Source organism: Sphingosinicella sp. LHD-64 (assembly GCF_031157375.1).
In the GTDB taxonomy this organism is placed as follows: Bacteria; Pseudomonadota; Alphaproteobacteria; order Sphingomonadales; family Sphingomonadaceae; genus Allosphingosinicella.
In genome coordinates this window covers 623658-675913 of the sequence record NZ_JAVIFV010000004.1, presented here as the reverse complement: position 1 = coordinate 675913, position 52256 = coordinate 623658, and the positions used below count along the sequence as shown (strand labels likewise).

67 protein-coding genes and 1 tRNA gene (2 of these 68 cut by a window edge) are annotated in these 52256 nt (G+C 68.4%); 18 read left to right on the top strand and 50 right to left on the bottom strand.

The genetic code is table 11. The features are described 5' to 3' along the window. Positions 1–253, top strand: the final stretch of a protein-coding gene (locus tag RCO27_RS16750) for an ATP-binding protein (protein ID WP_309003843.1). It extends 1229 nt beyond the left edge of the window; the window shows 253 of its 1482 coding nt (coding positions 1230–1482); its start codon lies off the left edge, out of view; its stop codon occupies positions 251–253. Here the strand turns inward: RCO27_RS16750 and RCO27_RS16745 are convergent. The 4 genes from RCO27_RS16745 to RCO27_RS16730 all read right to left on the bottom strand — a co-directional run bounded on the left by RCO27_RS16745 (position 235) and on the right by RCO27_RS16730 (position 5022). Next, entirely contained in the window at positions 235–1713 is a 1479-nt protein-coding gene (locus RCO27_RS16745) for a CehA/McbA family metallohydrolase (protein ID WP_309003842.1), read from the bottom strand. The two genes, RCO27_RS16750 and RCO27_RS16745, sit on opposite strands and share 19 nt — an antisense overlap. Beyond that, positions 1713–4235 carry a TonB-dependent receptor domain-containing protein gene (locus tag RCO27_RS16740; RefSeq protein ID WP_309003841.1) on the bottom strand — a complete coding sequence of 841 codons (2523 nt, stop codon included), beginning with the start codon at positions 4233–4235 and terminating at the stop codon, positions 1713–1715. Before RCO27_RS16740 ends, RCO27_RS16745 begins: the two co-directional genes overlap by 1 nt. Positions 4236–4472: 237 nt before the next feature. Next, positions 4473–4548: transfer RNA gene (locus tag RCO27_RS16735), tRNA-Ala, on the bottom strand. 141 nt (positions 4549–4689) lie between these two features. Next, a complete protein-coding gene (locus tag RCO27_RS16730) occupies positions 4690–5022 on the bottom strand; it encodes a TIGR02300 family protein (RefSeq protein ID WP_309003840.1) in 333 nt (110 codons plus the stop codon). A gap of 156 nt (positions 5023–5178) precedes the next feature. On the opposite strand from RCO27_RS16730, the gene cmk reads away from it, so the two are divergent. Further along, positions 5179–5805, top strand: a complete 627-nt coding sequence (gene cmk, locus RCO27_RS16725; protein ID WP_309003839.1) for a (d)CMP kinase — start codon at positions 5179–5181, stop codon at positions 5803–5805. On the opposite strand, the gene RCO27_RS16720 is transcribed toward cmk, so the two are convergent. Continuing rightward, positions 5802–6992: a hypothetical protein gene (locus tag RCO27_RS16720; RefSeq protein ID WP_309003838.1), complete on the bottom strand. Its 1191-nt coding sequence runs from the start codon at positions 6990–6992 to the stop codon at positions 5802–5804. The genes cmk and RCO27_RS16720 overlap by 4 nt on opposite strands. Positions 6993–7152: 160 nt before the next feature. Between RCO27_RS16720 and RCO27_RS16715 the strand changes: the two genes are divergently transcribed. Continuing rightward, the gene (locus RCO27_RS16715; RefSeq protein WP_309003837.1) at positions 7153–7869 is read left to right on the top strand and encodes an NYN domain-containing protein; all 717 of its coding nucleotides are present in this window, start codon (positions 7153–7155) and stop codon (positions 7867–7869) included. Beyond that, positions 7866–8300: a GNAT family N-acetyltransferase gene (locus tag RCO27_RS16710; protein WP_309003836.1), complete on the top strand. Its 435-nt coding sequence runs from the start codon at positions 7866–7868 to the stop codon at positions 8298–8300. Before RCO27_RS16715 ends, RCO27_RS16710 begins: the two co-directional genes overlap by 4 nt. Here RCO27_RS16710 and RCO27_RS16705 read toward each other — a convergent pair. Next, entirely contained in the window at positions 8297–9205 is a 909-nt protein-coding gene (locus RCO27_RS16705) for a cell wall hydrolase (RefSeq protein WP_309003835.1), read from the bottom strand. The genes RCO27_RS16710 and RCO27_RS16705 overlap by 4 nt on opposite strands. 155 nt (positions 9206–9360) lie before the next feature. Here RCO27_RS16705 and RCO27_RS16700 point away from each other — a divergent pair, with 155 nt between their 5' ends. Then, positions 9361–9996, top strand: coding sequence for a glutathione S-transferase family protein (locus RCO27_RS16700; protein WP_309003834.1), 636 nt, complete (start codon positions 9361–9363; stop codon positions 9994–9996). Further along, complete coding sequence (locus tag RCO27_RS16695; RefSeq protein WP_309003833.1) at positions 9993–10880, top strand: dienelactone hydrolase family protein; 888 nt, start codon at positions 9993–9995, stop codon at positions 10878–10880. The genes RCO27_RS16700 and RCO27_RS16695 overlap by 4 nt, the downstream gene beginning before the upstream one ends. A 61-nt stretch (positions 10881–10941) precedes the next feature. Here RCO27_RS16695 and RCO27_RS16690 read toward each other — a convergent pair whose 3' ends face one another. The 4 genes from RCO27_RS16690 to RCO27_RS16675 form a co-directional block, all read right to left on the bottom strand. Then, on the bottom strand, positions 10942–11457 hold the full coding sequence (locus RCO27_RS16690) for a hypothetical protein (RefSeq protein WP_309003832.1): 516 nt from the start codon (positions 11455–11457) through the stop codon (positions 10942–10944). 50 nt (positions 11458–11507) lie between these two features. After that, complete coding sequence (locus RCO27_RS16685) at positions 11508–12431, bottom strand: hypothetical protein (protein WP_309003831.1); 924 nt, start codon at positions 12429–12431, stop codon at positions 11508–11510. Further along, positions 12428–13057, bottom strand: a complete 630-nt coding sequence (locus tag RCO27_RS16680; protein ID WP_309003830.1) for an RNA polymerase sigma factor — start codon at positions 13055–13057, stop codon at positions 12428–12430. Before RCO27_RS16680 ends, RCO27_RS16685 begins: the two co-directional genes overlap by 4 nt. A 99-nt stretch (positions 13058–13156) precedes the next feature. Continuing rightward, positions 13157–13894, bottom strand: coding sequence for a Bax inhibitor-1/YccA family protein (locus RCO27_RS16675; protein ID WP_309003829.1), 738 nt, complete (start codon positions 13892–13894; stop codon positions 13157–13159). Between the two features lie 153 nt (positions 13895–14047). Here RCO27_RS16675 and thpR point away from each other — a divergent pair, with 153 nt between their 5' ends. Beyond that, on the top strand, positions 14048–14581 hold the full coding sequence (gene thpR, locus RCO27_RS16670; RefSeq protein WP_309003828.1) for an RNA 2',3'-cyclic phosphodiesterase: 534 nt from the start codon (positions 14048–14050) through the stop codon (positions 14579–14581). Here the strand turns inward: thpR and RCO27_RS16665 are convergent. Beyond that, positions 14566–15045, bottom strand: coding sequence for a low molecular weight protein-tyrosine-phosphatase (locus RCO27_RS16665; protein WP_309003827.1), 480 nt, complete (start codon positions 15043–15045; stop codon positions 14566–14568). The two genes, thpR and RCO27_RS16665, sit on opposite strands and share 16 nt — an antisense overlap. Before the next feature lie 75 nt (positions 15046–15120). Between RCO27_RS16665 and RCO27_RS16660 the strand changes: the two genes are divergently transcribed. Then, positions 15121–16743, top strand: a complete 1623-nt coding sequence (locus RCO27_RS16660; RefSeq protein WP_309003826.1) for an MFS transporter — start codon at positions 15121–15123, stop codon at positions 16741–16743. Positions 16744–16756: 13 nt separating this feature from the next. Here RCO27_RS16660 and RCO27_RS16655 read toward each other — a convergent pair whose 3' ends face one another. The 13 genes from RCO27_RS16655 to RCO27_RS16595 all read right to left on the bottom strand — a co-directional run bounded on the left by RCO27_RS16655 (position 16757) and on the right by RCO27_RS16595 (position 28084). Beyond that, on the bottom strand, positions 16757–17278 hold the full coding sequence (locus tag RCO27_RS16655; protein WP_309003825.1) for a superoxide dismutase family protein: 522 nt from the start codon (positions 17276–17278) through the stop codon (positions 16757–16759). A gap of 22 nt (positions 17279–17300) precedes the next feature. Beyond that, positions 17301–18662 (bottom strand): UDP-glucose/GDP-mannose dehydrogenase family protein, encoded by a 1362-nt coding sequence (locus RCO27_RS16650; RefSeq protein WP_309003824.1) that lies wholly within the window; start codon positions 18660–18662, stop codon positions 17301–17303. Positions 18663–18837: 175 nt separating this feature from the next. Continuing rightward, the gene (locus tag RCO27_RS16645) at positions 18838–19974 is read right to left on the bottom strand and encodes an OmpA family protein (protein WP_309003823.1); all 1137 of its coding nucleotides are present in this window, start codon (positions 19972–19974) and stop codon (positions 18838–18840) included. A 196-nt stretch (positions 19975–20170) separates the two neighbouring features. After that, positions 20171–20665 (bottom strand): DUF2793 domain-containing protein, encoded by a 495-nt coding sequence (locus tag RCO27_RS16640; protein ID WP_309003822.1) that lies wholly within the window; start codon positions 20663–20665, stop codon positions 20171–20173. 12 nt (positions 20666–20677) lie between these two features. Continuing rightward, the gene (locus RCO27_RS16635; RefSeq protein WP_309003821.1) at positions 20678–22837 is read right to left on the bottom strand and encodes a phage tail protein; all 2160 of its coding nucleotides are present in this window, start codon (positions 22835–22837) and stop codon (positions 20678–20680) included. After that, positions 22838–23239 carry a peptidoglycan endopeptidase gene (locus tag RCO27_RS16630; protein ID WP_309003820.1) on the bottom strand — a complete coding sequence of 134 codons (402 nt, stop codon included), beginning with the start codon at positions 23237–23239 and terminating at the stop codon, positions 22838–22840. Next, a complete protein-coding gene (locus RCO27_RS16625; protein WP_309003819.1) occupies positions 23226–23372 on the bottom strand; it encodes a hypothetical protein in 147 nt (48 codons plus the stop codon). Before RCO27_RS16625 ends, RCO27_RS16630 begins: the two co-directional genes overlap by 14 nt. A 56-nt stretch (positions 23373–23428) precedes the next feature. Further along, positions 23429–24244, bottom strand: coding sequence for a DUF2163 domain-containing protein (locus tag RCO27_RS16620; protein WP_309003818.1), 816 nt, complete (start codon positions 24242–24244; stop codon positions 23429–23431). A gap of 3 nt (positions 24245–24247) precedes the next feature. Further along, complete coding sequence (locus RCO27_RS16615; RefSeq protein ID WP_309003817.1) at positions 24248–26536, bottom strand: DUF2460 domain-containing protein; 2289 nt, start codon at positions 26534–26536, stop codon at positions 24248–24250. A gap of 1 nt (position 26537) precedes the next feature. Continuing rightward, the gene (locus RCO27_RS16610; RefSeq protein ID WP_309003816.1) at positions 26538–27104 is read right to left on the bottom strand and encodes a tail tape measure protein; all 567 of its coding nucleotides are present in this window, start codon (positions 27102–27104) and stop codon (positions 26538–26540) included. A 77-nt stretch (positions 27105–27181) separates the two neighbouring features. Further along, positions 27182–27370, bottom strand: coding sequence for a phage tail assembly chaperone (locus RCO27_RS16605; RefSeq protein WP_309003815.1), 189 nt, complete (start codon positions 27368–27370; stop codon positions 27182–27184). Further along, the gene (locus tag RCO27_RS16600; RefSeq protein ID WP_309003814.1) at positions 27363–27680 is read right to left on the bottom strand and encodes a gene transfer agent family protein; all 318 of its coding nucleotides are present in this window, start codon (positions 27678–27680) and stop codon (positions 27363–27365) included. The genes RCO27_RS16605 and RCO27_RS16600 overlap by 8 nt, the downstream gene beginning before the upstream one ends. Next, positions 27677–28084, bottom strand: a complete 408-nt coding sequence (locus RCO27_RS16595) for a phage tail protein (RefSeq protein ID WP_309003813.1) — start codon at positions 28082–28084, stop codon at positions 27677–27679. The genes RCO27_RS16600 and RCO27_RS16595 overlap by 4 nt, the downstream gene beginning before the upstream one ends. A 46-nt stretch (positions 28085–28130) precedes the next feature. Between RCO27_RS16595 and RCO27_RS16590 the strand changes: the two genes are divergently transcribed. Next, on the top strand, positions 28131–28538 hold the full coding sequence (locus RCO27_RS16590) for a hypothetical protein (RefSeq protein ID WP_309003812.1): 408 nt from the start codon (positions 28131–28133) through the stop codon (positions 28536–28538). Between the two features lie 24 nt (positions 28539–28562). Here RCO27_RS16590 and RCO27_RS16585 read toward each other — a convergent pair whose 3' ends face one another. The 10 genes from RCO27_RS16585 to RCO27_RS16540 all read right to left on the bottom strand — a co-directional run bounded on the left by RCO27_RS16585 (position 28563) and on the right by RCO27_RS16540 (position 34579). Further along, positions 28563–28952, bottom strand: a complete 390-nt coding sequence (locus RCO27_RS16585) for a DUF3168 domain-containing protein (RefSeq protein ID WP_309003811.1) — start codon at positions 28950–28952, stop codon at positions 28563–28565. After that, complete coding sequence (locus RCO27_RS16580; protein WP_309003810.1) at positions 28949–29146, bottom strand: hypothetical protein; 198 nt, start codon at positions 29144–29146, stop codon at positions 28949–28951. Before RCO27_RS16580 ends, RCO27_RS16585 begins: the two co-directional genes overlap by 4 nt. A gap of 20 nt (positions 29147–29166) precedes the next feature. Next, positions 29167–29703 carry a phage head-tail connector protein gene (locus RCO27_RS16575; RefSeq protein ID WP_309003809.1) on the bottom strand — a complete coding sequence of 179 codons (537 nt, stop codon included), beginning with the start codon at positions 29701–29703 and terminating at the stop codon, positions 29167–29169. Next, positions 29700–29978 (bottom strand): hypothetical protein, encoded by a 279-nt coding sequence (locus tag RCO27_RS16570; protein ID WP_309003808.1) that lies wholly within the window; start codon positions 29976–29978, stop codon positions 29700–29702. Before RCO27_RS16570 ends, RCO27_RS16575 begins: the two co-directional genes overlap by 4 nt. An 80-nt stretch (positions 29979–30058) precedes the next feature. After that, positions 30059–31186 carry a phage major capsid protein gene (locus tag RCO27_RS16565; protein ID WP_309003807.1) on the bottom strand — a complete coding sequence of 376 codons (1128 nt, stop codon included), beginning with the start codon at positions 31184–31186 and terminating at the stop codon, positions 30059–30061. A 133-nt stretch (positions 31187–31319) separates the two neighbouring features. Then, positions 31320–31598: a GIY-YIG nuclease family protein gene (locus tag RCO27_RS16560; protein ID WP_309003806.1), complete on the bottom strand. Its 279-nt coding sequence runs from the start codon at positions 31596–31598 to the stop codon at positions 31320–31322. 91 nt (positions 31599–31689) lie between these two features. Further along, positions 31690–32469, bottom strand: a complete 780-nt coding sequence (ppk2, locus tag RCO27_RS16555; protein WP_309003805.1) for a polyphosphate kinase 2 — start codon at positions 32467–32469, stop codon at positions 31690–31692. Positions 32470–32592: 123 nt separating this feature from the next. After that, positions 32593–32976 (bottom strand): HK97 family phage prohead protease, encoded by a 384-nt coding sequence (locus RCO27_RS16550; RefSeq protein ID WP_309003804.1) that lies wholly within the window; start codon positions 32974–32976, stop codon positions 32593–32595. Positions 32977–33013: 37 nt separating this feature from the next. Then, the gene (locus RCO27_RS16545) at positions 33014–33334 is read right to left on the bottom strand and encodes a DUF6127 family protein (protein WP_309003803.1); all 321 of its coding nucleotides are present in this window, start codon (positions 33332–33334) and stop codon (positions 33014–33016) included. A gap of 66 nt (positions 33335–33400) precedes the next feature. Then, positions 33401–34579, bottom strand: coding sequence for a phage portal protein (locus RCO27_RS16540; RefSeq protein ID WP_309003802.1), 1179 nt, complete (start codon positions 34577–34579; stop codon positions 33401–33403). Positions 34580–34690: 111 nt separating this feature from the next. On the opposite strand from RCO27_RS16540, the gene RCO27_RS16535 reads away from it, so the two are divergent. Next, the gene (locus RCO27_RS16535; RefSeq protein ID WP_309003801.1) at positions 34691–35071 is read left to right on the top strand and encodes a PRC-barrel domain-containing protein; all 381 of its coding nucleotides are present in this window, start codon (positions 34691–34693) and stop codon (positions 35069–35071) included. A 99-nt stretch (positions 35072–35170) separates the two neighbouring features. On the opposite strand, the gene RCO27_RS16530 is transcribed toward RCO27_RS16535, so the two are convergent. From RCO27_RS16530 to RCO27_RS16515, 4 genes are all read right to left on the bottom strand, one after another. Then, entirely contained in the window at positions 35171–36487 is a 1317-nt protein-coding gene (locus RCO27_RS16530) for a terminase large subunit domain-containing protein (RefSeq protein WP_309003800.1), read from the bottom strand. Beyond that, entirely contained in the window at positions 36484–37011 is a 528-nt protein-coding gene (locus tag RCO27_RS16525; RefSeq protein ID WP_309003799.1) for a hypothetical protein, read from the bottom strand. The genes RCO27_RS16530 and RCO27_RS16525 overlap by 4 nt, the downstream gene beginning before the upstream one ends. Before the next feature lie 170 nt (positions 37012–37181). Next, positions 37182–37655: a hypothetical protein gene (locus RCO27_RS16520; RefSeq protein ID WP_309003798.1), complete on the bottom strand. Its 474-nt coding sequence runs from the start codon at positions 37653–37655 to the stop codon at positions 37182–37184. Positions 37656–37694: 39 nt separating this feature from the next. After that, a complete protein-coding gene (locus RCO27_RS16515) occupies positions 37695–38132 on the bottom strand; it encodes a hypothetical protein (RefSeq protein ID WP_309003797.1) in 438 nt (145 codons plus the stop codon). 151 nt (positions 38133–38283) lie between these two features. Here RCO27_RS16515 and RCO27_RS16510 point away from each other — a divergent pair, with 151 nt between their 5' ends. Next, positions 38284–38403 (top strand): entericidin A/B family lipoprotein, encoded by a 120-nt coding sequence (locus tag RCO27_RS16510; RefSeq protein ID WP_309003796.1) that lies wholly within the window; start codon positions 38284–38286, stop codon positions 38401–38403. 99 nt (positions 38404–38502) lie between these two features. Here the strand turns inward: RCO27_RS16510 and RCO27_RS16505 are convergent, their stop codons facing one another. Then, on the bottom strand, positions 38503–38697 hold the full coding sequence (locus RCO27_RS16505) for a hypothetical protein (RefSeq protein ID WP_309003795.1): 195 nt from the start codon (positions 38695–38697) through the stop codon (positions 38503–38505). 195 nt (positions 38698–38892) lie between these two features. Here RCO27_RS16505 and RCO27_RS16500 point away from each other — a divergent pair, with 195 nt between their 5' ends. Beyond that, positions 38893–39402: a hemerythrin domain-containing protein gene (locus RCO27_RS16500; RefSeq protein WP_309003794.1), complete on the top strand. Its 510-nt coding sequence runs from the start codon at positions 38893–38895 to the stop codon at positions 39400–39402. A 10-nt stretch (positions 39403–39412) separates the two neighbouring features. Here RCO27_RS16500 and RCO27_RS16495 read toward each other — a convergent pair whose 3' ends face one another. Together RCO27_RS16495 and RCO27_RS16490 are read right to left on the bottom strand one after the other, a co-directional pair. Beyond that, complete coding sequence (locus tag RCO27_RS16495) at positions 39413–39901, bottom strand: peptidase inhibitor family I36 protein (protein ID WP_309003793.1); 489 nt, start codon at positions 39899–39901, stop codon at positions 39413–39415. Positions 39902–39928: 27 nt separating this feature from the next. Beyond that, positions 39929–40381: a DUF6766 family protein gene (locus RCO27_RS16490; protein WP_309003792.1), complete on the bottom strand. Its 453-nt coding sequence runs from the start codon at positions 40379–40381 to the stop codon at positions 39929–39931. A 138-nt stretch (positions 40382–40519) separates the two neighbouring features. Between RCO27_RS16490 and RCO27_RS16485 the strand changes: the two genes are divergently transcribed. After that, complete coding sequence (locus tag RCO27_RS16485) at positions 40520–41239, top strand: hypothetical protein (RefSeq protein WP_309003791.1); 720 nt, start codon at positions 40520–40522, stop codon at positions 41237–41239. Here RCO27_RS16485 and RCO27_RS16480 read toward each other — a convergent pair. After that, a complete protein-coding gene (locus tag RCO27_RS16480) occupies positions 41236–41856 on the bottom strand; it encodes a TetR/AcrR family transcriptional regulator (protein WP_309003790.1) in 621 nt (206 codons plus the stop codon). The genes RCO27_RS16485 and RCO27_RS16480 overlap by 4 nt on opposite strands. A gap of 100 nt (positions 41857–41956) precedes the next feature. On the opposite strand from RCO27_RS16480, the gene RCO27_RS16475 reads away from it, so the two are divergent. Continuing rightward, complete coding sequence (locus RCO27_RS16475; protein WP_309003789.1) at positions 41957–42781, top strand: NmrA family NAD(P)-binding protein; 825 nt, start codon at positions 41957–41959, stop codon at positions 42779–42781. 63 nt (positions 42782–42844) lie between these two features. Here the strand turns inward: RCO27_RS16475 and RCO27_RS16470 are convergent, their stop codons facing one another. The 6 genes from RCO27_RS16470 to RCO27_RS16445 form a co-directional block, all read right to left on the bottom strand. Further along, positions 42845–43228 carry a surface-adhesin E family protein gene (locus RCO27_RS16470; protein WP_309003788.1) on the bottom strand — a complete coding sequence of 128 codons (384 nt, stop codon included), beginning with the start codon at positions 43226–43228 and terminating at the stop codon, positions 42845–42847. Beyond that, positions 43228–43806, bottom strand: coding sequence for a YqaA family protein (locus RCO27_RS16465; RefSeq protein ID WP_309003787.1), 579 nt, complete (start codon positions 43804–43806; stop codon positions 43228–43230). Before RCO27_RS16465 ends, RCO27_RS16470 begins: the two co-directional genes overlap by 1 nt. Positions 43807–43838: 32 nt before the next feature. Then, a complete protein-coding gene (locus RCO27_RS16460) occupies positions 43839–44201 on the bottom strand; it encodes a PilZ domain-containing protein (protein WP_309003786.1) in 363 nt (120 codons plus the stop codon). Between the two features lie 119 nt (positions 44202–44320). Then, the gene (locus RCO27_RS16455) at positions 44321–44998 is read right to left on the bottom strand and encodes a glutathione S-transferase family protein (protein WP_309003785.1); all 678 of its coding nucleotides are present in this window, start codon (positions 44996–44998) and stop codon (positions 44321–44323) included. 61 nt (positions 44999–45059) lie between these two features. Continuing rightward, complete coding sequence (locus RCO27_RS16450) at positions 45060–46403, bottom strand: DUF418 domain-containing protein (protein ID WP_309003784.1); 1344 nt, start codon at positions 46401–46403, stop codon at positions 45060–45062. Between the two features lie 64 nt (positions 46404–46467). Beyond that, positions 46468–46962 carry a DUF6456 domain-containing protein gene (locus RCO27_RS16445; RefSeq protein WP_309003783.1) on the bottom strand — a complete coding sequence of 165 codons (495 nt, stop codon included), beginning with the start codon at positions 46960–46962 and terminating at the stop codon, positions 46468–46470. A 133-nt stretch (positions 46963–47095) separates the two neighbouring features. Here RCO27_RS16445 and RCO27_RS16440 point away from each other — a divergent pair, with 133 nt between their 5' ends. Both RCO27_RS16440 and RCO27_RS16435 read left to right on the top strand, forming a co-directional pair. After that, positions 47096–47680: a helix-turn-helix transcriptional regulator gene (locus tag RCO27_RS16440; RefSeq protein WP_309003782.1), complete on the top strand. Its 585-nt coding sequence runs from the start codon at positions 47096–47098 to the stop codon at positions 47678–47680. Positions 47681–47761: 81 nt separating this feature from the next. Beyond that, a complete protein-coding gene (locus RCO27_RS16435; RefSeq protein WP_309003781.1) occupies positions 47762–48793 on the top strand; it encodes an alpha/beta fold hydrolase in 1032 nt (343 codons plus the stop codon). Here RCO27_RS16435 and RCO27_RS16430 read toward each other — a convergent pair. Continuing rightward, positions 48783–49493, bottom strand: a complete 711-nt coding sequence (locus RCO27_RS16430) for an NAD-dependent deacylase (RefSeq protein ID WP_309003780.1) — start codon at positions 49491–49493, stop codon at positions 48783–48785. The two genes, RCO27_RS16435 and RCO27_RS16430, sit on opposite strands and share 11 nt — an antisense overlap. Before the next feature lie 37 nt (positions 49494–49530). Next, positions 49531–49872, bottom strand: a complete 342-nt coding sequence (locus RCO27_RS16425; RefSeq protein WP_309003779.1) for a hypothetical protein — start codon at positions 49870–49872, stop codon at positions 49531–49533. Positions 49873–49954: 82 nt separating this feature from the next. Here RCO27_RS16425 and RCO27_RS16420 point away from each other — a divergent pair, with 82 nt between their 5' ends. Further along, positions 49955–50320: a DUF423 domain-containing protein gene (locus RCO27_RS16420; RefSeq protein ID WP_309003778.1), complete on the top strand. Its 366-nt coding sequence runs from the start codon at positions 49955–49957 to the stop codon at positions 50318–50320. A gap of 37 nt (positions 50321–50357) precedes the next feature. After that, positions 50358–52256, top strand: partial view of a sulfatase-like hydrolase/transferase gene (locus RCO27_RS16415; protein ID WP_309003777.1) — the 5' portion only. It continues 102 nt past the right edge of the window; the window shows 1899 of its 2001 coding nt (coding positions 1–1899); its start codon is at positions 50358–50360; the stop codon falls past the right edge of the window.

The window sequence follows — 52256 nt, the reverse complement described above, 5'->3', positions numbered from 1 at the left end:
CCTGCTGCTCGCCCGGGCCGCGCGCGACGAGGCGGAAAGCCCGTCCGAGACCGCCCTCGCCGAGGCCTACGGCACCAGCTCGACGAGCCGCCTCAAGCGCGTCCTCGCCTTCATGGAGGAGCGGCAGATCATCGTCGTGCGCGTCGATCTCGGCGGCCGCCGCGCGATCACCTTCCCCCATTTCGGCTGGTCGACCCGCCCGGGTGAGCCGGCCGACGACGCGCCCGAGCGCCGCTACCGGCAGGTCAGATAGACCGGATTGCCGATCAGCAGCGGCCGCCCCGCGCCGCTCAGCACATTGACCGCGATCCAGCCGCAGGCCTGCGTGGCCTCCAGGCGCATCGTCAGCCGCGCATCGTCCGACCCGACCGGCTGCCGCGCCCCGACCGGCTCCCCGTTGCGCACCAGCTCGGCCGACGCCTCGGCCGCCCCGACGACATGCGCCCGGATCGCTACGCCCCGGCGGCCCGGCAACGCCCCGCCCATCACGGCACGCTGTCCACCCGCCTCGGCCTCGACCTCCAGCAGCCGGTTGGCCGTCCCCTCGACGTCGAGGAAGACGTTGCCGGCGCGGATACCGTCGAGAATGGCCGGCGTCGACAGGTCCCGCGCATGGACGACGGTCCGCGGCCGCCCGATGGGTGCGGGGCCCGGCGGCGGGTTGCCGGCGGTCACGTCCGGATCGTGATTGTCGCTGGCGGCGATGCCGGTCAGGCGGTGGCCCTCGTTCAGCCGCGCATACCAGAAGCCGAGACCCGCATAGGGCCCTTCGGTCATCGTGCCGTTGATCGCCTCGATCGCCGTCACCGCGCTGAAGTCGGTCTCCGGCCAGGTCCAGCCGCAGCCCATGCACTGCTCGCCCGACGGCAAGGCCGGATGGTTGAGCGACATGATCGCGCCCGCCGCCGCCACGTCGCGTTGCAGCGTCCGGACGTCCGGCACCCCCGCCGTCCCGACCCGGAAATCGACGAACCGCGTCGGTCCGAAGATGTTGGCATGGCCGCCGAAGGTCGTCACCTCGATCCCCGGGATCAGCAGCAGCGCGTCGAAATAGGGCTGAAGCTCGCGCAGCCCTGAGAAATGCGCGGTGGTGTTGTGGTCGGTGACCGCGATGAAATCGAGCCCCGCCTCGCCCGCCGCCGCGACGGTGCGGAACAGCGGACACGGCACGCGCCGGCCGGCGCGGCTCTGACAGCTTCCGTCGCTGTGGGCGTCGTGCATGTGGAGGTCGCCGCGAAACCAGCCCGGCCCGGCGCGAAGCGGCGGATCGGCGATCGCCGCGCTGGCGCGCCGCTCATCCCCGCGATCGAAGAACACATTGACCGTGTAGGCCGCCCGGCTCTCCGCCCGTGCATTGGGTACCCCCAGCAGCACCCGCCAGCGCCCCGCCGGTAGCGCGCCGGTCAGATAGCCCGGCGTCGCGTCGCTTGCCGCGATCGTGAAGCGGTCGCGCGTCCCGCCGCTCCAGCCGCGAAAGCGCGCCGGATCCCACACGCCCATGTCGACGACTGTCCGGTTCGATTTGTCGTAGCTCAGCGTCACCGTGATCCGCTCGACCCCTTCCGGCACGTCGAACCGCACCTCGCGATAGGTCTGGTGGTCGGCGCCGGCGATCTCGCCGGCGACGGTGACGTCCGGCGCCGCCTGGCCGGCCGCCGCTACGGGTGTGGCGACGGCCAGCACGGCCGCGAACAGGATCGCGATCCGCCGCATCAGAAGCGGAAGTCCACGGCGAAGCGGACGTTGCGGCCGACGATCGGGCGGCCGATGAACAGGAGGTCGTTCGCCTGCCCGCTGGTCAGCTCGCCCGCCCGCGGATTGCCTTCGGTGAGGCCGATCTCGTTGGTCAGGTTGTCGCCATAGGCCCAGAGCGTGATCTGGTCGGTGAGCCGGAAACGGACGCTGGCATTGACCACCGTATAGGCCGGCAGCTCTGACGTGTTCGCGGCGTCGGCATAGCGCTTCGTATAATGCTCGATATCGACCTGCGCCCGCAGCCGGTCTTCGAACAGGGTCACCGCCGGCGTCGCCCGCAGCGCGAGCTTCGGCACCCGGATCAGCTGGTTGCCGGTATAGTCGCGCGCCACCAAAGTCGGCACGCCATTGACCGTGGTCAGCTCGTCATAGCGCAGGTTGCGGAAGGTCGGCTCCTGCCAGGTCGCGTTGAGGGTGAAGTCGAACCACGAGGTCGGCCGGACGGTCCCCTCGAACTCGACGCCATAGGCGCGCGTGTCGGTGTAGACCGTCTGGGTGACATAGCCGTTGGTCACCGTGTCGAACCGCGTGTTGCCGATCCCGTAGGAATTGAAGTCGGTGAGGAAGCCGGTGAGGTAGAGGCTGGCGAAGCGCGACTGGTATTTCAGCCCCGCCTCCCACAGGTCGATCCCCTGGACGCGCGGAACCGCCGTGGCGCTGGTGATGAAGCTGCCGACGCTCGGCAGGCGGAAGGCCGAGGTGTAGCGCGCGAACAGGCCGGCGCGCGGCATGAACCGCCAGTCGGCGCCGATCGTGTAGCCGACCCGGTCGAACTGCCGGTCGAACGGTGTGAACACGCCGTTGCCGGCAAGGACATTGTTGTCGGCGAGCGTCGTCGGATCGCCGAGATTGACGGTCGTGCTGCCCTCCTGCGCGCCCTCGGTGCTCACCGTCTCCCAGCGGATGCCGGCGTCGATGCGCAGGTCCGGCGTGACCTGCCACTCGTCCGCGGCATAGAGCGCGAACGTATCCTGGGTGCCGCTGCCATTGGCGAATTCCGAGCCGTAGCGCACGACACCGTTCTCGGTCGCGGAACCCACCACCTGCCCGGCGCCGTTCAGCGCGACCAGATCGAGCAGCCGCGAATTGCCGGAAACGTCCTGCAGGGTCGAGGCCGAATAGCGGACGAACGTCTCCTCGATCCGGGCATAATAGAAGCCGATCGCGAAATCGTGCGTCATCCCGCCGATGTCGAAGGTGTGGGCGAGGCGGAAGTCGTTGAGGAACTCGCTCTCGTCGACAGTCACCGGCCGCGCGGCGTTGATGAACACGTCGCCATTGCCGTTCTGCCCGGTCACGTCGAACGCCTCGCCCGTGTCGGTGTAGCGCAACTGGACGCTGGTCGCGCCCGGGAAGGCGGCGAGCAGCGACGCACGGTTCTGGTTGAGGAACGTCGTCGCCGTGCTGATCGAGGCCGGATAGACGCCGTTCCGAACCGTCAGCGAGTCGCGGTAGCGCGCCCGGTTGGTGAGCTGCCAGCCCGGCGCGAACTCCCATTCGGCGAGCAGGCTGAACTGGTCGAGCGTTACGTCGGTGCCGTCGGCATTGTCGAAGAAGACCGTGCCGTTGGCGTCGCGCAGCGTCAGGAACGCCGTCGCCCGGCTCGCCGTCGTGTCGTAATGCGGGTTGAAGCCGGGCAGGCCGACGACGTCGCCGTTGCGATCCTTGGTGAGCGGGATGCCGGTGTAGAAGATCGTGTTGTCGTCGATCCTTTTGTAGCCGAGCGAAATCCGGCCATTGCCGAAATCGTAATTGAGGTCGGCGCGAATCTGCCCGCCCTGGTTGCCGGTGAAGCCCGGATCGCGCACCCCGTCCTCGCTGCGGTAATAGCCGCCGAGGCCGAGGCTCCAGCCCCGGCCGAGCGGCGCGCCGATCCAGCCGTCGAAGCGGAAGAGGTTCGCGGTCGGGCCGTAGAGGACGCGCGCGACCCCAGTCAGCCGGTCGGTCGCCTGGCGGGTGATGAAGTTGACCGCGCCGCCCGGCGCGTTCGAATAGAAGATCGACGAGGGGCCGCCGCGCACCACCTCGATCCGCTCGATCGATTCGTCGATGCGGAACGCCTGGTCGGCATTGAGGTAGCCGAGCGACGGATCGTGCTGCACCGGCAGGCCGTTCTCGAGCAGGGTGATCGATCCGAAGCCGTCGACCGGGATGCCGCGCGCGCGGACGTTGCCGCTGCCCTCGCCGCCCGAAGCCTCGACCCAGAAGCCCGGAACTGATTTCAGCGCCTCGGTGACGCTGGACGGCGCGCGCGAGCGCAGCATGTCATTGTCGATCGAGGTGATCGCATAGCTGGTCTCGAGCCGGGTGCGCTCGCCGGCGCCGGCGCGGCCGGTGATGATGATCTCGTCGCCCATATCGTCGCCCGGCGACTCGACGGCATCGCCCGTGTCGGTGGCGGGCTGGGCCAGCGCGATGCTGCTGGTGCTGGCGAGAAAGGCGCACAGGCCCGCGGAGGCAAAACCCCGGATCGTCATCATGAAACCCCTTGTCTGGATCGCCGCTCATTGCGGTCGAAGGGGTCGCTAGGCCCGTCGCGTTGCGCTTCGATGGCTGCCATGCTGCGCTGCAATGACAACAATGCTGCACCGCGATGACACCGGTTTCAGTGGCCAGCAACGCTGATCGAAGGTCGATACACGCGCCAAAAAATACACGGCATGAGCCGTTGCTTGGAGAAATAGCTATTATTTTCGAATGTATAGGAGAAAGTAGGATGGTGGAGCCGAGGGGGATCGAACCCCTGACCTTCGCAATGCCATTGCGACGCTCTCCCAGCTGAGCTACGGCCCCGAACCCTTCGCGCCGGGCCTGGGCGACCCGGTGGTGAGCGGCGCATGTAAGGGAGGCGCCGCCACGAGGCAAGAGCGTTCGCGCCCTCGCTCGCTCCCTTTTCCGCCATTCCCGCTTCCGCGGGAATGGCGTGACGGAAAATCAGACCTCTTCGTCCTCGTCGCCGGCGCCGGGGACGCCGATATCGTCGTCGCCGCCGAGATCGACCTCGTCGTCCGGATTCTGCTCGGCTTCCTCATCGACGTCGATGTCGAGATCGTCGCCGGCCTCGACCAGATCCGTATCCTCCTTCTCGGCCTCCACCTCGGGCTTGGCCGATTCGAAGGGCAGCGGCTGCTTCGATTTCAGCACCGGCTCGGGATTCCAGGCGACGCCGCAGGCGATGCACTGGACCGGCTCGTCCTTGCCGAGGTCGTAGAAGCGGGTTCCGCATTTGGGGCAAGTCCGCTTGGTGCCCCACTCAGGCTTCACCATGGGTGAAAGTCTCCGTCAGAAATAGAAAACGAGCGCTCCGCCGCAGGGAAAGCGCCGATCGGCGGGCGCCTTGCCACATGGCCGGGCGGCTGTCAAAGGCCCCGTCATGCACCGCCCGCCTTGCCTCCTTTTCAGGCCCCGCGCGTTGGCGCCGGCATGATCATCGCCGTCGACGGGCCCGCCGCCAGCGGCAAGGGAACGATCGCCAAGGCGCTCGCCCGCCATTTTCGCCTGCCCCACATGGACACCGGCGTGCTCTACCGCGCCACCGCACTGAATCTGCTGCAGACCGGCGGCGATCCGGACAGCGAGTTCTCCGCCGCCCGCGCCACCGATATCGCGCAGATCGATCTCGACGATCCGGAACTCAAGAGCGAGACGGTGGGCGGAATCGCCTCGCGCATTTCCGTCTATCCGCTCGTCCGCCAGGCTCTGCTCGAGCGTCAGCGCCGATTCGCCGACCAGGTCGGCGGGGCCGTTCTCGATGGCCGCGATATCGGCACAGTCATCGCCCCGCACGCCGACGTGAAGCTCTTCGTCACGGCCAGCCCGGAGGCGCGTGCTGAGCGCCGCTTCATGGAGCTGAAGCGCCTCGGCCTCAATGTCCATCTCCCCGACGTCCTCGCCGACATCCGCGCGCGCGACCAGCGCGACACGGGCCGCGGCGCCGCCCCTCTCTGCCAGGCCGAGGATGCAGTTCTGCTCGACACCAGCGAGATGAGCGTGGAGCAGGCAATTGCAACGGCCATCGAGGTCGCCGGGCGGCCAACCCGCCAAAGCTAGTTCGCGCCGGCGCCGTTCGGCCGCGCGCCATGCGCTTCGTGCTGCGCCCAGAAGAAGGAGGCCGCAGCATAGGCGGCCAGCAAGGCGAGGCCGAGATGCCAGCCGCCGGCCAGAGCGGCCGGAAGCAGCAGCCAAATCAGATTCTTGCGGCCGGCCAATGCGATACGGCCCCGCGGCCGACGTGCTTTCTTTTCGGGTTCGAGCGCGATCATGAAGGCGAGCGTGACGAACCCGAGCAGGATCATGCCCCAGCCGTACGTCTGGCCGACCGAATAGGAGAGCCCGATGAGTCCGGCGCCTCCGAAAGCATCGAGCAGATGCCGCCACCAGGCCCGCCGCGCGTCGGGCTGCATGCGCAGGCGGGCGAGGCGCAGCGCGATCCCCTCGAGCGGGGTCGCCAGCAGCATCAGGATGAGGCCCGTCCAGAGCCAGGCATAGCCGAGGAAGACCGCACCGAGTCCGGTCAGAACCGCACCGGCCGTGCCCACGCCGATCGTGGTGACCGGTGTCGCCATGAGAAGCGAGGTCGCCGTCCGCTCGAGCGGCGCCAGCATCCGCGCGGCCCAGCCGCCGCGGGCGGCACGGGCACCTTCGAGGATCTGGCGCTCGGCCTGGGCGACGTCGGTGAGGCTGTCGAGCATCGCGACCGGCGCATCGGCGGGCAGATGGCGGGCGCCGGCCTGGAGTGTCCGGCGCAGCAGGGTCGACTGGAGATCCCAGTCGCGCAGCATTGCCGCGGTGCTCTTCAGCATGGCGCCGTCGATTGCCGCGAGACCGCTCCAGCGGGCATGGGCGTCGATCCGCTCGTAGAGCTCGCCATGGGTGCTGTCGGGGACAGTGAGGACGATCGCGCTCTCCTCCACAGCCAGCCGGTCGAGCTGACTGCCGTCGGCGATCGCGCCGTCGGCGATGACGAGCAGACGGTCTTCGGGCTCGATCGCCGCCGCTGCCTCCTCGACGCCGCGGGCGACCTGGAGCGGCAGGCCCTCCCGACGCAGGCGGTCGAGCGCGGCGGTGAGCGCGGCCGGCATCCGTTCGACCAGCACGATGATCCGCCGTGCGCCGGCAGCATGAGCCAGCCGCGCCTGGCGCTCGAGAACGGTGCGCCCGGCCAGCGGCAAGGCGGCGCGCAGCGCCCCGGGCTCGGCCGATTCCTGATAGGCGGCGATCAGCGCGGCGAGCGCCACGTTTCGGCTCCCCTGCTCGACAAAGCGCTGGAATCTACGCGGTTTCGTGATCCCGTGCACCGCGACCCACCGCATGCGCCTGCGGCTTCACCGCATTCGACTCTCTTTGGGCCTGTGCTATTCGGCGTTTCCATTCTGTGATCTGGCGTAGAGGACCCCCATGGCCGACGACAATGGTTTTCGCGCACGCAATGTCGCGTTGCTGATCGACGCGGACAACGCTTCGCCGGATTCATTGGACCCGGTGCTCACCGTCCTCGCCGAGCTCGGCACGGTGAACGTGCGCCGCGCCTATGGCAACTGGCAGAAGCCGGCGCTGAAGGGCTGGGCGGCGATGACCCATCGCCACGCGATCGAGCCGCAGCAGCAGTTCGACGTCACCAAGGGCAAGAGCGCCACCGACATGAAGATGGTGATCGACGCGATGGACATGCTCTATCGCGGCCATGTCCAGGGGTTCGGCATCATGTCGAGCGACAGCGATTTCATGCCGCTCGCGATGCGAATCCGGCAGGACGGCTTCCCGGTCTACGGCTTCGGGACGGCGAAGACGCCGGAGAGCTTCCGTCAGGCCTGTACGCGCTTCATCGACGTCGGCGCCTTGGCCCGCACCGACGAGGCGGACGGCGAGGGCGGGGAAGGTTCCGCCATCGACCCAAGCGTCGTGAGGGTGATCGCCGACGCGTGGCGCAACGCCAAGCGCGATGAACGCGGCTTCGCCAGCCTGTCGGAGGTGGGCAAGCTCGCCGGCAACCGTTCCTCGTTCGACGCGCGCAGCTACGGCTATACGCGGCTTTCCGACATGATCGAGGCAATCCCGAACTTCCAGGTCGAGCGCCGCGAAAGCGGCGCCGCCTACGTGAAGCGGGTCCGGTGATCGAGATTGCACCGCTTGCGCCGGCCGACCGCGCCGACTGGGAGATGCTCGCCCGCGGCTACAAGGCCTTCTACAACGATCCCCTTCCCGACGAGGACTATGTGCGGACCTGGCAGCTGCTGATGGCCGGCGACAAAGTTCACGGGCTCGGGGCGCGGATCGACGGCCGGACGGTCGGGATCACCCACTATCTGTTCCATCCGCACATCTGGAAGGGCGAGGTCTGCTATCTCCAGGACCTGTTCACGGCGCCGGAGGTGCGCGGCAAAGGCGTGGCGCGCGCACTGATCGCCGCAGTCGCAGAGGCCGCGCGGACACGAGGCGCGTCGGCCTGTTACTGGCTGACCAAGGAAGACAACCGGGCCGCGCGCGCCCTCTATGACAAGGTCGCGCGCTTCAAGGGCTTCCTGCGCTACGATTATCCGTTCTAGCGGGTCAACGCAGCGGCCGCGCCCTCGCCTGCCGGCGCCGGTTCGTCGACCGCCCTCGTCTCGAATGGCGGAAAGCTGCCGCCCCGATGGATGCGCACGCCCTGAACGCTCTCGATCTGGACCAGATCGGCGCGCCCCGGGCGATTCGAAGCCGGGGCCGGTGCGTTGCTGCGATGGATGGCGACACCCATCACCATTTCCGTATCCGGCGATTCCGACGGCGTCGCGGCGGCGGCCTGCGCGGGCAATCCGCCTTCACCCCCTTCATAGGGGCGGCGGAAGGCCATCGGATCGCCCCACCGGCCGGGCCAGCGGTAGAAGATGTGCGAGCCGACCGTGACGGCGCGCCGCATCGATGACGCCCACCAAGGGTGGATCGCGGTGGTGTGAAAATGGGTGGCAAGGCCAACCGGCGCATAGACATGGCCGGCAAGCGCCGCCTCGGCGATGTCGCGGGCGCGTTCCCAGGCAACGGGCTCGCGCGCACGCCGCATCGCACCGTCGCACGTGAAGCTGAACTGGCAGCCGGTGGCGCGCTGCGCGCCCTGGAAGACGACGCCGCAGATGCCGCGCGGAAAGGCCGGGTGACGCACCCGGTTCAGCACCACCTGGGCGACGGCACGCTGGCCGTCGGTCCCCTCGGAACGCGCCTCATAGTAGACCGCGGCCGTGAGGCAATCGAGCGCACGACCGGTGACGTCCGTGCCGCCCGCAAAGGGCGCAGCGGCCGTGCCGGGCGCGGTGAGCGTGTCGATGACCTCGGGAATGCGCTCGGCCGGGAGATGCCGAAAAGTCTCGAGCGAAACGGCCTGCACCTCCGGCACTTCGGCATGGCGGGCCGCGGCCGGCGGCACGCATGATGCCAGCAGCACCAGCAGCGCGAGGAGCAGGCCACGTTCGAACATGGCTCTGCCCTAGGCGCGAGGAGTTATTTCCCGGTTAACTATGCGGCGCGGCACCGTCATGATGCGTTGTCGGGACAGCCGCTGCACGCGCGTTGAGACCTGCCGTGAAGGCAGCGAAACTGCTATCTCCCCGGCGATCAGACAGGAGAGTCGCCATGACCCGATCCCTCACCTTCTATACCAATCCACAGTCCCGCGGGCGGATCATCCGCTGGATGCTGGAGGAGGTCGGCGCGCCCTACGAGACGGTCACGCTCGATTTCGGCACGTCGATGAAGGATATCGACTATCTCGCGATCAATCCGATGGGGAAGGTGCCGGCGATCAGGCATGGCGACACGGTCGTCACCGAATGCGCGGCGATCTGCGCCTATCTCGCCGATGCGTTTCCCGAGGCCAATCTCGCGCCGCCGCACGGCAGCGAGCGACGCGGCCCCTATTATCGCTGGCTGTTCTTCACCGCCGGCCCGGTCGAGGCCGCGGTGACGAATCAGGCGCTCAAGGTCGAGGTCGGGCCCGAGCAGAAAGGCTTCGTCGGCTATGGCTGCTTCGAGGAGACGATCGACAATCTCGAGCACGCGATCCTGCCCGGGCCGTATATCTGCGGGGATCAGTTCACCGCCGCCGACGTCTATGTCGGCGCGCAGATCGGTTGGGGATTGATGTTCGGCACGATTCCGAAGCGACCGGCCTTCGAGGACTATGTCGGCCGCCTCCAGTCCCGTCCGGCGGCGATCCGCGCCAACGAGCTCGACGACGCGCTGATGCCCAAGCAGGAGGAGCCGGCATGAGCGATCCCGTGCTGCGCGCGGCGATCGCGCTCTACGACCGGTTCACCCACGAAGGCATGGACCGCCGTGCCTTCATGGCCGAGCTGACCCGGATCGCCGGCGGCAGCGCGGCGGCAGCGATGCTGCTGTCCAGCGTCGCCTGCCGGGCGGCGGCGGCGCAGGTACCGCCCGACGCGCCGGGGATTCAGGGACAGGAAGTGGAGTGGGAGGTCGCGCCCGGGCGCGCGCTGCGTGGCTATCAGGCCATGCCCGAAGGCGCCGCGCAGGCCGCAAATCCCGTGCCTGCAGTGGTCGTGATCCATGAGAATCGCGGCCTCAATGATCACATCCGCGACGTGGCCCGGCGGTTGGCGGTGGCCGGCTACCAGGCCGTCGCGCCCGATTTCCTGAGTGGCGCCGGCGGGACACCCGCCGATGAGGACCGGGCACGCGAGATGATCGGCCAGCTCGACATGGCTCGGACCATCGCCGACGGGACCGAGACTGTCCGGAGACTGGGAGTGCTGCAGGAAAGACAGCGCAAGGTCGGCATCGTCGGCTTCTGCTGGGGCGGCGCAATGGTCCATCGCGTGGCGCTCGCGGCCGGCGACAGTCTTGCGGCCGCCGTGTCCTTCTACGGCCCCGCGCCCGACCCTGCCGAAGCGTCGCGCCTCGTCGCGCCCGAGCTCGTCATTCTCGCCGGCCGCGATACCCGGGTAAACGCGACCGCCGGGCCATGGGTCGCTGCCTTGCGGGCCGCGGGCAAGGACGTGACCGAGATCACCTATCCCGATGTCGATCACGCCTTCCACAACGACACGTCCGCCGCCCGCTACAACCGCGCGGCCGCGGAGCAGGCCTGGGCCGCGACGCTCGACTTCTTCCGGCGGCATCTCGGCGCATAGAAAGCCCGCTCCGCACACAAGCGGAGCGGGCTGGCTCTCTGGGGGTGAAGGGAGCCGAGGCTCAGCGGCGGCCGAAGCGGGTGGCCCGCCGATGGGTGCCGCCATAGGGCCCCTGTCGCACGGCGACACGGCGGCCGGCGACGAGTTCGCCGTCACTGTTCCGGACGCCGCGACCGCGGACGTAGCCGTTAGACGTGCGCCGCGCGCCGGCACGATAGTCGTAGGTCCGCCCATTGAAACCCGTCGCACTGCCCTCGGCGCGATAGCCGCGCGCCGTGCGCTCGCGGCTATAATCGAAGCTGCGCGTATCGCCGTTGAATCGCGTCGTCGCGCCGGAGGCGACGACGCCGGCGTCGGTGCGCTGGCGATCGTAGGAACGGGTGGCCACCGCGCCATCGGACAGGCGGGTCAGGGTGCCGTCACGCGCGATCGTCCGCGCTTCGCGGTCGACGGTCGTGGTTCGCGAGCCTTCGTACCGCGGCGTCTCGACGGTCCGGGTACGGGTCACCGGCTCGGCGCCGGCCGCCAACGGCAGGCAGAGTAGGCCGGCCAGGCCGGCGAGAAAGATGGTCTTCACACTATTCTCCTTCGCTTGGAAAGAGAGGCCGGCCGCGCCTCTCGCTGCCCTTAACGCGGCGGCTCGACGAACCCTTCGCGCCGGCGTTCCTGTCGCGCCCGCCAGCGCCGCAGCCGCTCCTCGCGCAGTGCCCGACGACGTTCCAGCCGTTCCTCGCGAAACGCACGGAAACGCTCCGCGCGATCCGGATCGGCCGGCATGAAATTGTTGTCCGGGAGCCTGGCTGCGCCGGGATCAATGTCAGAGGAGGCGATGTCCGACGGCACTTCGACAGGAAGCGCCGGCGCGATCTCCCGGCGCCGCTCGATCTCGGCGCGGATGCGGGCCCGCCGGATCGCGCGCCGGTTCTCGATCCGGGCCGTCGCCACCGGATCACGCTCGACGGCCCGAGCCCGCCGGCGATCGAAGGCGCGCTCGATCCGTTCAGCGCCCGGCGTCGGCAACCCGACCGAGCGACGGGAATCGACGATCTGCTTGGCGACCGCGAGTCGCCGCCCCGGCGGCGCGTCGTAGAGGCGCCGGCGTTCGTAAGGAGAAAGTTCGCGCCAGAAGGCGCGCAACGGGCGTTCGGCCCTTGGCTGTGCATCCCCGGCCGTCGCCGGGCGCATCTCCTCGGCACGCGCCGGCAATGCCTTCCGGGGCGGGGCCTTGGGTGCTTCCGGCTCGGCCTTGACCCGGACGAACGGCAGCTCTGCCAGCACCGACTGAACCTTTGGCGGCAGTGGAACCCCGACATAGGTCGCCGCCACCGCGCCGCTGAAGGCAAGGCCGAACGCGGCGCCGCCGATCACGAGCGGGCGGCGCAGCCAGCTGCCACGGCGATCCCGCCAGGGGCGTGCCGCGGAACGGGATGCCTCCTGCGGCAGAGTGACAGCCGCCTCGGCAACACGCGCCGCCAGGCCCTCCGGCATGGGCGGTGGCGTATAGTTGGCCAGCAGCGCGTCGAGCGCGGCATCGTACGGCTGCGTGCTCATGCGCCCTCCCCTCCGCCGAGGAAGCCTTCGCCGGCAAGCGCGCGCGTCAGGGCCTGACGGGCGCGGACCAGGAGCGATTCAAACGCCTTCACGCCAACTCCGAGAATTGCCGCCGCTTCGGCATTGGACACGCCTTCGTGATAGGTCAGCACGATCGCGGCCCGCTGGCGATCGGGCAATGCCTGGATCGCAGCCGTCACCGCCGCGCGCCGCCGCTCGGCGTCGATCATCGCATCCGCCGTCGGTGCCTCGTCGGCGCGTTCGGGCGCTGCCTCGTCGCTCACGAAACGCCGCCGTCTCAGCCGGTCGAGGCAGGCATTGGTCGCGACCCGCCGCAACCAGCCGCCCAGCCCGCCGCCGGTCGGCGTCCAGCCTTTCGCGTTGACCCAGAGCTTGACGAACGCCTCCTGCACCACGTCCTCCGCTTCGGCCGCATCGCCCAGCAGGCGCCAGGCGAGCGCGTGGACCAGGGGCGTGTGGCGCTCGGTCAGCTGCCGGAACGCCGCGGCATTGCCACCGGCGACGTGCATCATCAATGCGCGTTCCGTCGTCTCGCCGGCGGAGGGCGAAGACTTCTCGTCCGGCAAAACGCCTACATCCAGCACAGATCCAATCCGCAGCGGCATCTTCCTAACGCGATCGCGAGAGATTCCCTTCGTTCGGTCAAGAAGAAAGGGGCCCGGCGTTGCCGCCGAGCCCCCAATCCGTTCTGACTTCCGTGTCGATTATTCGCGGTTGCCCAGGAAGCTGAGCAGGAACTGGAACATATTGATGAAGTCGAGATAGAGCGACAGCGCGCCCATGATCACCGTCTTGCCGATCATGTCCGTGCCGGCGACATAGGCGTACATGCTCTTGATCCGCTGCGTGTCATAAGCGGTCAGGCCCGCAAACAGCAGCACGCCGATGGCGCTGATCACCAGCTGCAAGGCCGAGGACTGAAGCCACAGGTTCAGCAGCATCGCGACAATCAGGCCGACGACGCCCATGATCAGGAACGTCCCGAAGCCGGAAAGGTCGCGCTTCGTCGTGTAGCCGTAGAGGCTGAGGCTGACGAACGCCGCGGCGGTCGCGAAGAAGGTCGTCGCGATCGACGTGCCCGTGAACACGAAGAAGATCGAGGCCATGGAGAGGCCCATCACCACCGAGAACGCCCAGAACAGGGCCTGTGCCGCACCGGTCGACAGCCGGTTGATGCCGAAGCTCAGCACCATCACGAAGGCCAGCGGCGACAGCATGATCACCCATTTGAGGATACCCGGGCCGAACAGCACCGCCGGCGCGCCTTCCCACTGCGCAAACAGCAGGGCAACGACGCCGGTGAGCAGCACGCCCGACGCCATATAATTGTAGACCGACAGCATGTAGGACCGCAGGCCGGCGTCGAACGCGACGTCGCGCGTGCCGACGGTTCCCGTCGCCTGCGCCGATCCGCGGACTTGCGGGTCAGACCAATTAGCCATCTCTCAAAACTCCTCATCTCCGGCGAAAATTCGCCGAATGGGGGTAATATCGTGGGATTACGGCCTGCTTTCAAGCGAAACCGGCGCAAACTGCCATCCCGGCGAAGGCCAGCGCCCGTTTTCAGGCGGTCATCAAAGGCATAATAGGCGTGAATGCACCGGCTTTTCGTTGCCATCCGTCCACCCGGGAATATTCGGGCATTCCTGCTCGGCGCGATGGGGGGAGTCAGCGGCGCACGCTGGCAGACCGACGAACAGCTCCATCTTACGATTCGCTTCATCGGCGAGGTCGACCGCCATCTGGCACAGGATATCCATGCCGCTCTCGGCTGCATCCATCACCCCGGGTTCGAGATCACCCTCAAGGGGATCGGTGCGTTCGACCGGCGGGGCCAGCCAGAGGCCGTCTGGGCCGGCGTCACGCCGCACGAGCCGTTGAACGCGCTGCACAAGAAGGTCGATCAGGCCCTCGCGCGGGTCGGCCTGGCGCCGGAACAGCGCGCCTATCTGCCGCACATCACGCTCGCGCGGCTCAATCGCGGTGCTGGACCGGTGGGGAGCCTGTTCGAGGAAGCTGGAGGCTTGTCGAGCCCGCCCTTCCGCATCGCTGCCTTCGCTCTGTTCGAGAGCAGGCTGACCCCGGAAGGCGCGGTCTATACCGAAGTCGAACGCTATCGGCTCGTTTGATCTCCGGCCATGATCTTGCACGCGAGCGCCCTGGCGCCCTCGGTTACGTCCGACCATGTAACATCGAATCCGGCGTCCGCACCATAATAGGGGTCGACGACGTCCGCGCCCTCCCGCCCCGGAATATGATCGAGCAGGAGCGAGATCCCCGCGCGGCTCCCCGGTTGCTGCATGGTGGCAAGATTGCGCAGATTCTGACCGTCGAGCGCGATGATGTGATCAAAGCGGTCGAAATCCTCCCGGGACACCTGCCGGGCACGAAGATGCGCGATATTGAGGCCGTTGCGCCGCGCGACAGCCTGCGCGCGCGGGTCGGGCGCATGCCCGACATGCCAGTCGCCTGTCCCCGCGGAATCCACGTCGACCTCGAGTCCGCGCCGTTCCGCCTCGGCGCGAAGCGCGGCCTCTGCCAACGGGAAGCGGCAGATATTCCCGAGACAGACGAAGAGGACGGCGGTCGACATGCTTCCTCGCCCGGTTGCCAAAGTGCGACGCTCTGCTAGCCATTGGTGGAAAGAACAACAATCGGGAGGATGGCCATGGCGTCGATGGGCGAGGAAGCCGCCGCCGCGACTCAGGCAAAACCGCGGATCGGCGGCTATGCTTGGTATGCCCTGTTCGTCCTCGTCCTCGTCTACATCGTCAACTTCATCGATCGGCACATCATTTCGATTCTCGTTGGTGACATCCAACGCGACCTAAATGTTGAGCCCGCTCAGATCGGCTTCCTGTACGGCACGGCCTTCGCCGTCTTCTACGCCCTGTTCGGCATCCCGCTCGGCCGCCTCGCCGACAGCTGGTACCGCGGCCGGCTGATGGCGATCGGGCTGGCGCTGTGGTCGTCGATGACTGCCCTGTCCGGTTTCGCGACCAGCTTCGGGATGCTTGCGGCGGCCCGTATCGGCGTCGGCATCGGTGAGGCCAGCGCCTCGCCTGCAGCTTATTCGATGATCTCGGATAGCTTCCCCAAGGAACGGCGCGCCACCGCCCTCTCTATCTACTCGAGTGGCCTCTATATCGGTGGCGCGCTCAGCCTGCCGATCGGCGGCCTCGTGGTCGCCAAATGGAATGCGGCCTATCCGATCGTGGCCGATGCGCCGCTCGGTCTCGCCGGTTGGCAGGCGGCCTTCCTCGCCGTCGGCCTGCCTGGTCTGTTGCTCGCCCTTTGGGTGCTCACCCTGCGCGAACCGATGCGCGGCGCCTCGGAAGGACGGCCGCAGCCGGTGGTGCGCCCCAATGCCTGGCGCGATTTCGGGAAGGAACTGGTCGCGATTCTGCCGCCGCTGACTCTGTTGAACGTCGCCCGCATCCCTGGCGCGCTGATGCCAAATCTCCTCGCGCTCGGCCTCACCGCAATAATCGGTTATGGTCTCTACCTCGTCACCGGCACTGGCGCGCAGTGGCTCGCCTACGGTCTCGGTGTCTATGCGATCTTTTCCTGGGTGCAGTCGCTGAAGCATCGCGATCCACCCGTCTATGCGCTGATCTGGGGCTCGCCCGTCGTCCTCATTCTTGCCATCGCCTTCGGCAGCATCTCATTCGTCACCTATGCGACAAGCTTCTGGATCCCCTTCTATGTCGAGGAGCATTTCTACGGTGGCGGCGCCGCCCCGGCGCATTATCTCGCCGGCCTCACCGCCAAGGCGGAGGTCGGTCTGATCATCGGCTCGACGTCTGCTGCCTCTGCGGCGATCGGCGTCATCCTTGGCGGCTACCTGTCCGATCTCTGGCGACAGCGCGACCCGCGCGGCCGTATCTTCGTCAACATGCTCTCGGTCGTGCTGCCGATCCCACTTATTGGGTTCCTGCTTACCACTGAAAATCTCGCCGCTTTCTATTGGGTGAACCCGATCGCGCATATGTTCGCTTCCGCCTGGGTCGGGGCGGCGGTGGCGACGCTGCAGGATCTGGTGCTGCCGCGGATGCGCGCAACTGCCGGAGCGACCTACATCCTGGGCACGACCATGGTCGGCCTCGCGCTCGGTCCTTATTTTGCCGGTCAGATGATGGGGCTGGCCGACCGCAACATCGCGGTCGGGATCGCGGCTCTCTACTTCATGCCGGTCCTGACGCTGATCGGTCTCTGGATCGGCGCCCGCCACTTAGCGACGCTCGAAGCGACGAAGGTCGAGCGCGCACGCGCCGCGGGCGAACCCGTTTAGCGCTCGCGAACGATCAGTTCAGAACCCCGCAGGCCACCCGCGCCCCGCTGTTGCCGGTGGGATCTGTCCGATAGTCGTCCGGGCTGGCATGGATGATCACCGCAGCGCCATCAGCGTCCAGCAAGGGATGGTGACCGCCCCGCAGCTGCGCCGAGGGAATGTCGAACGTCAGGCTGCCGGTGCCGTTCCCGGCCACGGTGAGATTGGGCAGATCGCCCATGTGCGCGCCTTGGGGATTCTCGCGGCCATGCTGCCTGGACATGGGATTCCAGTGGCCGCCCGCACTCGCAAAATCGGGCGCGTCGCAAAGGCCGGCCGTGTGGATATGCGCGCCATAGGTGCCCGCCGGCAGTCCGCTCGCCTCGATCCGCAGACGGACCGCCTCGCCGGCCTGCTCGACCGTTGCCCGCGCGACAACCTGTCCCTCGGTCTTGCGCAGATCGGCCTGGGCCGAACCGCCGCCCGCTTGCGCCGCGACACCCGTGGCGATGGCCAGCGCGGCAATGCCGCTCGCACCGATCAATGCTGATCTCATCGTCTCGTCTCCCTTTCGGCGTTCAACGGGCTTCGGACCGAAGGGTTTCGGCGAGCTTCAGCTGAACCCTGGCCGGCCGCGCCGGCTTACCGAGACCATGCCAGGCCAGGCCAGCGGCCTCAACCTCCTCGGGCGGGTAGATGTTGCGAAGATCGACGAGCACCGGGGCCGCCATCGCCTGGGCGATCCGTTTGAGATCCAGTGCCCGCAGCACATCCCATTCGGTGACGAGCGCGACCGCGTCAGCGCCCCGCACGGCCTCGTAAGGGCTCGTGCACAATTCCACATTGGGCATAAGCGGACGGGCCTGTTCCGCGCCTTCGGGATCGTAGCCACGAACCTTCACGCCTGCGTCCTCGAGCGCCTGCACGATCGCGATCGACGGCGCATCGCGCATGTCGTCGGTATTTGGCTTGAAGGTCAGGCCAAGCAGCGCCACCGTCTTGCCGCGTGGCTCCTCGCCGAGTGCCCGGATCACCTTGCGGCCCATCGCCCGCTTGCGCGCGTCGTTTACCTTCACGACGGCTTCGACGATGTGCAGCGGCGTTTGATAGTCCTCAGCGGTTTTCAACAGGGCGAGCGTGTCCTTGGGAAAGCAGGAGCCGCCATAGCCCGGCCCGGCGTGCAGGAATTTGGCCCCGATCCGACCGTCCAGGCCGATGCCGCGGGCGACATCCTGCACGTCCCCACCTACCGTTTCGCAAAGGTCAGCGATTTCGTTGATGAAGGTGATCTTGGTCGCCAGGAAAGCGTTCGCTGCATATTTGATGATCTCGGCGGTCCGGCGCGAGGTGAAGAGCAGCGGCGCCTTGTTGAGATAAAGCGATCGATAAACCTCTCTCATCATCTCGATCGCGCGTGGATCTTCGGTGCCCACGACGATGCGATCCGGGCGTTTGAAATCCTCGATCGCCGCTCCTTCGCGCAGGAATTCGGGATTCGAGACGACCCAGGCCTGCTTGCCCGGCGCCGTCTCGCGCACGATCCGCTCGACTTCATCGCCCGTGCCTACGGGGACCGTCGATTTCGTGACGATCACGGCCGGCCCGGTCAATGCGGCCGCAATCTCCTGCGCCGCGCTGAACACATAACTCAGATCTGCATGACCATCGCCGCGTCTCGAGGGCGTCCCAACCGCGATGAAGATCGCCTCGGCACCGTCGACCGCAGCTGCCAAATCCATCGTGAATGACAGCCGCCCCCCGGCCACATTACGGGCGACGAGCTGATCGAGGCCCGGCTCGAAGATCGGCATCACGCCCCGCTCGAGCGCCTCGATCTTGCCGGCATCCTTGTCGACGCAAACGACGTCGTGCCCGAAGTCGGAAAAGCAGGCACCCGACACCAGACCGACATAACCGGTCCCGACAACTGCAATACGCATCTTCGCTCCAATTCAGCGTGAATCGGGGCGCCGATACCAGAGCTGTCTGAGATCGAACAGGGGCGCCGAGGCCGCACCGCCGTGCGTACGATGAAACCCACAAAAAAGGAGCCGGTCCGAAGAACCGGCTCCCAATTCTGTGATCAACCCGCCGCCGAAGCGGAGGGTTACCTTCTTACCAGCCGGAGCCGGGGCCGAAGGTGATCTCCACGCGCCGGTTCTGCGGCTCGCGAACGCCGTCGGCGGTCTCGACCAGCGGACGGCTTTCGCCGAATGCTTCGGTCGACATCGCGCCATCGGGCACGCCACGGCCGGCCAGATACTGGCGGACGTTGTCGGCACGACGCTGCGAGAGGCCCACGTTGTAGTCGGCCGAACCCGAGCGGTCGGCGTGACCCGCGAGCACCACACGCGCCTGTCCGGTCTGCTGGTACGCAGCAGCCGCGTTGTCCAGGATCGCAGCCGCCTGCGGCGTGATGTCCGACTTATCCCAGTCGAAGAACACGATGAACGGACCCGGCGTCGGCGGAGGCGGCGGCGGGGGAGGCGGCGGCGGAGGCGGCGGTGGGGGAGGCGGCGGCGGCGGCGGAGGCGGCGGGGGCGGCGGCGGAGCGCCGAAGTTGAAGGTGATGCCACCCAACAGGCTGTGCGACCGGAACCGCGTCGACGACACGTCGCCGAGGAAGTTCACCGTCTCGATATCGTCGGCGTTGAAGAAACGATACTTCAGCGTCACGTCGATATTGTCTGTGACCGCCTGACGGACACCGGCGATGAGCTGCCACGCGAAACGCGTGTCGGAATCATCGAGGAAAGCGCCCTGGTTCTCGAAGATGCGCTGGTTGTTGTAGCTGACACGAGCCACGCCGACACCACCGCCCACGAACCCGCTGAGGCCATCCTCATCGCCAAAGTCCAGCAGGCCGTTGACCATGAAGCTGAGCGCTGTGGTGTTACCACCACCGGCCGGGAATACCGTCTGCGCAATCGGCCCACCGGCACCGATGCCGGGCAGCGCGATAACGCTCTCGACCTCATCAAGCCTGGCCCGCTTGTAAGCGACCTCGGCTTCGATCCGGAACGCGCCAAGATCGTAACCCGCATAGAGGCCGCCGTCGAAGCCATAACGATGATCGATCTCGACCTGGGCATCGCCGCCCGGGATGGTCTGGGGACGCCCGAAGTCGAACCCGATGTCCTCAACGATCATGGCACCGAAATCGCCGCCGACATACCACGCGCCATTGCGCGCAAAAGCCGGAGTCGCGAGGACGGTGGACGACAGCGCCACTACAATGGCGAGCTTCCGCATAAATCTTCCCCTTTCTTCTGCGTCCCGATCGGGAACGACGTGAACTCCTTACGGTAAGCGGAGTTTGCGTGCAAGCGCGCTTCGCCCCTCACCTGTTGCTGAAAAGCCGCAGTTCACCGGGAAGATGAACGAAGGCTCACAGCGCGTCGGCAAACGACGCACCGGCCTTCGAGTTGCATCGGATGCAAGACAAATTTCAATCAATCAGACCGTGTGACTTTAATGTGACAATTATCGCCCCTATCGCCGACCGAGATTCAGCGTCGATTGTCGTTCCACCAGAAGGAGTTGGAATATCAGGTTGGCGGGGGCCAACCACCTGTTCGCCATTTATCATCAGCGCGGCAGCCGGCATCGCGCCGTCGGACCACGCCTCACCGTTCCAATATATCCAGTGGGAGGCTTCCTTGTCCCACACCATCATGCCGGGAACCGGCGAGACGAAGCGCCAGCCGGCCGAAGTCCAGGTCGCGAGACAGCCTGTCCGACCGGCCCAGGCGCCCGATGCTCCGGCTTCGACGATCCACCCCTCGCCGGACACCGGCTCGGCGGGAGGTTCGGTTGCGAACCCCTTCACACAACTGTGCAGCGCACAATCGATCGTTGTCAGCGCCTCATTGTGAAAAATCTCCTTCTGCGCTTGGCCAGGCAGGATGAAGGGCAGCGCGAAACGCGCACTGGTTTCGGTCATAGGGCTCTCCGATCATTCGAACAGGATTTCTGCTGGGCGCGACACCGCATGGGTTCCGATCTGTGCGACCGCGATATGAAGCGCCCCGACCCAGCCATCGGAGACCTGATCGGCAGCGCTGTAGACGTGGGAAGCCGAACTCAGCGTAACCACGCGTTCGAATCCTTCGCCGGACAAGAGAAGGCGATAGGATTCACTTTCCTCGCCGAGCGGCGTGTCGCTGTCGCTCAGCCAGGTCCAGCCGAGACGACTGCGCCGAATCCAGCGGATCAGGACACCTCCATCGGTCAGCCGCTCTGCCTCCAAATGGACTGGCGCCGGTGGTCGCAGGGCCTCCGCGGTGATCGAGAGGTCGATACTGACGGGCTCGTCGTCGCCGACGCCGTTCGCCGTCACGCGTGCCGAAGCACCTGCCGCCCCGATCGGCGCATCGATGGTTGCGAGGCTCTCGCGTTCGATCAACGCAAAGGGATCACCCGATATATGCGCCGCTGCCGCCCATTCGGTGCCACGACGCCCACGCAACAGGTGCCTCAGCCGAAAACGCCGACCGCCCAGCCAGAGGGCGCTGCCGAACTGGATCAACTCGCTGCCCACCAAGGCGAGATTGGCACCATTCGCAAGCGCGTCGTCACCGGCGCTTTCCAGCCACATCGTCTCGTTCAGCAGTTCGACCTCGAGGCTCGCGACCTCGTCGAACAGGGCCGAATTCCCCGTACCCAGCGCGGTCAGTGCCGTGCCCATCGTCGCCGCCGGCGCGGTCACACCGGCATCCTGCCAGCTCGCCCCGTCATCGAAGCTCGCCATGAGCGCCGCCCGCCGCCAACCGTCCTCGATCCCGGCGGCAGCCACGAGGAGCGACGGCTGCGCGCCCTGCGGCTCGCCCAGCGGCAAGTCGAAGACCCGCAGAGTCGTGGGTCCATGAACCAGATCGGGTTGACGTACGCCGTTTCCCGGCGTCGCCGTCGCCGGCTCGTGGAGGAATCCGTTTCCAATCCGGACAAGCTCCAGCGCGATCGACATTCGCTCTGACGTCCATCGTCGGACGCGCCACAGGCCGGCTTCGCTCGAAAGAATCACGTCATTGCCCGGCCGCAGCGCCGCGTACGCCCAGCCAAGCGACAGATTGGCGCGGGTGCGCCCGGTTCGAAGGACGGCCAGGCGGCCTTCCGCCAAACCTTTGGCCGCTCCTGCGGAGAGCGCCGCGGGGACGTCGCGCCGCTCGACCACGCGGCCATCGGGCGCGCCAGCCAAAGCCCGCTGAAGACCCGCCTGATAGTCGCGAGCCGTGTCATAATAGGCAATGCTGACCTCACCAGGCAGGGTGGCAAGCGCGCGCCGCGTCATCTGGCGTCGCGCTGTCTCCCCGGCGCCATCGACCGGCACCGGAGAACCGACGTTGCTTCCCAGCCACAGCCGACCATTCCGATCGACGAGCGACAATGCAGCAATGTCTGCCAGCGCCTCAACTGCGTTGCGCACGCTGTCTCCGCCGGCCGCATAGCCATGCAAGAGCGGGGTTGCAGCGTCAGCCGCGAGCGCCGGCCCCGCCAACGCCTCCGCAATGGCCCCGATCGTCACCGGCGCTTCGTCCGCTTCCACCTCGAAGCTCAGGGAGGGAATGCGGTTGCCATAATCTTCAAGCTGGAAGTTCTCGAACACGGCATAGGCAAGGCCGCGGAAGGCCGGCGCCTGGGTTGCCCCCTCGGCCGCCGCGATCAGCGGATCGGCATCCTGATCCTCGTCGCCGGCGTGGAGACGATAGCCTGTCTGCGTCTTGAAGTCGCCTGCGCTGCCCCGCAGCAGCTTGCCGTCGGCCCAGATCCGCCGAACGGTCCGGATGGGCCGGGCGGACAGCGCGACGGCAAAATTCGCGGAATAGGAATAGGAAATGGTCTTGGGACGTCCTTTGCCTCCGCTGCTCGTCGACCGGCTTTCGACGAGGTCGGTCGCCCAGATCACGGTGCCGGCCACGCGTATCATTCCAAAGATCCTGGGGATATCGGTGCCGTAGGCGGATGTCTGTACGGCCAGGCTGCCAAGCCGCGACCCCTGCCTGGCCTTGGGCGCAAAGAGCGAATTGTCGATCTGCTGGCCCAGGATCGATCCGATCGCGCCGCCGATGGGCCCGCCGATCGCGCTGCCAACCGCGGTGAGCACCAGGGTCGCCATTCATGCCTCCTCGAAAATGCGCCGCCAGATGCCGAGGACGGACCAGGGCGGGCTGCCGGGACGCTCGACCACCCGGCGCAGGCCTGCGTCCGCGTGCACCAGTCCCGCGCCGGTCCAGATGCCGAGATGGAGCTGTTCCGGCCCGGCGCGCATCGCGAGCACGTCACCCGGATCGGGCGTTTCGGACAGACGAAAGCCGGCCGCGCATAGCCCGTCCGCAAGGTGTTCAGGAGATCCGCCGCGCAGCGCATAGCCATCCGGCGGGCGCACAATCCCCGCGGCCATGGCTACGACACCGACACAGTCCAGCCCGCTCTCTGCATTCCGGCCCTTCGGGCGGAAGCGCACCCCGATCAGGGTGCGCGCCCGTTCCACGATGGTAACGCCGCTATTCGTCTTCATCAGCGGGCGCGATTGCCGGTTTCTTGACGATCTCGACCGCGTTTCCGTCCACTTCCACTCGGATATGATCGGGAATGTGCGCGCAGGCGCCGAGGGCGAGCAGCAGCGATCCAGGACAGGCGAGATGCCGCATGGTCAGTCTCCTTCGTGTAAAAATCGGGGGCGAAGCTGCCCCGGAAACAAAGCTGATCAGGCGCCCGGATAGCGGGTCAGCAGGTCCATACCCGGCAGGTGCGGCTCTCCGCGAAAATTCGCGACATTGGCGAACCGGCTCGCGCAGGTCGCCAGGCTCTTGTCGCACCCTTCCTGGATTTCGACGAGGTCGCCGGTCTGCGGCGCCAGATCGGGCGCGTCGCGCAACGTCAGACGCGTATCGTCGGAACGCAATATGGCGTTCTCGAGCCCGCTCGAATGTCCGCTGATCCAGCGCAGCCGGCCGTAGGCATAGGCATTGCCGGGCGCGGCGCTGGCGACCTCCACCACGTCTTCGGCGATCACCGCGGCAATCCGCGTGAGCCGGGTGCGCGGCGCCATGTCGATCCGGCATCGGCGGTCACCCAGGAGCGCACGGCATTCGGGCGAGGTCTGCTCGGCGACGGGCCGGTCCAGGATGGCGGTCGGCCCTTTCAGCTCGGCTTCGAAGCCGTCGCCCTTCAGGGTCGCCTCGCCGAGCTCGCCGCGCGCGACGGATAGCTTCTGTGCTGCCGGATCGCGCCAATCGACCATGAATACCGAGAGGATGGACCCATCCCACCGACCGGCCTTGAGATCGGCGGCCCGGATCGCGTCACTGGTCAGCGCGCCTTCGACGTCGAGCATGTCCGCATCGAATCCATCCGACAGGCTGATCGACGACGGCAACATCCCGGGAGCGGCACGATAGATCAGTCCGTCGATCGACAGGTCGCGGTCATGCGTGGTGAAGCCGAGCGCCGCACCGTCCCGCCGCTCGAGGCGCCAGCACAAGGCGACGGTGATCAACTCCCGCTGCAGAAAGCTGGTCACGGCCTACTCCCGAACCTCGATGAGCGGCACCGACGGGATCTCGCCGGCCGCGAAAGTCGCGCAGCTGACATTGAGCCGATCCTCCGCAAATCGCACCGGCACGTCGAACCGGAACCCTGCGGCGATCACGTCCCCGGAAGCTGGCGGCACGGCGAAGTTGACGATCCCCTTCGGCCCGAGCGTCCAGCCGCTGATCCGCTCGACACCGTCCACGGCCACCCGCACGCTACCCGGCACCGGCCGGGTGATCCGCCGTTGCTGCGCGCCATATGCCTTGATGAGAGGGAAGTCGGTCCGCGCTCCGTCGCCGGTGCCGATATCCTGATCGGCTATCTGAGGGATGCCCGTCATCCCGTTGGAAGAATTGTCGAACGGATCCTCAAACCGAAACGCAACCGCGGCACCGTGCCGGGCACGAAAGAAGCCGATGAGCGTCTGAATGTCCGCCTCGCCGCGCACGCCCGGTCCCACGTCGAACCGCAGCCGCGCATCCGCCCATTCGGCATTGCGCTGCTCGGCGCCGCTCGCCGTCGTCACGATTGCGGTGGAGAAGGCCGGCTCCACGCTGGCCTCGCGCCCGAGCGCGATCGGAAAGCGCACGTCGTCGAAAGCTTCCACCTCCCCTTCCCCTTTTCCGAAATGGACGAAACCGTCGCGCAGCACCTGCGGAAGCGCCCAGACGAACACCTCGGCAGCACCACGCCGCTCGGCAGCCTCGGCGGCGCGCGCAATCGCCGACCATTGATGCGCGTCGTCGCCCGACAGCACGAATCCGGCGAGATAGTGTTGGGCTTCCGGCGGATAGCCAAGCCGCGCCGCCATCGCCGCGACGGCGCCGGCCGTCGCGCCCGAGCGGCCCGACGTCACCCAGTCATAATCCTCAAGTTGCAGGACATCGAAGGCCGGCACGGCCCAGCCGAGCGGCACGTTCGCCCGCCTCACCTCGGGCGCCGCTGCATCGAGCACGGTCGGCAGATAGACCAGCAGCAGCGTCTCGGCTTCAGGCGCCAGATCCCGGACCGCCACGCAGAGCGCCGCCGTCGATGCCGCCAGCACGGCGCCCGCCGCGTCCAGCGTCGCGGTCTGCATCGCGTCGAGCGGCGTCCGCACGTCCGGGATCGGCGCCGGTGCGAAGACCATCACAGCAGCCGCATCATAGAGGCAGATGCGTCCATCCGCCGTCACCCACCACCACGGCTCACCCACCTGGAACCGCACCGGCAGGCCAGCCTCCAGGAGCATCGCCGCGAATGCGCGCGCGACGAGCCGCAGATAGTTCATCGCACCCTCATGGGCGGGCGACAGCAGCGTGGAAGGCGGCTCCCATCCGGTCAGCGCCGGCGATCCGTCCGCCGCGCGCTGCTTCCAATCGTTCCAGCAATGCTGATCGAGCAGCTCGTAGGAGAGCGAGACGATCAGCTCGAAGCCGAGCGCCTTGGCCTTCGCCGCGAAATCGCGATGCCACGCGGCGCAGGGGGTGTTCAGCACCCCGCCGGCCAGGCTGACGTAGAATCCGCCGCCCAGCGCCTCGAGCCGGAAATAATGGCTCATCCCGACATAGTGGTTGATCGCCTTGCGATAGCCGAGCCAGGCGGTGTTGCGCAGCACCCGCGCCGGCGTCAGGTGATAGAGATCGTCATAGCCGGTCGCGATCCTGAGATCGTGCTCGGGCACCAGCGCGTCGCCTTGTCCCAGCACGGAGCCCGATCCGTCGCACGCGATGTCCGCGAGCTCTGCCCAGCCCTCCGCAGGCGCCGCGAGCGGCAGGTCCACGCCGGTATAGCCCGGCGAGGCGAGCGAGACGAACAGCCGGTCGATGTCTCCGGCAAAGACAGGATCGTCCGCTTCCCAGCCACCGGCCAGCGCATCGAAATCGAACATGACCAGCGCATCCTCAGGCGTGCCCTCGGCATAGTTCCACAGCCGCACGAACCAGGTCCGCGCCGCCCCCGCCGCATCGCGCCCTTCGATGGTGAGCGTCGGTCCGTTCACGGCGTCGAGCGGCAGCAATCCACCCGATCGCCAGCAAAAGGACAGTCGGCAGCGCCGGAAATCCTTCTTTGTCTCGTATCTTAGCAGCGGGTGATCCCACCGGTCCTCAGCTTCCCAGATCAACCCGGCAAGGTCGTTCGCCGTGTAGGACACCGTCTCGATCCGGAGCGCGTTCGGTCCGGTCGTCACCACGCTCGCCATCATCGGGCGCGGAAAATCGACGGTCCAGTAGCGCGCATCGAAACGCTTCACCGTGCCGAGCGTCTTGGCGCTGCCGGCCGGCGCAAGCCAATGGCCCATCTCAATCCTCCACCTGCATGAGCGCGCGCTTGACCGCCCGCGCCACCTGCCGGCTCGACGCCTGGAGCGCCCCCGCTTCCCGGCCGGCCGGCGCGTTCACGGTGATGCTGAGCCGCACCTCCCGCGCATCGCCTGCCCGCAACGTCTCGATCCTTCCGCTCGCCGTCGGCACGAACAGCTCCGGCCCGCGTTCGCCGACCAGATAGGGCCGCTGCGGCGATACCGGCCCGCCCGTCGCGCGCCCCGGCACGCCTGTGAGCAGGGCAGCGAGCGATCCGATCGGACTGCCGCCCCCCTTTCCACCGCCGAAGATGGCCGCAAGGCCGTCGCCGATCGAGGCCGCCGAAATCTCGGCCATCACCGACAGCGCGGCCCGCTTCAGATCCTCGAAGCCGAGCTTGCCCGTGCGCACCGCCCGCGCCAGCGCGGTCTCGAGCGCCCGTCCGGCCCGGTCCGCCCCGGCTGCGAACGGTCCGTCCAGCTCGGCCCGCATCGTCGCGACGTCGCGCGCGAAGACCGAGGTGTCGGCGCGCACGCTGACGATCAATCTTTCGATTTCCTCGTCCATGACCTCATCTCCTTGTCCCGCTCGTCCTGAGCAGCCGTTGAGCGAAGCCGAAACGGCATGTCGAAGGATCGATCTCTTCATCCATCGGGAAACATCTCCATCAGCCGCGCGAGATCGCCGCGCGAGGCCGGCGCCTGCGTCGTGCCGGTCAGTGCCACCAGGATCGCCGCCAGCTCGGCAGGCGTCGCACGCCAGAACTCCTCCGGCCGCCAGCCGAGCAGCGCGCCAGCCAGTCCGGCAAGCCGGCCTGCCCCTGCCCTAAACACGTCCTTGCAGGATCTGGGTCAGGAGGACCTTCAGTGCCGGTGTGGCCCGCGCCAGTCCGCCCTCGACGATGGCGTCGCCGATCCCGGTGCGCGTACAGCTCTCGCCCCGATCCGCCACGCAGTGCCAGAACAGGGTGGCGATCTCACCGAGCTTCAGCCCGCCCGCCGCGGCGCGCTCGACGAGCGCGAACAGCGCCCCCAGCTCTTCCTCCGCGGCGACCAGCGCCTCGAAGGTCGGGCGCAGTACGAGCGCTTCGCCGTTCACGACGATCGCCGCTTCGCCCCGCGCCGGATTTGCCGGCCGGCTCATGCCGCCGCCACCGCGCCCGAGCTTTCGAGCGCGAGCGTGTAGGTGCGCTCGCCGTTATAGTCGCCCGCATAGTCGAGCCGGGTCACCAGGAACCTGCCCCGCATCCGCTCGCCGCTCTCGAAGCTCAGCTCGTAATCGTCGACAAGGCCGCCGAGCGCATTGGACTTCAGCCGCCCTTCCGCCACCGAGCCGGTGAAGATGCCGCTCGCCGCCACCGAGACCGATCGCACGCCGGCCCCGGACAGGAGCTCCCGCCACCCTCCGGACTCCTTGCTGGTGACGTTCACCGCTTCGCCGTTCACGGACATCTGGGTCGTGCGCATGCCGGCGATCGTGGCGTAGCCCGGCGGGGCGCCGCCATTGCCGATCTTCAGCAAGAATGCGCTTCCTTTTTCGGCGCTCATGGCGCAATCTCCTTCTTCTCAAGCAACTGAAAAATAGGGGGTTAGGATGCTGTCAGTGTTGCTTGCGTTCGCCGCCGGTGCGGCCCTCCAGAATGAAGGCGTCAACAGTGCGCGGGACGCCTATTCGGTCTGCCTGCGCGAGTATCTGCGTGCCCAGCTCAATGCGGAAGCACAGCCGGCGGCGTTCGAAGCCGCGCTGCCCAACCAGTGCGGCGACCGCGCGAACGGTTTCCGCGCGGCGATGGTCGCGCGCGACGGCCGCAACGCCAGCACGCGCGCCCAGGCGGAGGAGGATGCCCGCATGACCATGGAGGACATCCGCGCCAACATGATCGAGCGCTACCGCGGCGAATATGCGGACGCGCATCCGGAGCCGCAGCAGGCTCCGGCGCAGGCCACCGCGCCGCAGACGGCCGCGACCACGCCGCAACCGGCGCCCGCGACGCCGCAATAGCCCGCGCGCGGGTCGCCGCGGCCGCTAGTCGGGCGCCGCAAGCATCCGCGCGCGAAAATCGAGCACGCCAGCCCAGCTGGTGCCGTCCCTGACGGTCCGGCTGCGCAGGAAGTTGAGCGTCACGATCTGCCAGCCCTCCGGAAGCGGTTCGACCTCCCCGACAGCCGCCTCGGCCGCATCCATCAGCCGGCGCAGCCGCTCGGGCCGCTCGCCTTTGTCGCGGACGATCACGGCCAGGCGCAGCTCGCGCCCCAGCCCGGTCTTGTGGCCCCAGCCGACTTCCGGCCCAACCTCGACGGTCGCGTGCGGGAAGGCGGCCTGGACCGGCGCGCGCTCGTGCACCCCCGTCAGTCCCTTCACGCTCCGCAGTCGCTGGATCGCAGCCGCCAGGAGTGCCTCGCCGGCGCTGATCATCGCCTCGTCTCCACGATCCAGCGCAGGGCCGGATCGAGCGCCGTCCGGCGCCGCAAGCCCCGCCCCGACATCACGATCCCTTGATCCTCGACCTGCACCGTGACATCTCCCGGCGCGTCCGCCGCCATCTGCCGCGCAAGGTCCGCGCGGCGTTGGTCCGCAGCGCGCCGGGCGCGTACATCGATCCTGCGCATCAGTTGTTCGAACATCCCGCTCACCTCAATCGAAGCCGGCGCCACGGCCGCCAGAGCGCGGTCACGGCTGCCGGCGGCGCATGGTCGGCCGGCGCGTCGCGGTGCGTGTAGAGATGGGCGGCGAGGCGGATGATGCCGTGGCGCAGCGCCTCGGGCATGGTCGCGGCATTGCCTGTCAGCCCGGCCCGGTAATGCACGAGAACCCGCTTGGCCTCGATCGGCCGGACCAGCCGCACCCAGCCTTCGCCTGCACCGTCGATATCGACGGCAAAGGCATCTGCGGCGAGCGGGGTCTCCTCCCCGTCCGGCGCAAGCTCCGACACCGCCTCGATGGCATTGACCGGCGCGGTTCCCAGCCGCGCCCAGCGCATGGAAGCCGTCAGGATGTCCTCGACGGCGCGCGCGATCAGCAGCCGCCCGGTAAAGGCTTCGCAGGCCGCCGCGGCACTGCGCACCATCCCGGCCAGCAGCGCATCCTCCTCGTCGTTGAAGATCCTGAGGAACGCCTTCAGCTCCGGCAACGACACGGCCGCCGGCCCCGGTTCGGCGCCGGTCATCTGTCCTCTACCCGCAAGGTGATCGATCGCGCGTCGACGCTGCCGTCCGACAGCGTGACCCGGTTGCCGATGCTGTAGACGTGGCCGATCACGCCGCCACTCAAGCGCGCGCCGCTGCGGCTGCCATCAAAGCCTGATTCCTCCACGGCAATGCCACCTGCCTCGTCGGGCACGACCGCCCAGCTGCTCTCGGCGATTGCCTGGCCGTTCAGCTGCACGGCCCAGTCGATCGCATAATCGACCCGTGATTGCGGGTCCTTCAGATAAAACCCCATCGCCCCTCTCCCACTGGCCGCTCGCCCTGATGTGACTCCTCCCGGGCCTGCCCCGGAGGAGTCACATCGACTGGAGGGAGCTAGACCGCGAACTTCAGCAGCTTGATCGCCTCGGAGTTCATCACCTGCCCGCCGACCCGCCGCGTCGCGTAGAAGTGGACGAATGGCTTGTTGGTGAAGGGGTCGCGCAGGATCTGCGTCTCGCCCCGCTCGGCGATCAGGTAACCCGCCCGGAAATTGCCGAACGCGACCGACAGCGAATCCGCCGCCACGTCCGGCATGTCCTCGGCCTCCACCACCGGATAGCCGAGCAGGGTATCGGGCTGTCCCGCCACCAGCCCAGGCTGCCAGATGAACGCGCCGTCCGACGTCTTGAACTTGCGGATCCGCGCCGCGGTCGCCGAGTTCATCACGAACGCCGCGCCCTGTCGGTAGGGTGAGCGCAGCGCCTGGACGAGGTCGATCAATTTGTCCTGCGGGTTGCTCGCCGGGAAATTGCCGGCGACCCCCGTGGTGAGGAATTGCAGCGTCCCGAACGGCCGCACCCCGTCCGCCGTCGCCGCATTGGGCGCGGCGAGGAAGCCGCGCGGCTTGTTCGTCCCGTTGCCCGAGATGAACGCCGCACCCTCGGCCCGCGCGAACTCCATCGCGATCTCGTTGGCCAGCCACGCCTCGACATCGAACGCCGCGTCGTCGAGCATCGCCTGGCTCGCCGCCGGATTGGCGTAGAGGTCGCCGAACGGCGGCGCGATCTCGTTGAAGGTCGGCGTCGCCGTCTCGGCCCGCGCCCCCGTCTCGCTCGCCCAGCCTGACGGCGTGCCGCCCGAGGTGACGAGCTTGCGATAGCCGCTCGATCCCACCTTCACGACATTGGCGATGGCCCGGATCGGCGAGACCGCCGCGAGCGTCCGCTCGATCGCCGCGTCGATCTCCTCCGGCACCGCATAGCCGCCCGCCGCATCGCTCGCGCCGGACAATGCCTTCAGCTCCAGCCCCGCCTCGAGCCCCTTGCGCAGATAGCGCTCGACGAACGGCGAGGCATTCGCCGCCTTGACCCCGGACAGCGCCGGCCGCGCGTCCGCCAGCGCCTCCGCCTCCACCCGCGCCTTCAGCGCCGCCACCTCGCCGCGCAACGCCGCGACGTCATCCGCTTCCCGCTCCAGCGCCTCGAACGACGCCTCCAGCGCATCCGCCTTCACCTCGATCATGTCATCGTCTCCTCACTACAAATGAAAAAGCCCCCGCCAATCCCGGCGAGGGCGATGCAATTCGAATTCGTCGGGCATTTCGGGAGGCGCCTCACCTCCTCGTCACCCCCGCGAAAGCGGGGGCCCAGCTTCTTCACAGGCCTATGAGATGCTCATAGAGATCCAGCCAATCGCGATTGTCTCGCTCGATCAGCTCGATCTTCCACTCGCGTCGCCATTTCTTGATGGCCTTCTCGCGCGCGATGGTCGGATATTCCTCAACATGAACGAGCCGGTTCACGCGGTAGCGATCAACGAAGCCGCTGGGCCGCTCGCGATGCTGCGATACTCGCGCGCGTAAGTCCGCCGTGACGCCCGTGTAGATCGTGCCGCGATAACGGTTCGCCAACAGGTAGACCCAACCGCCTCTCAATACTCATTCCTCCACACCGAAATGCCAAAAAGCTGGGTTCCCGCCTTCGCGGGAATGACGTTAAGTTTGTCCACCGGTCGGTGTTAGATCTTTAGCCGACCGGAAACTCCGGGATCGGCTTCACCACCCCGAACTTCTCCTTGAGCGGCTTGCCCTTGAGCGCGGGGAAGCTCACCTTCGCCGCCGGCAGCTTCAGCTCGGGCAGCCGGTCGAGCAGATCCCGGATCAGCGTCAGGCGCCCCAGCTTCTGGTCGTTGAAGTCGATCAAAGTCCACGGCGCGACGTCGCTGTGCGTCGCCGCCAGCATCTCCTCGCGCGCCCTGGTATAGTCCCCGTATTTCTGCCGCGCCTCGAGGTCGATCGGCGACAGTTTCCAGCTCTTCAGCGGGTCGTTCAGCCGCTCGGCGAACCGCTCTTCCTGGCGTTCCTGGTCGCAGCACAGCCAGTATTTGAAGAGCAGGATGCCGTCATCGACGAGCTGCTTCTCGAACGCCGGCGCAGTGTCAAGGAACGCCACCGCCTGCTCCTCGCTGCAGAAGCCCATCACCCGCTCGACCCCGGCGCGGTTGTACCAGCTGCGGTCGAACAGGGTGACCTCGCCTTTCGCCGGCAGGTGCGCGACGTAGCGCTGGAAATACCATTGCGTCGCCTCGCGCTCGGTCGGCTTGGCGAGCGCCACGACATGGCATTGCCGCGGATTGAGCGTCCCGGCGATCGCCTGGATCGCCCCGCCCTTCCCCGCCGTGTCGCGTCCTTCGAAGAGGATCACGACCCGCTGCCGGGTCTCGTCGACCCAGTGCGCCATCTCGATCAGCTCTTCCTTCATCGGCGCGAGCAGCGCCTCATACTCCTTGCGCTTGAGCTTCCCCATGGCCGGGCCACCCCTTCTTGCCGTCACCCCGGACTTGATCCGGGGTCCACCTTCTTCTCGTGCACATTGGCTGAAAGAAGGTGGATGCCGGGTCAAGCCCGGCATGACGAAAGGATGCCGCTCTCAAGCTTCCACCATATGCACCCGCGCCCGCGGCTGCATGGGCAGCGTCACAAGACTCACCTCAACCAACTCCAGCTCCGTCAGCTCGCGCGGCCCATCGCCTCGCGCACCCCGTACCCGATAGCCGAAGCTCAAGCCCCGGACCGCGCCGGCCTTCACCAGCCGCGTTGCCCGCGCATCCACCAGCCGCCCGATCACCCGCAAACCGCGCCGGTCCTCCTTCAGATACTCCACCCGCCCGATCGGCCGCGCCGGATCGTGCTGCCAGAGCAGCGGCACCGCCCCGGCCCCGCGCCCGAGGGTCCGCGCAAACGCCCCCGCCCGCACCACGTCCCCGCCCCGGTCCGGCCGGTCGAACACGGCGGCATAGCCCGCAAACCGCACGCCAGTGCGCCCCGGCGCAGGCCGGGGCCCAGCCCGGTCAGACACGCATCAGCTCCAGCAGCCCCATCTTCACCACCATTCCGGCGACGAGCAACGCCAGCACGATCCGGACCGCCCAGCTCACCATTGCCTTCCACGCCGAGGCCTTGGCGTCCCGCCAGGCGCGCAGCAGCTCGCGCAGGTCGTCCATGTCGCGCCGCGCCTCCTCGTCGGTGAGCCCCAGCGCGGCGAGCGCCCGCTCCGCCCCCACCCCGCTCGCCTCCTCGATCAGGGCGCGCAGCGTCACCATGTCCGCGCCCTGCCCTTCCGCCTGCGCGACGAGCAGCGCCAGCATGGCGGCCTGACCATCGTTCGCCATTTTCTCGATCCTCCGAAAGGCCGCCACCCCAGCGGAGGCTGGGGTCTCATGGAGACCTGATGAGCCTTATTGTCCTGAGATCCCGGCTTTCGCCGGGATGACGAATTCAGTTTTCTCCCCGGGCGCGAAACCGAGCATCTCGCGTTTCTCCGCGTCGCTCAGGAAATCTGCTGCGCTCACCTGCCGCCACAGCCGCTCCCGGTCCTCGGCAAGCGCGCTGATCCGGTCGACGTCGACGGACAGCCTCAGTCCCGGCCACCACGCCGCCAGCGCGTCACCGATGCTGCGCAGCATTTTCTCCGCCATCGGCAGCACGGTCAGCCGCCACAGCGCCCGGTTCGCCTCGCGATAATTGGCGTAGGTCGAGTCCCCCGGCAGCCCGAGCAGCATCGGCGGCACGCCGAAGGCCAGCGCGATCTCGCGCGCCGCCGCCGCCTTCAGCCCGACGAAATCCATGTCCGCCGGCGTCAGGCTCATCGCCTGCCATCTGAGCCCGCCCTCGAGCAGCAGCGGCCGCCCGGCATTGCCGGCCCCGGAAAACTGTGTCTCCATCTCGGCGCGCAGCCGCTCGAACTGGTCAGCCGACAGCGCCGCCCCGTCGCCCGCCTCGTAGACCAAAGCCCCCGACGGCCGCGCTGCATTGTCGAGCAGCGCCTTGTTCCACGTCGCCGCCGCATTGTGGACCGCCACCGCGCCCGCCGCCGCGCCCAGACACCCCAGCCCGTAATGGTCGTCGAGCGGATGCGCCGCCTTCACATGGACCAGCCCCGGCCGTCCCAGCCCGTCGCGCGCAGCGATCCGGCTCCCCCTCACCTGTCCTGAGCCTGTCGAAGGGCCGACCTTGTAGACGTAGGCCGCCGGCCAGCCGTGCGCGTCCGCCTCGACTGTCACCCGCTCGGGCCGCAGCGCGAACAGCTCCGCCGCCCGCCCTTCCCCGTCCTGCACGATCTGCACGAACGCATTGCCGTGCAACAGCAGCTGAGTCGCCGCCGTCTCCAGCAATGCCGGCGTCACCAGCGCCACAGCCGGCACGTCGGCGCCCTCCACCGCATAGACCGGCGCGCCCGCCACACTCTCCGCCACCAGCCGCACCGCCCGCTGCGCCACCGGATTGCCGAGATAGGCCTCGCGCACCTGCGCCTCGTAGCTCCGCGGCCAGGGCTCGGCGGCGAACAGCCCGCGCAGTCCCGCAAACAGAAACGGCCGCCCGGTCTCCCGGACGGCCTTGCGGCCAAACCATTTCATGCTCGTCTCCTGTTTCGGCCCTTCCGCCGGAAAACCATCCCCGGCCCGGAACGTGCGCCGCTCCAAGCCGTTGAATCCAAACTCCTAACCTCGAACCAAAGGAGCTGCTCCATGGCCCATCAAACCGACGTCACCGCCACGCTCGCGCGCAGCGAGTCCGGCGATCTGATCGCCTCCGACCGGGTCGAAGGCACCGCCGTCTACAACCGCCAGGGCGAGAAGCTCGGCAGCATCAAGAACTTCATGGTCGGCAAGCGTACCGGCCGCGTCGATTATGCGGTGCTGAGCTTCGGCGGCCTGTTCGGCCTCGGCGAACGCTACTACCCGCTCCCCTGGGACGTGCTCGACTACGACACGCAGCAAGGCGGCTATGTCGTCGATCTCGACAAGGCGAAGATCGAGGGCGCGCCCTATTACGAGCCCAACCAGGAGCCGACCTACGACCGCATCTACGGCGAACGCGTCTACGGCTACTACGGAGTCCCCTTCTGAGGGCGCCGTACCCAAGCCCTGCTCGTCACCCCGGATCCAATCCGGAGTGACGGGCAGCGCAGTTGTTGGACGATCCAGCCCCTCCCGGCGCGCGAACGCCTAGAGTGCCCGGACCCGCGGCTCCTTCGCCACTCCGCCCGTCAACTCCGCCATCGCCCAGACCATCGCGTCGGCTCGGTCCGGGCTCCGTCCCGGTCTCCCATGGTCACCGCCGGCGACCAATCCGCACAGCTCGTCCTCCAGCGCCGGGAACGCCCCGGCAAACAGCGCCTTGCCGCGCTCGAACAGCAGCGCGACCGGATCGGCCCGCTGCGCCTTGCCGTAGCGCGCCGTCACCGGCCGGACCGGCAGCGCCGCATCGACGCCGCGCAGGATGCTCTCCACCATCGCCCCGCCCTGGTTGGTCTCGGCCACGATCCGGTCGGCACCCCAGCTCGCCGCCGCATCCGCGACCGCCCGCGCCCAGCCCTCCGGCGATCGTCCCGCGACGCTGCAATCGTCGAGCACATAGCCGATCCCGTCCACGCCCAGTCCGCACACCACGATGCCGCACGTCCCGGCGGCGCCGGCGGGCGGGTCGACGCCCACCAGCACCCGCCGGAACGTGTCGGGGGCCCTGGCCCGCCGCTTCTCGATCAGCGCGCGGGTCCACAGGGCGCCCTCGACCTCGTCGAAGAGTTCGCCGTCCAGTTCCTGCCGGCCGAGCCGGGTGCCGCCATAGGTCTCCACCATCAGGTCGACGAAGTCGGCCGACAGCGTGATGTTGCGGTCGGTCCGCCCGGTCGTCACCACCGTCCGCCGCCCGCCCTTCAGCCGCTGGAGCAGCGGGATCGGCCGCGGCGTCGTCGTCACCAGCGCCCGCGGCCGCGGGCCGGCGCGCAGGCCGAACTGCAGATTGTCCCAGGTCGCCTCGGGCCGCGCCCATTTGGCGAGCTCGTCGCACCAGGCGAAATGATGCTGCGGCCCGCGCAGCCCGTCCGGATTCTCCCCCGAATAGCAATAAGCGACGCTGCCGCCGCGCCAGCTGAGCCGCCCAAGGCTCGGCTCCCATCTGGGCCTCAGCCCGTAGCGCTTGCCGACCGCGATCAGCCCGCTCTCGCCCTCGATCATGACCTTGCGGACCTCGTCGATCGTCGCGCCGACCAGGGCGATCGCGCACCCCTTTCGTCTGGTCGCCAACCCGGTGATCCACTCCGCCCCGGCCCGGGTCTTGCCGTAGCCGCGCCCGGCCATCATCAGCCAGGTTCGCCAGCCCTCGCCGTCCGGCGGATGCTGGCCGTCATCGGCCCAGCTTTCGAAACTGACGTCGAAGCGCAGGACGTCGGCCGGCGTCATTTGCGTCAGCAGGCGCCACGCCGTCGCGGCGTCTGTGCCGGCCAGCAGCCGTGCCTGTTCGGCCATCGGGTGACGGCTCATGCCGCGTCCGTTGCGTCGCCCTTCCCCGCCTGCCGCCCGGCGTCCGTCGCGATCCGCTTGCGCAGCCGCTCGATCCGTTCGGCGAGGCGCACGCGCACTTCCTCGATCTCCTCGGGATCATGCTCCTGCTCTGCCTCGATCGCCGTCTCGCGGTGGAGCCGCAGCAATTGCAGCGCGATCGCGTTCGGATAGTCCCGCGTCTCGTCGACGGAGCCGTCCGCCCGCCGCACGGTCTTCACCGTGCCGTTCATCATCCGCTCCAGCATGGCGAGCTCGAGATTGGCATAGGCCTCGCCCACCGTCGCCGCCCAGCGCGCGCGGAACGCGGCGGATTTCTGGCGCCGTTCATAGACCGCGGCCTTGCTCACCCCGGCCCGCCGCGCCGATTGCGTCACATTGCAGGTCGCCGCCAGCGCGGCGAGAAACTTGTCCTCCTTCGCCTTGGTGAATGCCCTGGGCTTGGGCTTCTGCAACTGCGGCCGCCCGAACGCCGCCCGGGTCAGCTCCGCCTTCCTCAGCGCCATCACCCCTCTCCTCAAAGAAAAAGCCGGCCGCGGCGAACGCCGCGCCGGCCACCCAAGAAAAACGGCCCGGGGAGCGGGCCGTGCGAATCAGCTACATTTGCCCAGCTTGCGTGATGAGTACCATATCAGCGTCACGCTGTCAACAGAAAAGTGCCAATATGGTAAAAACGTCAACGCTCTCTCCTGCCGCCCTCGGCTGAAAAGGCGGCGCGCAGCCGCGCTTCCTCCTGCTCGATCGACTGGACGAGCTCCGCCATGTCGTCGGCGATCCCGTCCGCCGAGCCGTTGATCGACTCGTACAGCGCATCCGCCGCCGCCGGCTCGTCCGTCGCCTGGTACAGCGTGATCGAGTTGAAATTGATGTCGCTGCGCGCATGGGTCGCGACGCGGCGGGCCGACAGGGTTGCCCAGCCATAGGCGCGTTCCTCCATGACGCCTTTGCCGCCGACGATGACCAGCTCCAGCCCGTGCTGGCGCAGCGCAGGGCACAGCCGGTCGTACGTGTCGAACGAGAAGCCCTTGTCGCGAATGAGCGCGGCGATCGCTTCGTCCGCCCCGTAGCTGATCGCGCAGGACCCGGCCTCCGCATTCGATTGCGCTGTCAGCATCGCCGCGGCGATCGCCGCGAAACCCGGTCCCCCCATCGGTTCCTCCCCTTGCCTGATGCTTCCCGGCCGGTGACCTTACCGCGCCTGCGTCGCCCATTCCACGATCAGCGCGCTTGCCTCGCCGTATCGGGTCCAGGCGTCCGCATCGTTGTCGTGCGCGCAGCCGAAATCGAGACGCAGCGATCTGGCCTCGCGGCCGCGTTCCCAGCTCAGCCCGCCCATCGCCTGATCGGTGATGCCGCCGGCGTCGCACGGCATCTCCTCGAGGCCCTCGAGCGGCGCAAGCAGGCTGCGGACGCGCGCGAATCCCTCTGCCCCCGCGTCGAACCGCCCGGACTCCTGCCGCCCGCTCTCCGTGCTTTCATAGTGCCCGCGCCCCGTTCGGTCGATCGACCAGGTCGTGCGCCCGCCGGTCCAGCCGTTGCCGAAGCCGCTATAGGCGATCCGGTCCGGTGCCTGGCCCCCCGCAGGACCCGCCGCCGCCAGGGCGATCGCGACAAGGCTGTGGAACATGATGACGCGCCTCCTGCTCTGGCGCCGATCATAGGCCGCCGCCCTGACCGGAGGCTTATGAGTCTGGACCTTAACGCTCCGCCCACCGCCTCGCATATTGCGACGGCGGCGAAACGGTGTCAGAGATTCGCGCGTGGAAAGGGAACTCGCAATGCGTATCATCACCGTCCTGCTGGGCGCCGCCATCCTCCTCACCGCCTGCAATACGGTGCGCGGCATCGGCCGCGACGTGGAGTCGGTGGGCGAGACGGTCGCCGACACCGCCGACTGAGCCGCGGCCGCCCTCTGGCGTGCACGTCGGGGATTCTGTCCCCGGCGCCTGCCTTGTGGACAGGCAAAAGGATCGGTGCACAATCCGATAAGGGGGGAACTAGGCCGCGCTGCGCTGTTCAGGCATCGGCTGCGCGGGTGCGCCCCGATCCTCCGCCCCGCCGAAGGCGAGGTCGAAATAGCGGCCGGCCAGCTGGAAATGGGCCCAAGCGGCGCGATCGTCCGTCGCCTCGTCGCCCAGCGTCAGCTCGGCCTCGGCGCGCGCCAGGTAGTAATCCTTGTGGTCGGGCTCCATCGCCTCGTTTCCCTCCCTCGCGTTGATGGCCGAAGCTCAACCGGCGCAGGCGGCGCTGGTTCCGCACTGCACTATTGCACCGCAACATTCCGTCGCAGAATCCGGCATTTCCGTCGCGCGCGGATACCAAAAGGCGGGCGATGCGTTCTTCCCTGTCGCAACGATGCCGCCCAGCGGCACTTGGGGAGGGCTGCCATGGCCAATGCCGAGTTCGCCGATGCGATCGCCGTGCTTCGCGCGGGACATCGCACGCTCGAAAACCTGTTCCAGGCCTTCGCCCACGCGCGCGACCGCGCCCGCAAGGCCCGCCTCGCCCGCCAGATCTGCACGGAACTCAAGATCCACACGCTGATCGAGGAGGAGGTCTTCTATCCCGCCTTCTCCGGCCGGATCGACGGCGTCACCCTTGCCGCCATCTGCGCCGGGCATGACGGCGTCATGCGCCTCGTCGACGCGATCGAAGCCGGTGACGACGGTGACGCCTGCGAAGGCCGGATCGCCGCCCTCCGTGCCGAGATCGCCCCTCAGGTGAAGAAGCTGGAGCGTCCGTCCAACGGCCTGTTCGCCCGCTGCCGCCGCACCGGCGTCGATCTCCTGGCGCTGCGCGACCGCCTCGTCGCCCGCAGGGACGAGCTCGCCGCCCGGGCCGAACGCGACGGCCTGCCACCGATTCGTCTCGCCAGGCCGCGGCCGATCCCCGCCTGACCCTTGCGCCTTAATGCGGCTTGGGCGCTCCCTCATGTGCGGCACCGTGCGGCGCCGCGGCCGCGCAGACCACCCTCAGCGCGCTGACCCTGTCGTTCCAGCCGGCCCCCGCGTCCGCCACGGCGCCCGTAAAATTCCGCCGCGCGCCCCCATAGTTGATGTTCTCATACCCGATCAGCCGGCATCCGCTCGCGCAGGCGACCGATGAGATCCGGTTGTCCCACGCGCGGCCCAGCCACTCGACGGACGCCCCATCCTGCACGTCCGCCCGTTGCCCGGCAAAGCCCGCGTCCGCGAAATAGGCGCAGCCGCGAAAGCCGATCTCGGGTCCCGGCACGGCCGCTTCCTGCACGATGTCGCGGCCCGGATGCGGTCCGCGCGTGTCATGTGCCGGCGGCGCCTTGCGCGGCGGGTCGGCCGCCAGCGATGGCGACAGCAGCAAGGCCGCGCCGCTCAGCACGCCAACCGCAAAAACCGCCCATGTCCGCGTCGCACGCATATCGCTCCTCCCCGAACGAGGGTCATTCTACCCCGCCTGGCCGGCCGCCGCCACATGGGGCACGCCACGTCCGGCCGATTTGGCCAGCTCGGCTTCGTGTCCATGCGGCCGGGCATGGCCGCCGGTGCGCAGATAGTGACGGTCGATCTCGTCGATCAGCGCCTCCGCCTTCTCGCCGCCGTTCATCCGCAGCAGCGCGTCGATCTTCGCCTCCAGCCGATCGTCATTCTCCTTGGAAGCCGGCGAGCCGATATAGAGGAAATAGGCCAGCCCGACGACCTGCCAGATCAGCTGGAGGAATTCGGACTGCCAGTTCTCGAACGTGTCGCGCCCCATCTCGGCGAGATAGCCGGAAAGCTCGGGCGACTGCCCATGCTCGCGCGCCTCGTCGACGAAGGCATACCAGCCGAACAGCCAGTGCAGGCCGAACGAGATCAGGAAGAAGGCGAGGGTGATCCAGGCATAGGCGTAGCGCTTCATCGCGGTCTCTCCGGTGAAGGTTGCGCAGGCGGAACGCCGGCCTCGAGCCGCGGTTTCGCGAAGCGGCTGATCCGCCTGCGAAACCTTCGCGCGACCCAGCCGTTCAGGGCGCGCTCAGGCCGTTCATGGAACTGTGAAATGATGAGACGAGAGTTTACCGGCATGCTCCTCGCAGCGGCGGTGCTCGCCGCTCCCGCGACGGCTCAGCAACCCGAGCGGCCGCTCGGCGATCTGCTCGAAAGCCTTCCGCCGCCGGAAGCAGCGCAGCGCAGCGAAGCTGCGCCTCGGGAACCGTCGCCCAGGATCGAAGAGAACGGCCCGGCGATCCCGATCGTACGCCCGCCGCCTTTCTCCGCGACACCGCCGCCGTTGCCGCCGCCGTTGCCGCCGCCGCCCACCGTCACGCCCGGCCATGTCGGCACGATGGATCTGCCCCCCTCGTCGGTGACCTATGATATGCCCGCGCCGGCCGCGGACGTGCCGCTCACGGAAACGCCGGTCGTCGCCGTCGAGGCTCCGCCCGCTCCGGTCGGCACCGACACCGCCGCCAATGCCGAATGGGCGGCGCTCCAGGAACAGCGGCGCCAGGAAATCAACGCGGTCGAAAGCCCGGTCGTGGCGCGGCTCAACGCCAATATTGCGGCCGAGCAGGAGGCGGCGCGGCAGCGCGCCGAGCAGGCGCAGGCCGACTATGAGCAGGCGGTCGTCGATCGCGAGGAATCGATCCGTCGCACCGAGGAGGAGCATCAGGCGGCGATCGCCGCGCATGATGCCGAAGTCGCCCGCCGGCGCGCAGCCTACGAGGCGCAGGTCGCCGCCTGCCTCGACGGCGATCGTCAGGCCTGCGAGCCGCGCTAGCGCGCTGACGGGAGGCCGGCCGGTATCTCCGGCAACATCGCCTTGAACAATGCCAGGGAGCGCTCGGCCTCGTCCGGAGCGAGGACGAGGGCGTGGCGGACGGCGGCGGCGATGAGGACCATGGCGATGTCGGCGAACGTGCCGCGCAGCGTGGCGTCGACCTCCGGAGCGACGCGGGCCAGGGTGTCGCCCAGGAGAGACGCCAGATGTGCGCCTTCCTGCGCGTCCCGGGCCTGGAGCGTGCGATCGGCTTGCGTCGCCTGCCAGATCGCGCGCATCACCGGGGCGTCGGCGAACATCCGGTAATAGCCGTCGACGATCCGTCCGAGCGCGGGCTTCACGTCCGAGACGGCGGCGACGGCCGCGAGCTCGCCCTCGACGCAGGCGCGGCCGATCGCATCATAGCGCGCGGCGAGCGTGCCGACGATCGCCGTCTTGTCCGGGAAATATTGATAGAGCGAGCCGAACGGGACGCCGCTCCGCGCGACCACGTCGCTCATCCGGAACTCCTCGCTGCCCTTCTCGACCAGCAGCTCGGCGGCCGAGGCGAGAATGCGCTCGAACCGCTCCCGGCTGCGCTGCTGGGTCGGCACCAGCGTCGCCTTTCCCGTCGCCATTCCAGTCTCCTCGAATCCGCTTGACGAATCAAATACGAGAGTTTATCGGCTTTTGCAAATACGAGATTATCTCGTATTTCCGAGCAGAGGATATCCAGCCATGACCAGCCAGGCCCCCGTTCTCATCATCGGCGCCACCGCCAAGACCGGCGTCCGCGTCACCGACCGGCTCACCGTACGCGGCATCGCCACCCGCGCCGTTTCCCGCTCGAGCACTCCCGCCTTCGACTGGACCCGGCCCGAAACCTGGGCGGACGCGCTCGACGGCGTCTCGAAGGCCTATGTGACCTACCAGCCCGATCTGATGGTCGACGGCGCCGCCGACGACATCGCCCGGCTCGGCGCGATCGCGCGCGACAAGGGCGTCGGCCAGATCGTCCTCCTCTCCGGCCGCGGCGAGCCCGGCGCGCAGCGCGCCGAGCGGGCGCTGCAGGAGTCGGGCGTCCCCTGGTCGATCGTGCGGGCGAGCTGGTTCAACCAGAATTTCAGCGAAGGCTATCTGGTCGACAGCATCCTCGCCGGCGAGGTCGCTTTGCCCGCCGGACCGGTGCCGGAGCCGTTCATCGATGCCGACGACATCGCCGACGTCGCCGTCGCGGCGCTCACCGACGACCGCCATCTCGACCGGCTCTACGAAGTGACCGGCCCGCGCGCCCTCACCTTCGCCGAGGCGGTGGCCGAGATCGGTGCCGCGGCCGGCCGCGACATCCGCTATGCCGAGATCGGCGGCGCGGATTTCGCCGCGGCGATGCGGCCGCACGTGCCCGGGGACGTCATCGCGATGCTGATGGAGCTGTTCACCGTCGTCCTCGACGGACGGAACAGCGCCGTCGCGCATGGCGTCGAGGAGGCGCTGGGCCGCAAGCCGCGCGACTTCGCCGACTATGTCCGCGCCACCGCCGCGACCGGCGTGTGGCAGGCCTGAAGCCGATCGACTTCTGGAAGCTCCCCTCCATGCGAGCAGGGAGGGAGCTTCCTCGCCGAGAACCTACCGTGCCGGCGTCTCGCAAATCCGGCGCAGCATCGCGGCGTCCTCCGGCCGATCGCCGATCGGCTGGACCGGCTCCTCCTCGACGGAGAGATCGCGGGCGGAGAGCTGCCGATCGTCCTCGCCATAGGTTTCGAGGCGCGTCATCCGTCCGTTCCGGGCGGCGCAATCGACCTGCCAGTGGGCGATCATCGCGCGCATGCCGGTCGCCATGGTCCGCTCGAACAGGCCGCGCACCCGGAACCGGACGACGTCGCCCTCCCGCGCGATCCCGTTCGCGTCGACAAAGGTCTGGACGAACCCGCCCGGCGCGTCGATCGCCTCCCAGGCCGGGACGGCCGCGGCCGGCGGGATCGCGAGGAGCGATGCGAGCAGCGGCACCATCACAGCAGCGCCACCACGCCGAAGCCGGCGACCAGCGCGATCAGGAACAAGGTCCCGATCAGGTTCATCCGCCGCTCGATGAACTCCTGCATCGGCGCGCCGTAACGGTGGAGCAGGAAGGCGATCAGGAAGAAGCGCGCGCCGCGGGTGATCGTCGCGGTCAGCAGGAACAGGCCGAAATTGAACCCGGCGATGCCGCTCGCGATCGTCACCAGCTTGAACGGGATCGGGGTCATGCCCTTGATCAGGATGATCGCCGCGCCCCATTCCTGATACCAGAGCCGGAACTCGCCGATCCCCTCGCCCATGCCGTAGAGCCGGATCAGCCACTGGCCGACGCTCTCGTAGAGGAACATGCCGATCGCATAGCCGAGGACGCCGCCGAGCACCGAGGAGATCGTGCAGATCGTCGCGATCCGGTAGGCCTGTTCGCGCCGGGCGAGCATCATCGGCACCAGCATCACGTCCGGCGGAATCGGGAAGAAGGAGGATTCGGCGAAGGACACGGCCGCCATGTACCGGTCGGCGTGGCGGTGCCCGGCCAGCCGGAGCGTCCAGTCGTAAAGCGCGCGGAACATGAAGGGCCCTGAAAATGGTCGTCGACCGGGCCTTAGCGGCGAACCTCGCGCTCCGCCAGCATGGCCGACGGTCCGTCCAGAACCGCGCGGGTCCGGCTCATTGCGACGAGCAGGGCGGTCGCGCTGATCGGCGTCTGGAAGATGAGGCCGAAACGCTGGCCTCGGACCCACACCACCCGCGCGGCGCATTCGAGGTCACCGGCACGGAAGGTCACCGCCCGGCCCTGCGGCGGCGGGGTCCGGCTCTGCGCCAGCGCGCCGCCTTGCGAAAGATCGCAGAGCACGGCCGGAAGAAAGACGTTGCCGTCGCGGATCGCGGCGGGCAGCCGCATCGCGTAGCGCCGCTCGCGACGCCGGGACCGGGCGCCGGCGTGCGCCGAAGGATCAAGAGGCATGAGAGTCCCCGCTGGTATTCGCGGGCCCTAACGCCTTTCCGGCCCGCCGGATGCAGGCTGAAATTGCGTTAACTCTATTTCTTCGGCGAACGGCAAGATGTGCGCGACGGACCGAATTGTCAGGCCGCCGCGGGCGCCACCGCGGCCGGACCATCGGGCAGGAACCGCGCCAGGAATCCCGTCTCGCGTTCCAGCTGAGTCGCGTAGCTCGGCCGCGCCAGCATGGCCGCGGCATAGCGGGCGAGACGCGGATGGGTCGCCGGGTTCACCGCGATGCCGAGGTGGTGGAAATTGGCGAACGGGCTCGCCACCGCGATGTCGGCCAGGGTGAGCCGGTCGTCCACGAGGAATCCGCTGTCCGGGATCACACTCTCCAGATAGTCGAACAAAGGCGGCAGTTCCTCGCGCTCGGCCTTCTCGGCCGCCACCAGATCGCCCTGCCGGCCGGTGAGTGGCGCGACGATGCGGTTCCAGAACATCTTGCGCCCGCAATCGAACAGGATCGTGTCCATGAACTCGTCGAACCAGATCGCCCGCGCCCGGGCGCGCGGCTCCGTCGGAATCAGGTTCGGCTCGGGCCGGAGCGCCTCCAGATAGGAGATGATCGCCGAGGAATCGGAAATCAGGAAATCGCCGTCGCGCAGCGCCGGGATCTTGCGGAACGGGCTGCAGGCCAGGAAATCCGGATTGTCCTCACCCGGCCGGACGATCTGGTTCTCGACCGCGACCCCCTTCTCGGCCGCAAAGGCGACGACCTTGCGGACGAACGGCGACAGGGACGACCCGTAGATGATCATGGCAGCGACTCCTGGTTGCGTTTCCATCTGCAACCTTCCTAGCGCCGCTTGGCCCCGCCGCTCAAGACGCAGCGGTGCGACGGAGCGGTGGCTTCTGCAGATAGGTCAGCCAGCGCCACACCCATTCGACCGGGCCGAAGCGGAACGCGCGCAGCCAGACGACGCTGAAGACGAGCTGGAACGCCCAGGTGGCGAGCACGACGTAATAGAGCTGATAGCGTTCGAGCTGGTTGTACCAGCCGAGGCCGACGAACAGGGCGGCCGCGATCACCGACTGCATCATGTAGTTGGTCACCGCCATCTGCCCCACCGCGGCGAAGGCGCGCCGCACCGGCCCGAGCATCCCCGCGCGCACGAACAGCAGCAGCACGCCGAGATGCCCCATCGTCATCGCCAGCCGCCCGACATCGTAGCTGATGTTCGCCTGGGCGAAGGAAATCGCGCTGAACTGGTGATCGATGATCCAGCGCGTCTCCAGCACATTGACGGTGATGCCGATCGCGTAGCCCGCCACCATCATCGCGACATAGAGCCGGGTCGAACGCTCCAGGGTCAGCACGCCGAGGCGGAACAGCCCCATGCCGATCAGCATCATCCCGAACATGTCGAAGAAGAAGCGATAGAGGCCCCAAGTCTGCCAGACCGCGTTGATCCGCGCGACCTGACGGAAAGCCGACACATACCCGCCGCGCATCGCCTCGGTCATCCGCTGCATGCCCTCCGGCGTCGCCTTGAAGGCGGTGCGCGCGCCTTCCCACGCGCCGAGCGCGGCGTCCTGCCCGGGGGTCAGCTCGGCGCCGCTGTCATAGGCCGCCTGCGCGGCGATCGCGGCGTCATGCTTCGCGATCAGATCGAGCGTTTCGTATGTGCTCCAGGCGGCGGCGAGCAGCAGCACGAAGATGCCGAGCCCGAGCAACCTTCGCGGCGGGAGCTTGCGGAAGGCGAACAGGAACAGGGCGGCGACGCCGTAGGCGTAGAGGATGTCGCCCCACCACAGGAACAGGAAGGCGTTGATGAAGCCGAGCGCGACCAGCCAGAGGCTTCGGCGGAAATAGATGTCGGCGGCATCGCTCCGCCCGGAGGCTTCGAGCCGGGAGGTCAGCAGGATCGTGCTGGCGCCGAACAGCATCGAGAAGAGCGCGCGCTGCGTCCCCTCGACGCCGATCTGGCCGACGATCCAGACCAGCAGGTTGGCGCCGGTCGCGCCGCCGGCATTGGTCGGGTTGACCTGGGAATCGGGCAGGCCGAAGCCGACGATGTTCATCAGGAGGATGCCGAACAGGGCGACGCCGCGGACGAAATCCAGCGCCTCGATCCGTTGCGCGGCCGGCGCGGCCCGGACCGGCATCGGTGCGTCCATGATGCGCGTCGGCTCCTCGCCTTCCCCCGCGGCGGTGCTGGCCATCTGCTCCCTCCCCGCCGCCCTTTTCGACCGGGATCGTTTCGGCGGCAAGACGGATTTGAAGCGCTCATCTCATCCGGTAGTGATCGGCCAGCCGGTCGAGCGCGAACCCGAGCACCAGCCGCCCGGCGCGGGCCGGCCAGCCCAGGGCCCGCTCCGCATCGCGCATTCCCTCGCCGGCGCAGACGATCCGCCAGAGGATGTCGCGAAGGCCCGGCCCGGCCGTGTCGATCGCCTGCTCGAACCGGCGCTTCGCCGCGAGCTGGGCTTCCGTCGGATTGGTGGGCGCGAAGGGCGCGGCGCGATTGCGGCCCGGCGAAGCGGCGTCCCAGCGCATCGTCACCGACGGCGCGAGCTGGGCGCGCTCCCAGTCCGCCCGCAACTGCTCGCCGGCATCGAACTGCCGATCGCTCACCAGGCCGCGTGCCTTCAGCCAGCCGAGCGGCGATTCCGCCAGGTTGACGGTGACCGACCGCGCCGGGTGCCGGCCGGTGCCGGTGCCCCGCTTGCGCTCCGCCCCGTCCTGCGGCAGCGGCCGCTCCGCCAGCAATCTGTTCCGCATGTCTCTCCCCCGACTCGCTTGCAGAATCTACTTGCCATTCCGGCGCACCTGTAGGAAAGAGAAATAACCGTATCGGTTCGCATATGAACTGGTCCGGTTCGGCGCAAGTCACGCAAAGTAAAGAGGACGGCCCATGATCACCCGCATCCGCGAAGTCCGCCGCGCCAGGAGGATGACCCTGCAGGACGTCGCCGACCGCTGCGATCCGCCGACGACGCCGCAGACGATCGGCCGGCTCGAGACCGGCACCCGCACCGTCTCGGTCGGCTGGCTCAACCGGATCGCGCGGGCGCTCGGCGTCGAGGCGGGGGACCTGGTGCAATTGCCGGACCGCGCCGACGTGCCGATCGCCGCGACGCTCGACCATGACGGCGCCCATGCCCCGCGCCGGACCGGCGTGGTGGTGCCGCCGCAGACCGCGCCCGGGCTGGTGGCGGTCACCGTAGGCTCGGGCGTCGGCGACTATCGCAGCGGCGACGAGATCTGGCTCAACCGGCTGGCACCCGAGCAGTTCGCCGGCGCGCTCAACCGCGACATCCTCGTCCCCCGCCCCGCCGGCCGCTTCCTGTTCGGCCGCCTGATCGGGCGCGAGGAGCCTGTCCCGGGGCAGCCCGGGGGCAAGCTCCACATCCTGCCGCTGGGCGCGGGCGGGCGGCAGACGGTGGTCACCGACCCGCCCTGGGCCGCGGTGGCTGTGAAGCTGATCCGCAGCCTGTAGCGCCGGCAGCGCCGCCGGTACCGGGAAGAGCACAGGTTGAAAACCGGCGCGTTCCGGGTCACGCCTTGAACGGGAGGGGCCATGCCGGACATTCGCGTCTTCTTCGTCACCAACCGCAACCACCTGCCCGACAACAAGGAGGCGGTGTTCGGGGCGCAGTTCAATCCGGACGGGGTGGCGGCGCTGCGTTTCGGCTATGCCGATTACGGCGTCGGCGGCGGCAAGCCCGCGTTCCAGTCGGTCTTCGTCTATCCCGAGGCGAAGGCCGATGCGCCCGCGGAAGGCTTCGCCCGGCAGGGCAGTGCCGGCTTCCTCGACGATCTGCGCGCCGCGATGGGCGACGAGCGTTCGGACACGCTCGTCTTCATCCACGGCTTCAACGTCACCTTCGTCGAGGCGCTGCATGCCGGCGCGCGGCTCGGCCATCAGGTGACGATCGAAAAGCGGCGGCTCAACGTCGTCGTGTTCAGCTGGCCGGCGGACGGCAAGGCGATCCCCTGGATGTCCTACTACAGCGACCGCGAGGACGCCCGTTCCTCGGGCGCGGCAATCGCCCGCGCCTATCTGAAGCTGCACGACTTCGTCTGCGGCCTGAAGCCGGACGACTATTGCAACCGCAACCTGCACCTGCTCGCCCATTCGATGGGCAATTACGTGCTGCGCCAGGGCCTGCAGGCCTTGCTCTCCAAGGAACCGCGCCGGCTGGTGCGGCTGTTCGACGAGATCGTGCTGGCCGCGCCCGACGAGGATGACGACGCCTTCGAGACGGACGGAAAACTGCGGCTCCTTCCGCAGATCGCACGGCGCATCACCCTCTATCACAACAGCCGCGACCGGGCGCTGCTCGTCTCCGACAAGACCAAGGCCAATCCCGACCGGTTGGGTTCGGACGGCCCGCGCATGCTCGATCTGCTGCCCAGGAAGATCGTCGTCGTCGACTGCCGCCGCGTGGTGCCGGCGAAGGGCGACAGCGACATCGCCTATCACAGCTACTTTCTCACCTGCCCACCGGTCTCCACCGACCTCACCGCGACGCTGGCGGGGGCGGAAAGCGGCCTGATCGGCAATCGCGAGGTGGTCCGGCCCGATCTCGTCTACCGGATCATGGGGTAGGCGCGAGGATCTCGTCGACCCAGGCCGGCACCAGCGCGCCGGCGTTGCCGATGCGGCTCTCGTGGAAATGCGTGCTGCCGAGGCTCGGCTCGAGGTTCATCTCGAGCGTCCGGGCGCCGACATAGCGGGCGGTCTGGACGAAGCCGGCGGCGGGATAGACGTTGCCCGAGGTGCCGATCGAGACGAACAGGTCGGCGTCCATCAGTGCCCGGTCGATCCGGTCCATCTCGTAGGGCATCTCGCCGAACCAGACGATGTCGGGCCGGAGCCCGCCGCCCGTGCCGCAGCGCGGACAAAGCGGATGGTGGCCGAGATCCGCTTCCCAGCGCGACCGGGCGTCGCAGCCGCGGCACCAGGCGGACCTGAGCTCGCCATGCATGTGCAGCACCCGCGTCGCGCCGGCGCGCTCGTGCAGATCGTCGACATTCTGGGTGACGATGAGGAGGTCGCCCGGCCAGGCCGCGTCGAGCCGGGCCAGCGCCGCGTGCGCCTGGTTGGGCGCGACCGTCTTCAGGTTGGCGCGCCGCGCATCGTAGAAGCGGTGGACGAGCACGGGATCGCGCGCGAACGCCTCCGGGGTCGCGACGTCCTCGACCCGATGCCCTTCCCACAGGCCGTCCGGCCCGCGGAATGTGGCGAGACCCGATTCGGCGGAGATGCCGGCGCCGGTCAGGACGACGATGTTGCGGATGTCGGTCATCCGGCTCCCTTAGAGCCGAAATCGGGCGGCGGCTATTTCAGGCCGCGTGGTCGGGCGATTCGCCGGGCAGCATCGGCGCCGCGAGGAACCATTGCTCGGCGAGCGCGCCGAGCTCCTGCCCGACGTCGCGCAGGTCGGCCTCGCGCCGCGTCCAGTGCGCCCAGCGCAGGCGGAACAGGGCAATCGAGATCGATTCGAGGCGCGCCGCGGCGGCCTGGTTGCCGATCCGGGCGAAGTGATACTGGGCGCGGCCGATCACGCCCTCGGTCCCCGGCGGCAGGAGGCGGGCGTCCGAGTCGAGCAGGCGCTGCAACGCGCCGTGGACCGCGCCGTAGCGGCTGCCTTGCCAGGCCTGCTCAGAGATGTGAATCGCCCCCATCGCCGACCTCCTTTCCAGCTTTCGGTTAAGAGACGGTTATCCAGGTCTTCATCCGGCGCGTTTTCGGCGCTATCGGGCTCACATGATCGCAGAGGCCCGGCTCGCATTGCTCCTCGGCGCCCTTCTCGCCGCGTCCGGCGTCGCGCTGGGGGCGTTCGGGGCGCACGGACTGAAGGCCGTGCTCGACGCGGAACGGCTCGGCTGGTGGCATACGGCGGTCCAGTACCAGCTCTGGCATGCGATCGGCCTCGTCGCGATCGGCGCCGCCGCGCTGCCGGGAACGCGCGGTGTCGCGATCCTGCTCGGCCTCGGCGTGCTGCTCTTCTCGGGCTCGCTCTATGTGATGGCGCTCGCCAACATGCGCTGGCTCGGCATGGTGACGCCGCTCGGCGGCGTCGCGATGATCGCCGGCTGGCTGCTCCTTGCCTGGCGCGTGCCGAAGGGCTGACAACCGAGTCTTAAGCCCTCGCCGCTATCGGGGCGGGATGCGCGCCGAGACCGCCTCTTTTGCTGCCAAGGCCGGGCCGCGCCTGTCATGGGCCACGGCCTCCCGCCTCACCCTGCCCGCCGCCATCCTGGCGACGCTGTTCGTCGAGCTGGCGCTGGCCGAGCGCAAATACGGGATCTTCGGGGGCGGCTTCGGCCAGTCGCAGGCGCTCGACACGCCGCCCGCGATCGCCGCCTTCCTCATCGCCCTGCTCGCCTGCCAGGCGCTCGTCTTCGCGGCGCTCTACCGCCTCGTCCGGCGCCTGCACGGGCGCAAGGCCGACACCCCGCTCTTCCACTTCAACTATGCCTTCTTCGTCGGCGGCGGCGCGATCGGGCTGACCATCGCGAAATATCAGGCCCTCTCCTATTTCAGCGACGCGATGAGCCTCCAGATCGTCCGCAACCTGGGCGGCGGGAGCCTCGCCGACGCTTTGCTCTACAGCCTGAGCGAGGCCGGCCTCGTCGTCATCGCCGGCCTCGGCGCGGCCGCGCTCTATGTCCTCGCACGTTTCCTCCTGCGTCGTGCCTGGCAAGGTTCGGTGCCACTCCCGGACCGCTACCGGATCGGCGCCGGCCGGCTCCTGACCGGCTTCTTCGCCGCCGCCGCGCTCCTCTTCGGGGTCAACCGGATCGACGAGGCCCGCGCCGCGCTGGCGCGCTTCAATGCGCCGCTCGCGATCGGCACGCTGCTTCACGAGGCGACGGACTTCGACCGGGACGGCTGGAGCTTCTACTCCTACCCGATCGACGGCCAGCCGTTCGACGGGACGCGCCACCCTTATGCGCTCGACATCCCGAACAATGGCGTGAACGAGGACGGGATCGGTGGCGATTTTACCTTCACCGGCGAGCTTGCCGAGGCGCCGGCGCCGGTGATCGCCGGACGCAAGCGCAATGTGATCCTGATCGTGCTCGAAAGCACCCGCGCCGACGCGATCGGGCGGCAGGTGGACGGGCGGCCGCTGACCCCGGTCCTCGATGCGCTGGTGGCCGGGGGCAGCGCGGCACGCGCCGCCTATTCCCATGTCGGCTTCACCACCGCCTCGCTGCAGAGCCTGTTCTCGGGCGAGTTGGCGCCGGTCGACGACCGCCAGTCGCTGGTCCGCGATTTCCTCGCCAATGGCTACGAGGTCGGGGTCATTTCCGGCCAGGCCGAGGATTTCGGCAACACTGCTGCGCTCACCGGCATGCGCCGCGGCGCGCTGTTCATCGACGGCACGATGCTCAAGGACGAGCGCGCCTCGACCTTCGCGGCGCAGGGATCGATCAACATCGACGGCAAGATCCTGCTGCGCGAGTTCGACCGGGCGCTGGGCAGCCGCGTGGCCTGGGCACGGCCCCGCTTCCTCTATCTCAACCTGCAATCCGCGCATTTCCCCTATTACGGGCCCGGCATGGACCGCATCCTCGCCGGCGACCCGATCCCGCGCGGCGAGATCGCGCTCGCCACCCGCGACCGGGTCGAGCGCACCTATCTCAACGCCATCGCCTACAACGACCGGCTGATCGGCGCGCTGATCGGGCGGCTGCGGCGGCTCGGCGTGCTCGACGAGACGCTGATCATTGTCACCGCCGACCATGGCGAGTCGCTGTTCGACGACGGCTTCCTCGGCCACGGCCACATGCTGAACGATCAGCAGACGCGGATTCCGTTCATCCTGAGCGATCCGGGCGTGCCGCTCGACCGGCCGATCGGCCTCGCCGACATGCGCGGGATCATCCTGCGCGCCGCCGGCGCCGATCTCGCGGGCGCGCCGGACGGGAAGGTCTTCCAGTATCTCGGCACGCTCGACCGGCCGATCGCGATCGGCCTGGTCGATCCGGCCGGCGCCCGCACGACCTTCGATCTGTTCCGGAACCGTTTCTGGACCGACCGGAGCGGCCGATGGAAGCGC

Excerpts from the sequence above, each read along its gene's own strand:
- RCO27_RS16745 (WP_309003842.1), bottom strand. The coding sequence starts at position 1,713 with ATGCGGCGGATCGCGATCCTGTTCGCGGCCGTGCTGGCCGTCGCCACA.
- RCO27_RS16740 (WP_309003841.1), bottom strand. The coding sequence starts at position 4,235 with ATGATGACGATCCGGGGTTTTGCCTCCGCGGGCCTGTGCGCCTTTCTC.
- RCO27_RS16730 (WP_309003840.1), bottom strand. The coding sequence starts at position 5,022 with ATGGTGAAGCCTGAGTGGGGCACCAAGCGGACTTGCCCCAAATGCGGA.
- cmk (WP_309003839.1), top strand. The coding sequence starts at position 5,179 with ATGATCATCGCCGTCGACGGGCCCGCCGCCAGCGGCAAGGGAACGATC.
- RCO27_RS16715 (WP_309003837.1), top strand. The coding sequence starts at position 7,153 with ATGGCCGACGACAATGGTTTTCGCGCACGCAATGTCGCGTTGCTGATC.
- RCO27_RS16705 (WP_309003835.1), bottom strand. The coding sequence starts at position 9,205 with ATGTTCGAACGTGGCCTGCTCCTCGCGCTGCTGGTGCTGCTGGCATCA.
- RCO27_RS16700 (WP_309003834.1), top strand. The coding sequence starts at position 9,361 with ATGACCCGATCCCTCACCTTCTATACCAATCCACAGTCCCGCGGGCGG.
- RCO27_RS16695 (WP_309003833.1), top strand. The coding sequence starts at position 9,993 with ATGAGCGATCCCGTGCTGCGCGCGGCGATCGCGCTCTACGACCGGTTC.
- RCO27_RS16685 (WP_309003831.1), bottom strand. The coding sequence starts at position 12,431 with ATGAGCACGCAGCCGTACGATGCCGCGCTCGACGCGCTGCTGGCCAAC.
- RCO27_RS16680 (WP_309003830.1), bottom strand. The coding sequence starts at position 13,057 with ATGCCGCTGCGGATTGGATCTGTGCTGGATGTAGGCGTTTTGCCGGAC.
- RCO27_RS16675 (WP_309003829.1), bottom strand. The coding sequence starts at position 13,894 with ATGGCTAATTGGTCTGACCCGCAAGTCCGCGGATCGGCGCAGGCGACG.
- thpR (WP_309003828.1), top strand. The coding sequence starts at position 14,048 with ATGCACCGGCTTTTCGTTGCCATCCGTCCACCCGGGAATATTCGGGCA.
- RCO27_RS16665 (WP_309003827.1), bottom strand. The coding sequence starts at position 15,045 with ATGTCGACCGCCGTCCTCTTCGTCTGTCTCGGGAATATCTGCCGCTTC.
- RCO27_RS16660 (WP_309003826.1), top strand. The coding sequence starts at position 15,121 with ATGGCGTCGATGGGCGAGGAAGCCGCCGCCGCGACTCAGGCAAAACCG.
- RCO27_RS16655 (WP_309003825.1), bottom strand. The coding sequence starts at position 17,278 with ATGAGATCAGCATTGATCGGTGCGAGCGGCATTGCCGCGCTGGCCATC.
- RCO27_RS16650 (WP_309003824.1), bottom strand. The coding sequence starts at position 18,662 with ATGCGTATTGCAGTTGTCGGGACCGGTTATGTCGGTCTGGTGTCGGGT.
- RCO27_RS16645 (WP_309003823.1), bottom strand. The coding sequence starts at position 19,974 with ATGCGGAAGCTCGCCATTGTAGTGGCGCTGTCGTCCACCGTCCTCGCG.
- RCO27_RS16640 (WP_309003822.1), bottom strand. The coding sequence starts at position 20,665 with ATGACCGAAACCAGTGCGCGTTTCGCGCTGCCCTTCATCCTGCCTGGC.
- RCO27_RS16635 (WP_309003821.1), bottom strand. The coding sequence starts at position 22,837 with ATGGCGACCCTGGTGCTCACCGCGGTTGGCAGCGCGATCGGCGGGCCC.
- RCO27_RS16630 (WP_309003820.1), bottom strand. The coding sequence starts at position 23,239 with ATGAAGACGAATAGCGGCGTTACCATCGTGGAACGGGCGCGCACCCTG.
- RCO27_RS16625 (WP_309003819.1), bottom strand. The coding sequence starts at position 23,372 with ATGCGGCATCTCGCCTGTCCTGGATCGCTGCTGCTCGCCCTCGGCGCC.
- RCO27_RS16615 (WP_309003817.1), bottom strand. The coding sequence starts at position 26,536 with ATGGGCCATTGGCTTGCGCCGGCCGGCAGCGCCAAGACGCTCGGCACG.
- RCO27_RS16610 (WP_309003816.1), bottom strand. The coding sequence starts at position 27,104 with ATGGACGAGGAAATCGAAAGATTGATCGTCAGCGTGCGCGCCGACACC.
- RCO27_RS16600 (WP_309003814.1), bottom strand. The coding sequence starts at position 27,680 with ATGAGCCGGCCGGCAAATCCGGCGCGGGGCGAAGCGGCGATCGTCGTG.
- RCO27_RS16595 (WP_309003813.1), bottom strand. The coding sequence starts at position 28,084 with ATGAGCGCCGAAAAAGGAAGCGCATTCTTGCTGAAGATCGGCAATGGC.
- RCO27_RS16590 (WP_309003812.1), top strand. The coding sequence starts at position 28,131 with ATGCTGTCAGTGTTGCTTGCGTTCGCCGCCGGTGCGGCCCTCCAGAAT.
- RCO27_RS16585 (WP_309003811.1), bottom strand. The coding sequence starts at position 28,952 with ATGATCAGCGCCGGCGAGGCACTCCTGGCGGCTGCGATCCAGCGACTG.
- RCO27_RS16580 (WP_309003810.1), bottom strand. The coding sequence starts at position 29,146 with ATGCGCAGGATCGATGTACGCGCCCGGCGCGCTGCGGACCAACGCCGC.
- RCO27_RS16575 (WP_309003809.1), bottom strand. The coding sequence starts at position 29,703 with ATGACCGGCGCCGAACCGGGGCCGGCGGCCGTGTCGTTGCCGGAGCTG.
- RCO27_RS16570 (WP_309003808.1), bottom strand. The coding sequence starts at position 29,978 with ATGGGGTTTTATCTGAAGGACCCGCAATCACGGGTCGATTATGCGATC.
- RCO27_RS16565 (WP_309003807.1), bottom strand. The coding sequence starts at position 31,186 with ATGATCGAGGTGAAGGCGGATGCGCTGGAGGCGTCGTTCGAGGCGCTG.
- ppk2 (WP_309003805.1), bottom strand. The coding sequence starts at position 32,469 with ATGGGGAAGCTCAAGCGCAAGGAGTATGAGGCGCTGCTCGCGCCGATG.
- RCO27_RS16545 (WP_309003803.1), bottom strand. The coding sequence starts at position 33,334 with ATGGCGAACGATGGTCAGGCCGCCATGCTGGCGCTGCTCGTCGCGCAG.
- RCO27_RS16540 (WP_309003802.1), bottom strand. The coding sequence starts at position 34,579 with ATGAAATGGTTTGGCCGCAAGGCCGTCCGGGAGACCGGGCGGCCGTTT.
- RCO27_RS16535 (WP_309003801.1), top strand. The coding sequence starts at position 34,691 with ATGGCCCATCAAACCGACGTCACCGCCACGCTCGCGCGCAGCGAGTCC.
- RCO27_RS16530 (WP_309003800.1), bottom strand. The coding sequence starts at position 36,487 with ATGAGCCGTCACCCGATGGCCGAACAGGCACGGCTGCTGGCCGGCACA.
- RCO27_RS16525 (WP_309003799.1), bottom strand. The coding sequence starts at position 37,011 with ATGGCGCTGAGGAAGGCGGAGCTGACCCGGGCGGCGTTCGGGCGGCCG.
- RCO27_RS16520 (WP_309003798.1), bottom strand. The coding sequence starts at position 37,655 with ATGGGGGGACCGGGTTTCGCGGCGATCGCCGCGGCGATGCTGACAGCG.
- RCO27_RS16515 (WP_309003797.1), bottom strand. The coding sequence starts at position 38,132 with ATGTTCCACAGCCTTGTCGCGATCGCCCTGGCGGCGGCGGGTCCTGCG.
- RCO27_RS16510 (WP_309003796.1), top strand. The coding sequence starts at position 38,284 with ATGCGTATCATCACCGTCCTGCTGGGCGCCGCCATCCTCCTCACCGCC.
- RCO27_RS16505 (WP_309003795.1), bottom strand. The coding sequence starts at position 38,697 with ATGGAGCCCGACCACAAGGATTACTACCTGGCGCGCGCCGAGGCCGAG.
- RCO27_RS16500 (WP_309003794.1), top strand. The coding sequence starts at position 38,893 with ATGGCCAATGCCGAGTTCGCCGATGCGATCGCCGTGCTTCGCGCGGGA.
- RCO27_RS16495 (WP_309003793.1), bottom strand. The coding sequence starts at position 39,901 with ATGCGTGCGACGCGGACATGGGCGGTTTTTGCGGTTGGCGTGCTGAGC.
- RCO27_RS16490 (WP_309003792.1), bottom strand. The coding sequence starts at position 40,381 with ATGAAGCGCTACGCCTATGCCTGGATCACCCTCGCCTTCTTCCTGATC.
- RCO27_RS16485 (WP_309003791.1), top strand. The coding sequence starts at position 40,520 with ATGATGAGACGAGAGTTTACCGGCATGCTCCTCGCAGCGGCGGTGCTC.
- RCO27_RS16480 (WP_309003790.1), bottom strand. The coding sequence starts at position 41,856 with ATGGCGACGGGAAAGGCGACGCTGGTGCCGACCCAGCAGCGCAGCCGG.
- RCO27_RS16475 (WP_309003789.1), top strand. The coding sequence starts at position 41,957 with ATGACCAGCCAGGCCCCCGTTCTCATCATCGGCGCCACCGCCAAGACC.
- RCO27_RS16470 (WP_309003788.1), bottom strand. The coding sequence starts at position 43,228 with ATGGTGCCGCTGCTCGCATCGCTCCTCGCGATCCCGCCGGCCGCGGCC.
- RCO27_RS16465 (WP_309003787.1), bottom strand. The coding sequence starts at position 43,806 with ATGTTCCGCGCGCTTTACGACTGGACGCTCCGGCTGGCCGGGCACCGC.
- RCO27_RS16460 (WP_309003786.1), bottom strand. The coding sequence starts at position 44,201 with ATGCCTCTTGATCCTTCGGCGCACGCCGGCGCCCGGTCCCGGCGTCGC.
- RCO27_RS16455 (WP_309003785.1), bottom strand. The coding sequence starts at position 44,998 with ATGATCATCTACGGGTCGTCCCTGTCGCCGTTCGTCCGCAAGGTCGTC.
- RCO27_RS16450 (WP_309003784.1), bottom strand. The coding sequence starts at position 46,403 with ATGGCCAGCACCGCCGCGGGGGAAGGCGAGGAGCCGACGCGCATCATG.
- RCO27_RS16445 (WP_309003783.1), bottom strand. The coding sequence starts at position 46,962 with ATGCGGAACAGATTGCTGGCGGAGCGGCCGCTGCCGCAGGACGGGGCG.
- RCO27_RS16440 (WP_309003782.1), top strand. The coding sequence starts at position 47,096 with ATGATCACCCGCATCCGCGAAGTCCGCCGCGCCAGGAGGATGACCCTG.
- RCO27_RS16435 (WP_309003781.1), top strand. The coding sequence starts at position 47,762 with ATGCCGGACATTCGCGTCTTCTTCGTCACCAACCGCAACCACCTGCCC.
- RCO27_RS16430 (WP_309003780.1), bottom strand. The coding sequence starts at position 49,493 with ATGACCGACATCCGCAACATCGTCGTCCTGACCGGCGCCGGCATCTCC.
- RCO27_RS16425 (WP_309003779.1), bottom strand. The coding sequence starts at position 49,872 with ATGGGGGCGATTCACATCTCTGAGCAGGCCTGGCAAGGCAGCCGCTAC.
- RCO27_RS16420 (WP_309003778.1), top strand. The coding sequence starts at position 49,955 with ATGATCGCAGAGGCCCGGCTCGCATTGCTCCTCGGCGCCCTTCTCGCC.